This is a genomic window from Ferrovibrio sp. (assembly GCF_002796975.1).
Taxonomy (GTDB): Bacteria; Pseudomonadota; Alphaproteobacteria; order Ferrovibrionales; family Ferrovibrionaceae; genus Ferrovibrio.
The window spans coordinates 56,210-111,147 of sequence record NZ_PEKV01000002.1 but is presented as its reverse complement, the minus strand read 5'-3'; the positions used below and the strand labels follow the sequence as shown (position 1 = coordinate 111,147).

The window sequence follows — 54,938 nt, the reverse complement described above, 5'->3', positions numbered from 1 at the left end:
GCGAACGCATCGAATGCACAACGATGTTGTAGCTTTCGCGATTACGCTCAAAAGTCTTCGGATTAACGAACTGAATCACCGAAGCGAGGCGCCCACCGAAAATCTTGCCGCGCGCAAGGCGGTCAAAGTCGGTGAACATCTTCTCGTCATCGGACGATTGGTTCTGTACAGCCTCACTCATAGAAAAGGTCGCTTTCTCCGGTAACGGTCGTGGAGAGGGCGACAAACAGCCAATCTAGCCTGTCCCCTGCGGCACTATGGCAAATTCCTCTCGCGGGAAAAAGCCGGATGACATAGTTAATGCCTTGGCTGTGGATAATATTCACTTAATGCCAAGGACTTGCGGTTAAGACTTGGTAACCCCTCGGGCAGCCAGTGCGGCTGGGGTATCGTAGTCATGCAGGATGCCCGGATCATTCACCGGCACCTCGCAAATCCATTCCGCATGCGACCCAAACAGGCTACGTGCTCCGCTGTCGCCTTCCAGACGTATCAGGTCAGGCAGGAATTGCAGGCCCCAGAGCGTCGGATTGCCGCGTTTGCCGCCAATCACCGGCAGGCAGATCGCCCGGCCTTCTACCGGGTTGAAAGCAGCGATGAGTGCCTCAAAAGTTGCAGTTGAAACGTCCGGCATATCACCCAGACAGACGATCACGCCATCCAGTCCCTGCGGCAGCGCGCTTAAGCCTGCGCGCAGCGAACTGGCCAGACCTTCGGCGTAGGACGGATTGTGCACCACCGTCACGTCAGCTCCGGCAGCAGCGCGGACTTCATCGGCGCGATGTCCCGTCACCAGCAGGATCGGGCTGGCCGACGACGCCTGCGCATGCTCCACGACGTGGCGCAGCACCGGCTTGCCATCGAGACCGGCGAGCAGCTTGTGTCCGTCGCCGAACCGGCTGGAGAGGCCGGCAGCGAGGATCAACGCGGCAACTTTCGGCCGTCGCGGGGCAGGTGTAGCCGTGCTGTCGCTGCCGGTGCGTGGCCCCTGATCGCGGAGCATGGGCCGGCTCGGGATTTCCTTCAGCAGACCGCCGCCGCCCATCCGCATGATGTCGCGCCGCGCGATCGGTACGCCGGCGCACAGCCGTTGCAGCACCCAGTCGAAGCCGTTCAGTTTAGGTGAACGCGCGCAGCCGGGCACGCCAATCACCGAGACGTCATCGTGGCGGCCGAGCATCAGCAGGTTACCCGGATCGACCGGCATGCCGAAATGCAGCACCTCACCGCCAGCCCGCGTCAGGCCTGCCGGCACCACGTCCTTACGATCTACCGTGGCGGAGGCACCGAAGACGAAGATCGGCGCACAGCCGCCGGCCTTCAACTCGGCGATGGCCTTGGCGACCTCGGCTTCTTCATGCTGAACGATGCGCTGCATTCTGATGCGGCTGCCGAACTGCGCCAGACGCTGAGCCACGGCCTGCTCGGTCTTTTCCAGCACGCTGTCTTTGGTATTGGCGACGCGGGTCAGAACCAGGCCGACCTCGCGCGGCGTGAACGGCATCACCTGCACCAGCGGGGCATGGCCGCGCAGCAGTTGCTCTCCGCGTTCGATCGCCTGGCGCGGCGCGGCGAAAGGGATCACCTTGACGGTGGCCAGCATCTGCCCGGCCTCGACCGGCTCATAATCGTCGAGCGTGGCAACGGTGACGGCTTCGTCAATCTCGTTGACCTCATCCAGTCGCGCGGTATCGATGCGCACGAGACCTGCGGTTTCGGCATAGAGATTGGCGCGACCGGTGAAGGCCGCAGCGGTGCGGGCGTGCGACCCGGTCAGGGCGACGGCAATGCGATGTGCGGCTTCATCCTCGGCGATGTCGCCGTCTTCCAGACGCGCGATATAAACTGTCGCGTGACCGGCTTTTTCCAGCGCTGCCGCATCGTCGGCGCTGAGCCGGCGGCCCTTGCGGAAGCGTTCGCTACCGGCCGACAGGCTGTGGCCAAGGATGCCGCCTGCAGCATCGCGCACCGGCACCGGACCGAAGAACATCAGGCTGCTGCCGAAGTCGCCGACGCCGCCGGCTGGCGTAACGCCGCCGTCATCTGCGCCAGGATGGAGATGGAAATCTCAGCCGGCGACTTGGCGCCGATACTCAGGCCCACCGGGCCATGGATGCGGGCGAAGTCATCCGCCCCGAAGCCGGCTGCGGTCAGCCGCTCGATCCGCGAGGCGTGCGTCTTTTTGCTGCCCAGCGCGCCGATGTAGAAGACGTCGGATCTCAGGCCCGAGATCAGCGCCGGATCGTCGATCTTGGGATCATGCGTCAGCGTCACCAGTGCCGTGCGCAGATCGGGCCGCAGCTTTTCCATCGCTTCGTCGGGCCAGTCGTTCGACAGCTGCACGCCGGGGAAGCGCTCGACCGAACCGAAGGCACTGCGCGGATCGATCACGATCACTTCGTAGCCGGCCAGCTGCGCCATCGGCACCAGCGCCTGGGCGATATGCACGGCGCCGACCAGGATCAGCCGCAGCGGCGGATTGAATACATTGAGGAAGAGGGGGCCCTGTTCGGTTTCCACCGTGCGCGGCTTGTCTTCGATCAGCGCGGCGCGTGCCGTTTCGCCGATCCGCGGATCGAGGTCTTTCAAGCCCTTCTTGCCGACCAGATAGAGCAGGCGTTGCTCACCGGTCCTGAGAAAGGTGGCCAGCACCACCGGACGCTTCTCGGCGCGGTCGGCCTGCAGCTGTTCGAGAATCTCACGCTTCATGAATCGAGCCGTTCGACATAAACCTGGATCTTGCCGCCGCAGGCCAGCCCGACTTCCCAGGCCTGCGCGTCAGAGACGCCGAAATCCAGCATCCGCGGCTTGCCGTCGGCAATCGCATCCAGCGCTTCGGTCACCACGGCGCCTTCGATGCAGCCGCCAGAGACCGAGCCGATGAACTTGCCTTCATCATCCACGGCGAGCTGGCTGCCGACCGGGCGCGGCGCCGAACCCCAGGTGGTGACGACAGTGGCCAGCGCCACGCCCTTGCCGGACAGTTTCCAGCCGAGGGCGGTGGCGAGAATATCGGCAGATACATCAGGCATGGGATCGGTGGTCATGCAGCCAGTCTCCCGAGATTGAGTTTCAGCCGGTTGCCTGTGTCGCTCTCGTGACTGAGCGCATGGGCGAGGTCGGCAATAGAGCTAAGATTGTGAACCGGACGGAAATCGTCAACATGGGGCAGTATGGCGCGGATACCAGCGGCTTTCGGCTCGAATCCGTCCCAGCGCAGCAGCGGATTGAGCCAGATCAGCCGATGACAGGATTTGTGCAGCCGCTCCATTTCGCGCGGCAGGCCTGCGCCGCCTTCGCGGTCCAGCCCGTCAGTCAGCAGCAGCACGACAGCGCCCTGGCCCAGTACGCGACGCGACCACAGACGATTGAACTCCGCCAGCGTGGCGCCGATGCGGGTGCCGCCCGACCAGTCGGGCACGCGCTCGCTGACAGCATTCAGGGCTTTGTCGACGTCGCGCTGGCGCAGCATGCGGCTGATATTGGTCAGACGCGTGCCGAACAGGAAACTGTGCACGCGGCTGCGGTCATTGCTCAGTGCGTGCATGAAATGCAGGAACATGCGGCTGTACTGGCTCATCGAGCCGGAGATGTCGCACAGCACCACCAGCGGCGGCGGGCGCTCGCCAGGGCTCTTGCGCTTCAGCGGAATGATGGTGCCACCGGTGCGTAGACTGGCCTGGATGCTGGCGCGCAGGTCGATGCGATGACCCCGCGCGTCAGGTTTCAGGCGGCGGGTACGGGCAGGGCGGAACGGCCAGTCGATCCGCGCCATCGCGGCTTTGGCCTGATCCATTTCTTCCGCCGTCATGTCAGCGAAGTCTTTTTTCTGCAGCAGTTCGTCGGCGGAGAAGGTCAGCGTCGCGTCGATCTCGACCTCTTTTTTCTCGTTGCCGGCCCGGCCTTCACTGCCACCGGGCAGCAGGGCCTGTTTCAGCCGTTGCGACATGCTGTTCTTGCGCGGCTCGGCGGTGCCTTCAGCCTGTGGCAGCAGCAGGCTCATCATGCGTTCGAGAATTTTCGGATCGCGCCAGAAGATATGAAATGCCTGGTCGAACAATTCGCGCTGATCGCGCCGGTTCACCAGCACCGAGAACAACGTCCAGTAAAGATCCTCGCGCCGCCGGATGCCGGCGACTTCCACGGCGCGGACGGCGTCCATTGCCTTGCCGGGGCCGAGCCGCAAACCGGAGGCGCGCAGTAGGCGCACGAAATGCACGATATTTGTCGCGAAGGCGCCGCCGTCGCTGCGTTCACCCGACGTGGGATCGGGCAGCAATACCATGTCAGATACCGAGCGAGGCCATGTCCTGCTGCACCTGGCGCAGGATATTCGCGGCTTCCGAGCCCTTCATCTTCGCAATATCGTCCTGATACTTCAGCAGGACGCCCAGCGTATTGTCGATCGTTTCGGGATCGAGGCTCACCTTGTCGAGGAAGGCGAGCGCGCGAGTCCAGTCGATGGTTTCGGCCACGCCGGGCAGCTTGAACAGCTCGGTCTCGCGCAGATGCTGCACGAAGGCGACGATTTCGCGGCTCAGCCGCTTCTGCACGCCCGGCACCTTGCGCTCCAGAATCGCCAGTTCGCGTTCGGCGTTGGGATAATCGACCCAGTAATACAGACAGCGGCGCTTCAGCGCGTCGTGGATTTCGCGCGTGCGGTTGGAGGTGATGATTACGATCGGCGGTTCGGCAGCTTTCACTGGGCCGATTTCGGGAATGGTGATCTGGAAGTCGGACAGCACTTCCAGCAGATAGGCTTCGAAGGGTTCATCTGTGCGGTCGAGCTCGTCGATCAGCAGCACCGGTGCCCCGGCCGGATCTGGTTTCAGCGCCTGCAGCAGCGGGCGTTCGACGAGGAATTCCGGGCTGAACAGATCGCGCGCCAGCTTATCCTTGTCGCCGCTGCCGGCAGCCTCGGCCAGCCGGATTTCCAGCATCTGGCGCGGATAATTCCACTCGTAGACCGCCGAGGAGAGATCGAGGCCTTCGTAGCATTGCAGGCGCACCAGCCGGCGGTTCAGCGTCGTGGCCAGCACCTTGGCAATTTCGGTCTTGCCGACACCGGCCTCGCCTTCGAGGAACAGCGGCCGGCCCATCTTCAGCGCCAGGAACAGCGTGGTGGCCAGCGAACGGTCGGCGACATAGTCGCCACGGTTCAGCAGGGCTTCGACGGCATCGATGGACTCTGGCAGCAGCGACATGAGCTTACAATCTAGGGCGGAAGACCCGGAAATCATGCCCGGTTCGGCCCGCTGTCACAAGGCGGCAAGGTGTCCGTCCGGGCCCGAAAACCCGGAAGAAACCATGGCAACCGCGTCGGACTGTTCGTGGAAGAGCGCTTCCACTACGATCTGGCTACGCTCGTGCGCCACTTGGCGGCAGAGAAGCAAAGCTGACGGAGAGCAGGGCATGCCGAAGCCGCGTGCGGTCTACTGGATCGATTACCAGCGCGGCCCGGCCTGGCCGACAGGTCAGCCGGCGCCGAAACAGGCGCTCCACGATCACCAGATTTATCTCGAACGCCTGATGCAGGGTGGGAAACTGCTGATGGCAGGCCTGTTCCGTGACGATGCAGGCGGCGGCATCGCGGTACTCGACAGCAGCGACGAGGCAACAGCCCGACGCATGATGGAGGACGATCCGGCGGTGCAGTCGGGCCTGCTCGCGGCCAACCTGCGCCCCTGGCAGATGGTGTTCAATCCGGCGAGTCATACCTCGCCATTCGCCGAAGACGCGGCCGACTGATTTATTTGGCCAGCAGCGTGTAACCGCGCTCGATCACGCGTTTTGTGGCCTCGAAGGCGTGCAGTAATTCATCATTCGCTTCGCGCGCGGCCTTCAGCCGGGCAATGTCTTCCGGCGAAGGATTGGCGTTGGCGGAAAGCTCCAGTGCGATCTTCAGGTAGCGGGCCCTGGCCTCGGCGACCCGGACGGCGAAAGCCATGAAGGACTCCCGGGTCAGTTCGGGCACGGCTTTCTTCAGCACCTCACGATTGGCGCTGAAGATGGCCATCTCGACCTCCTCCAGGAATTTCTGCAGTTTCCGGTGCGACTCCCGGTCCAGCATTTCCTTGGTGACCAGGTGATCGACCTTTTCGGTCTTGCCGTAGCCCAGAATCCTCATCGCCGCCTCCTGCCGCGATAACTGCCTGAAATTAAAAGATAGCCGGGCAGCTACGGGTATAGAAGGGGGTGTTACCGCTAATTAAGGTTCCCGGCGGCTGGAATGGCTGCCCTGGCGGGGAAATTCGATGCATTGGGGGGATTTTGGAGGTCCGGGCCGGAATTGAACCGGCGTACGCGGATTTGCAGTCCGCTGCGTCACCACTCCGCCACCGGACCTCGCGAGCGCGGCCCCTTACTAAGGGTTGCCGCCCGGTGGGGTCAAGGCTTTCCCGGGCGGCGTCACTGGTCGGTCGGAGCTGGCGGCAGGGAATGGCAGCAGTCCCCCTGCAGGCCAGCTAACCCCCAATACGACCGTTGTTTTCGCGGCATTGCAGCATTATAAACGGCGCCTGTCCCAACGCCTGTTCCAGCCCGGATTCCCAGCCCATGGCCACAGCAGAACGCCAATTCGCCGAAGCGCGCCGCCAGATGGTGCTGACGCAGCTCCGTCCCAACAAGGTGATCGACGAGCAGGTGATCGACGCCATGGCCGCCCTGCCGCGCGAGCAGTTCGTGCCCAAGGCCTATCGCGGCGTAGCCTATATGGACGAGGACGTGGCGATTGCGCCCGGCCGCTTCCTGATGGAACCGATGGTGCTGGCCCGCCTGCTTCAGGAAGCTGAAATCCAGCCATCCGAGGTTGCCTTGGTGATCGGTGCGTCTACCGGCTACGAAGTCGCCGTACTCGCCCGCCTGACCAGCACCGTGATCGGCCTTGAGGCCGATGCCGCGCTGAGCCAGCAGGCCGGCCAGACCCTGCAGAGCCTGGGCATCGACAATGTTGCGCTGGTCGATGGCGCGCTGAAAGACGGCCTGGCCAAGCAGGGCCCGTTCAATGTGATCCTGATCGCCGGCGCGGTGCCGGAATTTTCGCCCGCACTGCAGCAGCAGCTGGCCGATGGCGGCCGCCTGATCGGCGTGCTGCGTGCGCCCGGCGCCCCGATCGGCCAGACCGTGCTGGTCAAGCGGACTGGCGATCTGTTCCCGCAGCGTGTGCTGTTCGACGCTGGCACGCCGATGTTGCCCGGTTTCGAGCGGCCGGCCGGTTTCGTGTTCTGATCTGTATGACCGACGCACCCCTGGAAATCGGCGTCGCCGAACTCGACGCCTGGCGCAGGAGCGGCAAGGACGTTGCGGTTCTGGACGTGCGCGAGGACTGGGAAGTGAATACCGTATCGCTGCCGGGTACGGTAAATATCCCGATGCAGCAGGTACCGCAGCGGGTTACCGAATTGCCACGCGACAAGCCATTGGTGGTGATGTGCCATCATGGCGGTCGCAGTCGCCAGGTTACTGGCTGGCTGCGGCAGAACGGTTTTACGCAGGCGACCAATCTCGCCGGCGGAATTCATGCCTGGGCCGAACAGGTCGAACCGGGCATGACGACATACTGAGTGCATAATAAAAATATAAGAGTTCGGGGACTACGATTGGGACGCGCCACGGCGACAACGATGAAACGAAATGAAGGACGGATGCGCGTCATGAGCTTCACGAAAACCATCTTGGCCACGGCAGTTGCCGTGAGCTGCATCGTGGCGGTGCAGTCTGCCAGGGCCCAGTCGCTGACCGACGTGTTCAGCGCGGCCTACAACAACAATCCGACGCTGCTGGCGGCCCGCGCAGCGCTGCGCGCCACCGATGAAGGCGTGCCGCAGGCACTGTCGAACTGGCGGCCGACCGTAAGCGTCACTGGTGAGCGTGGTCGTCAGAGCATCGACTACTCGCCGGAAAGCGCGACGAGTCAGAGCGGCAACATGGATCCGGCCACGCTGCAGCTGACGGTTTCGCAGCCGCTGTATCGCGGCGGCCGCACCGAAGCCGCGACCGACTCCGCCGAAGCCCTGATCCTTGCCGGCCGGCAGGATCTCGCCAGCACCGAGCGTCGCGTGCTGCTCGATGCCGTCACGGCCTATATGGACGTGACGCAGAACCAGGCCGTGCTGGACCTGACCCGTAACAACGAGGAAGTGCTGCGTCGCCAGCTTGAGGCTGTGCGCGAGCGCTTCCGTGTCGGTGAAATTACCCGCACCGACGTGGCGCAGTCGGAATCGCGCCTGTCGCGCGCGACCGCCGAACGTATCTCGGCGGAAGGTGTGCTGGTGTCGTCGCGTGCCGTGCTGGCACGCGTGATCGGCGAAATGCCGCGCACACTGTCGCCACCGCCGCCGTTGCCGGAATTGCCGAAGAGTGAGGAAGAGGCGGTCGGAATTTCATATGATGAGAACCCTGATCTGCAGGGCGCGCGCTTTCGTGAAGTAGCCGCCAAGAACGACGTCCGCGCCGCTTCCGGTGCGCTGCTGCCGACCGTGTCGCTGAATGGCACACTGACCAAGGCGGACGAAACGACGCGTAACAACCTGCAGGTCGATACGCAGAAGCTGGCGCTGACTGTCACCGTGCCGCTGTATGAGGGCGGTGCAGTATACAGCCAGACGCGCCAGCGCAAGCAGACGCACAACCAGCGCCGCATTCAGGTGGAAGAGCAGCGCCGCAGCGTGCGCCAGTCGGTGGTGCAGGCCTGGGAGAACCTTGGCACGGCACGGTCCAACATCACCGCGCGCGTCAGCCAGGTCGAAGCTTCCCGCATCGCGCTGGAAGGCGTGCAGCAGGAAGCCGAAGTCGGTTCGCGCACCACGCTGGATGTGCTGGACCAGGAGCAGGAATACCTCGATGCCCGCGTGGCCGAGGTGCGTGCCCGCCGTGACGAATACGTTGCCGGCTTCACGCTGCTCTCGGCGGTCGGCCGGCTCAATGCCCGCTCGCTCAGCCTGCCGGTCGAATACTACGATCCGACCGACAATTATGAGCGCGTGCGCAACAAGTGGTTCGGCACTGACGGCGGCCTGAACGCCGAGTAATCCCGAATGTTTCAGCCCGGTTCGCGGTGGAAAGCGCCGCGAATCGGGCGAAAAACGCAACCGGACCGGCAATTAGGGGAAAATCCCCTTAACCCAGGTTAACAGTTCGGTTATCTTTCCCCCGCATACCATTGACCTGATTGATTCGGCCTAGTTTCTGTCTTGGCTGGATTGGCGATGGCCTGCATGCCATGCCGTCATCCAGACGGTTTTGCGTAACAGATGAGTGTATCGGGCGGATGAGCGACCCCAAGGCTGGCCAAAATGAACCGACAATGGAGGAAATTCTTGCCTCCATCCGCCGGATCATTTCCGAAGATGGCGCCGATCAGGGTGGCGCGGCTCCCGCTGCCGAATCTGCACCGCCGCCGCCAGCCCCAGAGCCGGCGCCGGAGCCTGAACCCGAGCCTATGATGGCGATGCCGGAACCCGAGCCGGAACCGGAACCAGAGCCCGAACCTTTCATGCCGGAACCCGAGCCCGAGCCGATGATGGCCGAGCCGGAATTGGATCCGGAACCCGAATACGAGCCCGCACCGCCACCACCTCCGTCGCCGCGCCCCCGTCGCGCAGCTGCCCCGCCACCGCCGCCGCGCCAGAGCGAGGACATCCTCGAACTGACCGATGTGGTGCGCGACGAGGTGGAAGGCTTGGTATCGCCGCCCACCGCGGCCCGTGCGGCCGCCCATCTGGGCCAGCTGTCCGGTGCCATTGCCGGCAGCCGCGCCATGGGGCTGGGCAACAGCCAGCGCACCCTCGAGGAGCTGGTGAAGGAACTGCTGCGCCCAATGCTGAAGGAATGGCTGGATGCCCATCTGGCCACCATCGTCCAGCGTATCGTCGAGCGCGAAGTCGCCCGCCTGACCATTCAGGCGGAAGAAGAGCAGGACCACCTCTAAAAACTGCGGTTTTGGCCGTGTCTCTGCGCTCCGACCGCCCGGCCGGGGGCTGGACTGCTGCTGCCGGATCGTCTTTTATTTCCGCCCTTTCCCGTAAGCCCTGAAGACTGAGTTGCCACCATGCTGGACAAGAGTTTTTCCCCCCAGGACGTCGAAGCCCGCCTGTACAAGGCCTGGGAAGAGAGCGGTGCGTTCAAGGTCGGCGTCAAGTCGGGCAAGCCCTACACCATCGCCCTGCCGCCGCCGAACGTGACCGGCAGCCTGCATATGGGCCATGCGCTGAACCACACGCTGCAGGACATCCTGATCCGCTATCACCGCATGCGCGGCTTCGACGCGCTGTGGCAGGCGGGCACCGATCATGCCGGTATCGCCACCCAGATGGTGGTGGAGCGCCAGCTGGCCGAGAAGCAGATGAACCGCCACCAGATGGGCCGCGACAAGTTCGTTGAGCGCATCTGGGACTGGAAGGCGGAATCCGGCGGCATGATCACCGGCCAGCAGCGCCGGCTGGGTGAGAGCATCGACTGGAGCCGCGAGCGCTTCACCATGGACGAGGGCCTGTCCGAGGCCGTGCTGAAGGTTTTCGTGGAACTCTATCGTCAGGGTCTGATCTACAAGGACCAGCGCCTGGTCAACTGGGACCCCAAGCTGCTGACTGCGATCTCGGACCTCGAGGTCGAGCAGCATGAAGTGAAATCTCACCTCTGGTACTTCCGCTATCCCGTTGAAAGCATGGCGGATACCTTTATCACGGTGGCGACAACACGGCCCGAGACGATGCTGGGCGATACCGGTATTGCCGTGCATCCCGAGGATGAGCGTTACAAGCATCTGATCGGCAAGCACGCGGTCCTGCCGCTCGTCGGCCGCCGCATTCCCATCGTCGCCGACGAGTATTCCGATCCCGAGAAGGGTTCGGGCGCGGTGAAGATGACGCCGGCGCATGACTTCAACGACTTCGAAGTCGGCAAGCGCCACAAGCTCGAGATGATCAACATCTTCGACAAGCATGCGAAGCTGAACGAGAACGTGCCCGAGAAGTATCGCGGCATGGAGCGTTTCGCCGCCCGCAAGCAGATCGTGGCTGACCTGGAAGAGCAGGGTCTGGTCGAGAAGATCGAGCCCAACACCCATATGGTGCCGCATGGTGACCGCTCGCAGGTGGTGATCGAGCCCTGGCTGACCGAGCAGTGGTATGTGAATGCCGAGGTGCTGGCCAAGCCCGCCATCGAGGCGGTCGAGAAGGGCGATATCCAGTTCGTGCCGAAGAACTGGGAAAAGACCTATTTTGAATGGATGCGCAATATCCAGCCCTGGTGCATCTCGCGCCAGCTCTGGTGGGGCCACCAGATCCCGGCCTGGTACGGGCCGGACGGCAAGGTCTTCGTGGCCTACAACGAAGCCGAGGCACAGGCCGAAGCGACCAAGCATTACGGCAAGCCGGCCGAGCTGAAGCGCGACGAAGACGTGCTGGATACCTGGTTCTCTTCGGCGCTGTGGCCGTTCTCGACGCTTGGCTGGCCGGAACAGACCGACGTGTTGAAGTCGCATTATCCGACCGACGTGCTGGTCACCGGCTTCGACATCATCTTCTTCTGGGTCGCCCGCATGATCATGATGGGGCTGCACTTCACCAAGAAGGCGCCGTTCCACACGGTCTACATCCATGCCCTGGTCCGCGACGAGAAGGGCCAGAAGATGTCCAAGACCAAGGGCAATGTGATGGACCCCCTGGACGTGATCGGCAAATACGGCGCCGATGCGTTGCGGTTTGCGCTGACCATCTTTGCGGCGCAGGGCCGCGACGTGAAGATGTCGGAGCAGCGCGTGGAAGGGTATCGCAACTTCGCCACCAAGCTGTGGAATGCCGCGCGTTTTGCCGAGATGAACGGTTGCGTACTGCCGGCCGACTTCAAGCCGGAAGCCGCACAGAACACCGTCAACAAATGGGCGATCGGGGAAGTGGGCAAGGCGGCCCGTGAAGTTGAAGCGGCTCTGGCAGCCTACAAGTTCAATGAGGCAGCCGGCGCGCTCTACCACTTCACCTGGGGCACCTTCTGCGACTGGTACCTGGAGCTGATCAAGCCGGCGCTGATGGGCGAGGATGCCGCGCTCAAGAGCGAGACGCAGGCGACCTGCGCCTATGTGCTGCGCCAGCTGATTCACCTGCTGCATCCCTTCATGCCGTATGTGACGGAAGAGCTGTGGGACAAGCTGTATGGCGCGCCTGACGGTTTCCTCATGCTGCGCGACTGGCCCAAGGACGGCGAGCGCGCCGAGGACAAGGCGGCGAGTGCCGACATCGACTGGCTGATCCGCCTGATTGATGGCGTGCGTGCCGCGCGTGCAGCGCTGAATGTGCCGGCCGGTGCCAAGATCGCGATGATCGCCAATGGCGGCAATGCCGAAACCGCGGCGCGTCTGGCCCGCCATGCCGATCCGATCAAGCGTCTGGCCCGCATCGAGACGCTGACCGAGAACCAGCCGGCGCCGCAGGGCTCGGCGCGCATCGTGGTGGATGAAGCCACCTTCGTGCTGCCGCTGGCCGATGTGATCGACATCGCCAAGGAAAAGCAGCGTCTGGGCAAGGAACGCGAGAAGGCATTGGCCGAGATTTCTAAAATCGATGCCAAGCTGGGCGACCAGACCTTCATGTCGCGTGCGCCGCAGGCCGTGGTGGACGAGCAGCATGAGCGCCGCGCGACGCAGACCTCGCTGGCCGAGAAATTGGCCGACGCGCTGCAGCAGCTGGGCTGAGCATGACATTGCCCGCGGCCGATCAGGAACTCCTGGATGCCGCCACGGCGCTGATCCGGCAGCGCTACCTTGTCGGACGCCATCACATCGCGGCGGCGCTTCGCACCAGATCAGGCCAGATTGTCACTGGACTGCATCTCGATACTTATGTGGGGCGCGCGTCTGTTTGTGCTGAAGCGGTCGCGGTCGGTCAGGCGATGGCGCAGATCGGGCCGAATGATCCGATCACCGATATTGTCTCGGTACGTCATCCGCGTCCGACCGAGCAGAACCAGAATATTCAGGTGGTGGCGCCCTGCGGCATCTGCCGCGAGATGCTGCGCGACTTCGCGCCCGATGCGCGTGTACTGCTGACCGATGAAACCGGCGGCAGCCTGCGCGCCTACAATCCCTCTGACCTGCTGCCGCTGAAATACCATCGCAAGCCCTGATCGTCGGGGGACATTTCTCCGATTGACCGGCTGCCGCCCGGCTGCTCTGCTGCCGTCAAAAGGAGCCGGCCATGAACGACCTGCAGATGAACGACATTCTCGCCACCGTGAAGACCTATCTCGATGGCCTGTTCGAGGGCGACACCACTAAGATCCGCGAGTCCTTCCATTCGGCATCCAGCCTGTTTGCCGTAGCTGCCGACGGCAAGCTGGTGAACATGCCGCGCGAGGAATGGTGCAGGATGATCGAAGGCAGGGCCTCGCCCAAGGCCAGCGGTATGACCCGCGAGCATGAGCGGATTCTCTCGGTGGACATCACAGGGCCGAATACGGCGCTGGTGAAACTGAACTGCGCCATCGCACCGCGTTTCTTCACGGACTATCTGAGCCTGATCAGGCTGGATGGCCGCTGGGTGGTGATCAACAAGACTTTCGTGGCGGAAACTCTGCCGGCCTGACGTCCGGTCCATACCGCCCGAATTCCGCCGCAATCCTGCGGCCAGCTTCCGATCAAGAAAAGCGGGGGCGGGCAATGATCAGTATCCGGCTTTGGGCATTCGGTTTCGCGCTGCTGATTGCAACCGCAACTGGCCTGGTCTTCGTTGCCGACTGCCTGGCAGCCGACAGCGTCCGCGGCGACAGTCCCTATCAGCGCCCGATCCTGCGCAAGCAGTATCCAGCCATGGCCCGCGAGGCCGAACGCATCCAGTTCGAACCCGGCGAAAGTCTGCTGACGCTAGCCGCAACCCGCATTCTGGATCGGCAGGTTGCCGGTATCCGCGCGCAACCGAAGGCACCTGTGACGATCTACGGCTTCGCCGATGTCGAGGAAGGGGAAGGGCAGGTTGCCGAACGGCTGGCCCGCCGCCGGGCGGAAACCGTGCGCGATTACCTCTTGGCAAAAGGCCTGAATCTCTACCGGCTGAAGCTGGAGATCATCTTGCCGCCGGCCAGCTACAATCCGCCACTGGCCAGCGGCTGGTCACGGCCGACGCGTTACACGATCACGCGGCTGTCATCCTGGGACGAGTGAGCCTGGAACGACTGATTATTCTGCAGCGACGGCAGCAGCTTTTGTCGAACTTTGCCGGATCGCCACGGCGGTGAGCGTCGTCAGCGCCAGCATGAGCGCGACAAACCACAGTACGTAATTGGCGCGGCCGTGATCGAGCAGCAGGCCGATCACCAGCGGCGCCATCGCCGAGCCGGCATCGAGGCCGGAATAGACGAAACCGAACACACGGCCCGAGGCGCCCTTGGGTGCTGCGCCACGCACGATCAGATCGCGCGAGGGCGTGGTGAAGCCCTGCAGGAAACCGGCGCCGGCGATGGCAGCCACAAGCGCTGCGGCGGGCAGGTCGAGATTGGCCACCACCAGCATCAGAGCTGCCGCGCCCAGCAGGCCGGTGATCACGATGGCTTCCAGCTTCACGCCCTTGTCGGCGATCCAGCCGCCCACCATGACACCGCCGGACGCGCCGAGCAGGAAGCCGGTCAGTGTCGTGGTGGCCAGCGTGAGCGGTGTGCGGTAGAGCGCCTCAAGGGTGGCGGGCAGGAAATTCTGCACGCCGATCAGAGCGAAGGACAGCAGCAGGAAATAGCCGAAACACATCACCACCGGCAGGCTGAGCAGCGGGCCAAGCGCCTCCGCCTTCTCACCGGCCTTGGCGGCGGCGCGGCGGGCAGCGCCGGCATCTTCCTTCAGCAGGTCGCGGTTCAGCAGCAGGGCAGCGAGGATCGCATAGCCGACAAGGGCTGCGATAATCGGCGCAGCGCGCCAGCCGAACAGCGCGGCGCCGCCGGCCATCAGCACCGGCGCCAGGCCCCAGCCGAGATTGCCGCCCAGCGTATGCGTGCCATAGGCACGGCCGAGCCGCTTCTGGTCGACCGATGCATTCAGGATCGAGAAATCGGCCGGATGGAACACGCTGTTGCCGATGCCGGCAAGTATGGCGACCGGCACCAGCATCCAGTAGCTCGGCACCAGACCGTAAAGCAGAATCGCGGTGCAGAAGACGGCGAGGCCGCCAATCAGCACGTTACGTGCACCGATACGGTCGACCAGGAAACCGGCCGGGGTCTGCAGCACGCCGGAGGTGACGTAGAACAGCGTCATCACCAGACCGAGTTCGGTATAGCTGACGGCGAAGTCGTCCTTCAGGAAGGGAAACAGCGGCGGCAGCACAAGCTGGAAGAAATGGCTGCAACCATGGGCGACGCTGATCAGCGCCATCACCTTCAGATCGCGATTGGGGATGCTGGACGGCGTGCCGGCGGGAAGGACGAGATCGGTCATAATGGCCTGCGAGACGAACGAGAAGCTTGTCCGGCTGTATCGCCGGTTGGGCCAAGCCTAGCAGAGAATGCAGGCCGGGCCAGTGAAAACTCCTGCTACGGAGTAAACCGGACATAAAAAAAGCGCGGGGTTTGGGGCCCCGCGCTCAAGTACGGCTCCAAGCGGAGCCGCGCCTCATTTCTTCATCTTCACAGTCTTGTCGAGGAAGTCGTTGCTGTAGACCTTGGCAATGTCGAAATCCTTCTCCATGCCGAAATAGGTCTTCACCATGTCGTAGTCGCTCTGCAGACGCTTGGCGTCGAAGGCGCCGAGCGCGACGCCGGTGGTGGTCGGGTCGGTCATCAGTTCCTTGATGCGGTTCCACTGGTCGCGCTGGTTGGCTTCATCGAGACCGCTGACGCCGGTCATCAATGCCTTCAGGCAGGGACTGACATCGGCGACGCAGGCGGCGAAGGCCTTCTGCGAGACGGACACGAACTTGGCCACCTTGTCCTTGTTCTTGCCGAGATACGCACCATTCACGATGATCGAGTTGCCGTAGAGGTTCAGGCCGATATCGCGCCAGGCCAGGAAGCCCAGATCGGCACCGAACTCACGCACCTTCAGATCATGCTCGTTGTAGAAATCGCTGGTGATGTCGATCGCCTTGCTCTTCAGCGACGCCACCTTGGCCTGCGGCGTGATGTTGACGAAGGTCACGCTGTCGGTGGCGATGCCGACCTGCTTCGCAAAGGCCGGCCACATCACGCGCGAGGCGTCGCCCGGCGGATTGCCCAGCTTCTTGCCGGGGAAGTCCTTCGCCCCGGTGATCCCTGAACTCTTGAGCCAGTAGAAGCCCTGCGGCGAATTGGCATAGACGGTCATCACCGCCACCAGATCGGCGCCCTTGCTTTTGGCGACCAGCGCGGTGGCCATGTCGGCAATCGCAAATTCGGTATTGGCCGCGCCGACGCGCTGGGCTGAGACGCCCGAACCCTTGCCGGCTTCGATGCTGACATCCAGGCCAGCCTTCTCGTACCAGCCCTGGGCCTTGGCGTAATAGTAGGGGGAGTGGTCGGCGGTCGGCACCCAGTTCAGCAGCAGGTTGACCTTGTCCTTGGCCTGGGCAAGCGCGCCGCCGGCCGGCAGCAAAGCCGCCGCTACCGCGATGGCAAGAAGTCGGCGTGATGTCATGATGGTCCCCTTTGGTGCGTGATTCGCGCCCGGCCCCCGCCGGGTGATCAAAGAAACTCTAGCCATCCGGCCCTAAGCCGGTCAATAATTAATCAACCAGTTGGATGATAAGAGATGAGTATGGCAGGCCCTGCTGCAGATCGAGTACCCGCCCGGGAAGGGGGCGCCCGCGAGGAGGGCGACGGACGCCGCCGTGATCCGGTGGCGACCAAGGCCGCATTGTTGCGCGCGGCAGTCGCAGAATTCGCCGGCAAGGGCCTTGCCGGTGCCCGCATCGACGAGATCTCCCAGCGCGCCGGCGTCAATAAGCAGCTCGTCTACCACTATTTCGGCAGCAAGGATGAGATCTACGCCGCTGCGCTGGAGACGGTGTATGCCGAGATTCGCGAACGCGAACGCGCGCTGCATCTGGGCGATCTGCCGCCAGAAGCCGCAATGGAGCGCCTGATCGGCTTTTCCTTCGACTATCTGGCCGAGCATCCGGAATTCCTGGCGCTGCTGAATGACGAGAACCGCCAGGATGCCCGCCATGTACGCGGTTCGCAGCGGCTGGAGCAGATGCATTCGCCGCTGGTCAGCCTGATGCAGGAGACGATTGAGCGCGGTGCGAAAGAGGGCGTGTTCCGCGCCGATCTCGATCCGGTGCAGCTCTATATCTCGATTGCCGGCCTGTCGTATTTCTTCTTCTCGAACAACCGCACGCTTTCCGCGATCTTCGGCCGCGCGCTGGACAAGCCCAAGGCCGTGGCCGAGCGCCGCCGGCATATCATCGCTTTTGCGATGGGGGCCCTGCGCCCGTAAGGCGCGAGATGAAGTTTGGGCCCTAAACTGGCCGTCAAGCTTCCAATCAACTGGTTGGTTGATTAAGGCGTGGCGGCCTGCTAGGCTGCCCGCAGCAGAGGGGAATGCATATGGCTGCAGCCGAACCGGACACGCCACAGGAGAAGCCGAAAGGCCCTTACCTGCGCTGGCTGACCATCCTGGCGATCCATGTCGCTGCCATCATCCTGTGGGAATTCGCCGTTCGTGCCACCAAGCTGCCGGTCTTCATCCTGCCGGCGCCGAGCGCGATCTTCGTCACTTTGTCCAAGACCAACTATGCCTGGCTCAGCAACACCTGGGTAACGGCGCAGGAGATTTACGGCGGCTATCTGCTGTCGGTCGTCACCGGCGTCGCGCTGGCGCTGATGTTCACCTGGTCGCGGCTGCTGACCCTGCTGGTTTTCCCGCTGTTCATCACGCTCAACATGATCCCGAAAGTGGCGCTCGGCCCGCTGATCATCGTCTGGTTCTCCTACGGTATCGGCACCAACATCCTGATCACCCTGTCGCTCTGCTTCTTCCCGATCCTGCTCACCACGGTGCGCGGCCTGAAGGAAGTGGAGCCCGACCTGCTTGATCTGGTGAAGTCGCTGAAGGGCTCGCAGTGGCAGACCTTTCTCTACATCCAGCTGCCAGGTTCGCTGCCCTATATCTTTGCCGGCATGAAGGTGGCAGCCATCCTCGCCGTCGCCGGCGCCGTGGTCGGCGAGTTCATCTCGTCCGACAAGGGGCTCGGCTACCTGATGATCCAGGTGCAGGCCGCGCTCGACACCCCGGCCATGTTCATGGCCGTCATTCTCATTACCCTGCTCGGCATTGCGCTGTATCTGATGGTGTTGCTGCTCGAGCATCTGTTGGTTCGCAAGGATGCGAGGATTGCGTCATGACCAAGCTCGACGTCAAAAAAGAACTCTGGCTCGACGATAGTGCGCTGCCGGCAGGTTTTGCCGATGAGGCCGCGCTGGAAGAATTCATGACCCGGCCGAGCCGTGCGCTCGCCGCCGATCTCGAGGCCCTGGACGGCGACATCATGATTCTCGGCGTCGGCGGCAAGATGGGCCCGACCATGGCGCGGCTCGCCAAGCGTGCCGCGCCGGGCAAGCGTGTGATCGGCGTGGCGCGGTTCAGCGAGAAGGGCCTGAAGGAGGGTCTGGAAAGCCATGGTGTCGAGACCATCGCCGCCGACCTGATGGATCGTGCCGCGGTCGAGAAACTGCCGCGGGCAAAGAACGTGATCTTCATGGCCGGCCGCAAGTTCGGCGCCAGCGGCAACCAGGCGCTGACCTGGGCGATGAATGCCCATGTGCCGGCGCTGGTGGCCGAAAGCTTTGCGGCTTCGCGCATCGTCGCTTTCTCGACCGGTTGCGTTTATCCCTTCGTGCCGGTCGCCAGTCAGGGCTCGACCGAGGAGATGGCGCCCAATCCGCCGGGCGAATATGCCATGTCCTGCATCGGCCGCGAACGGATGTTCGAGCATTTCTCGCAGGTGCATCACACACCGGGCCGCCTGTTCCGCCTGAACTACGCCATCGATCTGCGCTATGGCGTGCTGCATGACGTGGCGGCTTCAGTCATGCGCGGCGAACCGGTCGACGTGACGATGGGCCATGTCAATGTGATCTGGCAGGGCGATGCCAATGCGCAGGCGCTGCGCTGCCTGAAGGCCGCCACGGTGCCGACCTCGCCGTTGAACGTGACGGGGCCTGAGACGATTGCCGTGCGCTGGCTGGCCGAAAGCTTCGCCAGGCGTTTCGGCAAAAAGGCGCAGATCACCGGCGAGGAGGCGCCGAGCGCCTGGCTCAACAATGCCGCCGAAGCCGCGCGTCTGTTCGGCTATCCGCGCATTTCGCTTGCCAGCATGATGGACTGGGTGGCCGACTGGGTGTCGCGCAGCGGTCGCAGCCTCGGCAAGCCGACCCATTTCGAGGTTCGCGATGGCACCTATTGAGGCGTTCGATATCGATCGCCTTGACCCTGCCAGTCTTCCGGGAGCGCTGGCGCTGTCGGCCGAGGCCGGCTGGAACCAGAGCGCGGATGACTGGCGCGTTTTTCTCGAACAGGGCCAGGTCTTTGTCATTCGCGATGAAGGCCGCATCGTCGCCACCGCCGCGATCCTGCCATATGGCGATTTCGCCTGGATCAGCATGGTGCTGGTCACCGCCAGCCATCGCCAGCGCGGGCTCGGCACCCTGCTGCTGCGGCACTGTATCGCCGAATTACGACGCATGGGCTGCACGCCCTATCTCGATGCCACGCCGGCCGGCGAGCAGATTTATCTGCCGCTCGGTTTCCAGCCGGTGATGAGCATCACCCGCTGGCAGGGCCGTGGTGCGGGCTTGGCAACTCCGGCGTCGCTCGCTGAACTCGATGCCTGTCTGGTGCGCGACACGATTGCCTTCGGAGCCCGCCGAGAGCCGCTGCTGCGCGCTTTCCTGAGCGGCGTGCCGGAACTGGCGATCCGCAGCAACCACGGCTTCGTCGCTGCCCGCAGCGGCCGGCTGGCGATCCAGATCGGCCCGCTCGGCGCCGACAGCGAAGCCGATGCCCTGGCGTTGCTGCGTACGGCGCTCGATCGTGCCACCGGTCCGGTGTTTCTCGATGTGCCGGATCGCTGGACGATGCTGAGCGACGAACTGCAATCCCGTGGCTTCACGGTGCAGCGCGGTTTTCGCCGCATGGCCCTGAACACATCGCAATGCAATGGCAATCCCGACCAGAGTTTCGTGCTGGCCGGGCCTGAATTCGGTTAGAGAGAGCAGGGAACAGGATCATGGGTTTGCATCATTCCGAACTGCCGGCTGATGTTCTGGCCAATCTGCGCAAGGGCGTGGCGATCCCCGCGCACCCGCTGGCGCTGGATGCCAACCGCAAGTTCGACCGCAGGCGCCAGCGCGCGCTCAGCCGCTATTATGTCGATGCCGGTTCGGGTGGTCTGGCGGTCGGTGTTCATACCACACAGTTCGCCATTCGCGAGGTCGGCTTGTACGAACCCGTGCTCACTGCCGCGATGGAAGACGCGAAAGCCTGGACCGATCGCCCGCTCGTCATGGTCGGCGGACTGGCAGGCAAGACCGCGCAGGCGGTGAAGGAAGCGCAGACCGCGGTGAAGCTGGGCTATCATGCCGGGTTGCTCAGCCTCGCCGCCATGAAAGATGCCGGCGTCGATGCCATCATCGCGCATTGCGAAGCAGTGGCGGCCGAGATCCCGCTGGTGGGTTTCTACCTGCAGCCGGCCGTGGGCGGCGTGGTGCTGGATGCCGAATTCTGGCGCCGCTTTGCCAGCATCGACAATGTCATCGCCATCAAGGTGGCGCCATTCCATCGTTACCGCACGCTGGATGTGATGCGCGGCGTGGCCGCCGCGCGGGCCGAGAAGCGCATTTCGCTCTATACCGGCAATGACGATCATATCGTGCTCGACCTCACCATTCCCTTTACGGTGAAGCGCGACGACGAGACGGTGAACCTGCGTTTCGTCGGCGGTCTGCTCGGCCACTGGTCGGTCTGGACCCAGCAGGCGGTCAAGCTGCTCGACAAGGCGCATGCGGCGGTCGCTGCAGGCAGCGTGTCGCCGGAACTGCTCGGGCTGGATGCGCGCGTCACCGACTGCAACGCCGCCTTCTTCGATGTCGCCAACGATTTCCACGGCTGCATCGCCGGCTGCCACGAGATCCTGCGCCGCCAGGGCCTGCTGGAGGGTATCTGGTGTCTCGATCCGCATGAGGGGCTGAGCCCCGGCCAGGCCGAGCTGCTGGATCGCGTCAGCCGCGAACATGCCGACCTGTCGGATGATGCCTTCGTGAAGGCCAATCTCGAACGGTGGCTGTCGTGACGCCGTTCATCCACCTCGAAAACGTTCGCAAGACCTATCGCGGTCGCGGCAAGGATTTCGTCGCTGTCTCCAACGTCACCTTCGACGTCAATGAGGGCGATCTGGTCTCGCTGGTCGGGCCTTCCGGTTGCGGCAAGACCACCGTGCTGAAAATTCTTGCCGATCTTCACGAAGCCGATACCGGCTGCACCGTCGAGATCGGCGGCGGCACGCCGTTCACGCCGGGCCGCGATGTCGGCATGGTATTCCAGCAGGCCCTGCTGCTGAAATGGCGTACCATCCTCGACAATGTGCTGCTGCCGGCCGATATCCTCGGTCTGCCGCGCAAGGCCGCGAAAGACCGCGCGCGCGACCTGCTGGCCATGGTCGGTCTCGCCGGTTTCGAGAGCAAATATCCCTACGAACTTTCCGGTGGCATGCAGCAGCGTGCCGCGATTGCCCGTGCGCTCGTACACGATCCGAAGCTGATCCTGATGGATGAGCCCTTCGGCGCACTGGATGCACTGACGCGCGAGAAGATGAATCTGGAGATGCTGCGCATCTGGCAGGAAAGCCGCAAGACCATCCTGTTCGTCACGCACAGCATCCAGGAAGCGGTCTTCCTCGGCTCGCGCTGCGCGGTGCTGACGGCCGGCCCGGCGCGCATGGCCGATTTCTTCGAGATCGAACTGCCGTTTCCGCGCACGCTGGATGTGAAGACCACCGAACGCTTTGGCGACTATACCAAGCGTATCTACCGTCAGCTCGGAATGGACTGAGCATCTCGGCTACCCAATGGTCGACGGCTCGCGGCTTCGCCTCTTGCCGTCGATTAAGGTTTATGCTATTATTCCTATAAAATAGAACATTTGTTCCAACACCTGAGGTGGTTCGCCGGGGCGTTTTCAGGATCAGACCATCGCCGCTGTTGGACATCGTAGATCGGAATCAATGACTTTGCACAGAATGCCAATGGCTTAGGCGGGAGTTAACAGGACGAAACAGGACTCAACAGGATGAAACAGGCTCTAACGGGACGGAACGGGATGTAACGGGCCTCCAATGGGACGTAACAGGCCCGCGAACAGGCCGAAACGGGCCGCCGCTAGACCGGCTGGCGGTCGATCCAGTCGAGATAGGCCTGCAGGATGTAGCTGGCGGCCAGCTTGTCGACCAGCTCGGCGCGCCGCGCCCGGCTCAGGTCGGCCTCGTCCACCATCATCCGCTGCACGGCCATGGTGCTCATCCGCTCATCCCATAGCGCAATCGGCAGCGGCAGCAGCTGGGCGAAATTGCGCGCGAAGGCTCGCGTCGCCTGGCAGCGCGGCCCCTCAGTGCCGTCCATGTTGACTGGCAGGCCCAGCACCAGCGCCGACACCCCTTCGCGGGCGATGATCTTCTGCAGTTCGGCGGCATCCTGGCCGAATTTCTTGCGCGCCAGCGTCTGGTAGGGGGAGGCGATGCGATGCCCGGCATCGGAGAGCGCCAGCCCGATCGTCTTGGTGCCCAGATCGAGTCCCAGATAGCGCTGACCGGTCTGTAGCCGGACCGGGCCTTCTGCGGGCTTGAACAAGGACTTAGCAGGGGGGGAGGCGGGGTTGCCGGGGCCGGTCACGAGTGTTATTTTCCGCCGCTATTTCAATGGATTCTCCCCAGTTTACCACCAGAGAGCGGACAACGCATGTCACTGGATAAAGCGGCCGTGGCGAAAATCGCCAAGCTGGCCCGGCTGAAGATGGAGCCGGACCGGCAGGAAGCCATGGCTTCCGAGCTGAACAGGATTCTTTCCTTCGTCGAGGAATTGCAGGCGGTGAATACCGACAACGTGCAGCCGATGACCTCGGTGGCCCCGATGAAGCTGCGCCAGCGCGAAGATGCCGTCACCGATGGCGGCAAGCCGGAAGCCGTGCTGAAGAACGCACCGCAGCGCCAGGGCGATTTCTACACTGTGCCGAAGGTGATCGAGTAATGGCCGCCATCGATCCCGGTTCGCTCACCATTGCCAGTGCGCTTGAAGGTCTGGCCAAGAAAGACTTCACCTCGGTCGAACTGACCCAGGCCTGCATCGCCAGCATGGAAGCGGCGCGACCGCTGAATGCCATGATTACCGAGACGCCTGAAAAGGCGCTGGAGATGGCCAAGGCTGCCGATGAACGTCGCAGCAAGGGCGGCGAAGTGGGCCTGCTGGATGGCGTGCCGCTGGCGATCAAGGATCTGTTCGCCACCCAGGGCGTGCTGACCACGGCGGCCAGCCATATCCTCGACGGCTTCAAACCTGAGTATGAATCAACCGCCACCGCCAACCTGTGGAAGCAGGGCGCGGTGATGCTGGGCAAGCTCAACCTCGACGAATTCGCCATGGGTTCGTCGAACGAGACCAGCTATTACGGTCCGGTGGTGAATCCCTGGCGCGCCAAGGATGGCACCAAACTGGTGCCCGGCGGCTCGTCGGGCGGCTCGGCAGCGGCGGTTGCCGCCGGCTTCGCGCTCGGCGCCACCGGCACCGACACCGGCGGCTCGATCCGTCAGCCCGCCTCGCTTTGCGGCATCACCGGCATCAAGCCGACCTATGGCCGCGTGTCGCGCTGGGGCATTGTTGCTTTCGCGTCTTCGCTGGACCAGGCAGGTCCGATGACCCGCACGGTGCGTGACAGCGCGCTGATGCTGCGGGCCATGGCCGGCTTCGATCCGAAGGACAGCACCTCGGTGGATCGCCCGGTGCCAGATTACGTCGCCAACCTGGATGGTGGCGTGAAGGGTATGCGCATCGGCATTCCACGCGAATATCGCATGGACGGCATGGATGCCGAGATCGTTGCGCTGTGGGAACAGGGCAAGCAGTGGCTCAGGGATGCCGGCGCCGAGATCGTCGATATCAGCCTGCCGCATACTCACTACGCGCTGGCGACCTATTACATCGTCGCCCCGGCCGAAGCCTCGTCGAACCTCGCGCGCTATGACGGTGTGCGCTACGGCCTGCGCGTGCCCGGCAAGGATCTGAACGAGATGTATGAGAATACCCGCGGTGCAGGGTTTGGCCGCGAGGTGCAGCGTCGCATCATGATCGGGACTTACGTTCTCTCGGCCGGCTACTACGACGCTTACTATACCAAGGCGCAGAAGGTGCGGACGCTGATCAAGAAGGATTTCGAGCAGGCCTTCCAGCGTGTCGACGCCATCCTGACGCCGACCGCGCCGAATGCCGCTTTCCCGATCGGCATGAAGAACGACGATCCGGTGATGATGTACCTGAACGACGTCTTCACCGTGCCGACCAGCCTGGCCGGTTTGCCCGGCATGTCGGTGCCGGCTGGCCTGAACAGTGCCGGCCTGCCGCTTGGCCTGCAGCTGATCGGCAAGCCTTTCGAGGAAGCGCAATTGCTGCGCGTCGGTCAGACGCTGGAGAAAGCCGCAAACTTCACCGCCAAACCCACCGCCTGGTGGAGGTCGTAACATGGCTGAGAAAGATTATATCCAGGGCGCCACCGGTGCGTGGGAGATCGTGATCGGCATGGAAGTTCATGCCCAGGTCGCATCGAAGTCCAAGCTGTTCTCCGGCGCCGATACCACCTTCGGTGCCGAGCCGAACCACCAGGTCAGCCTGGTGGATGCGGCGATGCCCGGCATGCTGCCAGTGATCAATGGTTTCTGCGTCGAGCAGGCGGTGCGTACCGGCCTGGGTCTGAAGGCGCAGATCAACCTGCATTCGGTGTTCGACCGCAAGAACTACTTCTACGCCGACCTGCCGCAGGGCTATCAGATCAGCCAGTATCTGCAGCCGGTGGTGGGCAAAGGCGAACTGCTGCTCGACATGCCCGATGGCAGCATCCGCACCATCGGCATCACGCGCCTGCATCTGGAACAGGATGCCGGCAAGAGCCTGCATGACCAGAGCCCGCGTGAGAGCTTCATCGACCTGAACCGCTCTGGCGTCGCGCTGATGGAAATCGTCTCCGAACCCGACATGCGCAACTCGGAAGAGGCGGGGCTTTACCTGAAGAAGCTGCGCACCATCGTGCGCTATCTCGGTACCTGCGACGGCAACATGGACGAAGGCTCGATGCGCGCCGACGTCAACGTGTCGGTGCGCAAGCCGGGCGGCCCGCTCGGCACGCGCTGCGAGATCAAGAACGTCAATTCCGTGCGTTTCGTGCAGCAGGCCATCGAATACGAAGCCCGCCGCCAGATCGAGATTCTGGAAGACGGCGGCAAGATCGATCAGGAAACCCGCCTGTTCGATACCGGCAAGGGCGTGACGCGCAGCATGCGCTCGAAGGAAGAAGCGCATGATTATCGCTACTTCCCGGATCCGGATCTGCTGCCGCTCGAATTCGAGCAGGGCTGGGTCGACCAGATCAAGGCGACGCTGCCGGAGCTGCCCGACGAGAAGAAGGCACGCTTCATCGAGAAGCTGGGCCTGAGCCCCTACGACGCCTCCGTGCTGGTGGCCGAGAAGGAGTCGGCCGACTTCTATGAGAAGGTGGCCAGGGGCCGCGACGGCAAGCTGGCCGCCAACTGGGTGATCACCGAGTATTTCGGCGTGCTCAACAAGTCAGGCCAGTCGATGGAGGAGTTCACCATCACCGCCGAGAAGCTTGGTGGCCTGATCGATCTGATCGCCGACAACACGATCTCGAACCGCCTGGCCAAGGATGTCTTCGCTCTCATGGTGGAAACCGGCAAGGACGCCGCCACCATCGTGGAAGAGAAGGGCATGAAGCAGGTCACCGACACCGGTGCGATCGAGAAGGTGATCGACGAAGTGATGGCGGCCAACCAGGACAAGGTGGCCGAGTATCGCTCGGGCAAGGACAAGCTGTTCGGCTTCTTCGTCGGCCAGACGATGAAGGCTTCGGGCGGCAAGGCCAACCCGGCCGCCGTCAACGAACTGCTGAAGAAGAAGCTGGCGGGCTGATCGCCGCGGGTCGCGCGTGACCAAGCTGTGAACTCAAAGCTGTGCCGGGCCGGGGTCGATTGACCCCGGTCTTTCTTTTTTGCAGTTTCGCGGGATTATTTCCGGTCTGCGCCGTTATCCATCCGCCCCGGACGAGGAACCGCGAATGATCCGCTCAGCACTTCTCTGTGCCACGCTGCTGCTTGTGCTTGCCGGCTGTACCTCCCGGCGTGAAACCGATCCCGGGCGGTCGGCCTCCGAAATGCTGCTCTTCTCCGAGGCCGCAGACCGCGCCGCCGACAAACTGACGTTCAATCTGCAGCCCGGCACCAAAGTTTTCGTGGATGCCACCTACACCGAAGGCACCGACAGCAAATATGCCGTCAGCGCGATCCGCGACCGGGTGGCGCGCAAGGGCGGCGACCTGGTGGACGACAAAGGCAAGGCCGACCTGATCATCGAGCCGCGCATCGGCGCGCTGTCGATAGATCGCGACCGCACCCTGTTCGGTACGCCCGCCATGCCGGTGCCGCTGGTGGGCCTCGAGATCCCCGAGATCGCCATCTTCAAGCGCAGTTACCAGCAGGGCGTGGTGAAACTGGCGGCCACGACCTACGACCCGAAAACCGGTCTGCTGGTGCAATCGCATGAGCCGGTTTATGCCTTCTCCAACCGCAAGGACTGGACTCTGTTCTTCCTGTTCTCATGGACCACCACCGACCTGATGCCCGAGGAAGAGAAGAAGGAGTGGATTGGCGATTGAAGGCCGGGAATCACGGCAGGCTAGTTTTTTCGGGTATTCAAAGCAGGTATGGGTAGCATTTCACCCTCCAGCCGCGTGGACGGTTGCGAAGCTGAACGGTGCGGGTTAAGCCAGCAACAGCTTTTCCCCAAAAACCGCCAGTTCGATGTTCTGCGAAACCGATGCCGAAGCCTTTGCCGATCCGGCCCGTGAGCTGATTTTTCAGGTCGCGCGCGGCTATCTGGAACGCCAGGGCATCACCAGCACAGATCTGGTATTCGATCCGGCGCAGCATCAGGCCATGCTGAACGACGGCGCGCGCTTCCAGGAAATCCTGCAGCGCGTCGCCCTGCTGCAGGGCCAGCATACGCGGCGGCCGGTTGCCGAGCGGATGAAGGAACTGACGGCCATTGCCGAAGCCGGCATACAGCGTGTCGCAGCTGCCTCTGTTGCCCTGCCAAAGTTTGGCTCCTTTGCCGAGGCGCAGCAGCAAGGCCTGTTCAGCGGTAGCAATCTCGATGAATGGATCCGTAGCGGTGTCGCGCTGGCTCGCCTCCTGGCAATGGCCAATGACTGGGAGAAGCGCGCTGCGCTCTGCCTCGATGTACTGGACGCAGCAGCAGAGGGCAGCGAAAGTCATGGCATGGCCGACCAGACGCTGGCCGAAATCCTGCGGCTGTCACCGGCCGCACCGGTCCTGTTCGGCGAGAAGGCCAATCGCCGCCGCATGATCGCGCTTTGTCTGGGCATTGGCGGCGCCGAGTTGCCGGCGGATGCCCATGCCGTCCTGCAGCGGTTGCGGAATCTTGTGGCGAAGCAGGCCTTACCCCGTACAGGCGACGCCCTGCGGGCGCGCCTCGTCGAGATGATGCACGGTACCGCGCCGGTCTTTTCGCCTGAACCGCATGACGAGTGGCAGGCCATGCAAGGCCTGAAGCGCAAGATTGGCGAGCTGAAGATTTTCTCAGTTGATCCGGAAATCGCGGCCAGCATGATGCGGCGTTTCACGCGCTTCGCCAGTCCGGAATTGCTCAATCCGATCCTGGGGCGGGAGACCGAGATCGCGCGGAAGCTGCTTTTCCTCCTGCAACTCTATGCCGAGATCGACGATAGCAACGCCCGGTTCGAACTGCAGGGCATCCTGACCCATTATATGGATCACCGCGATTTCAAGACGCAGTTCATCGGCCCCCAGACCAGTCGCGAAGAGTTTGGCAGCCTGGCGGCGGCGATCTCGGGCGCGCTTGCCACGACCGATATCCCCGAACCACGCAAGAGCCGCCTGCTTGAACAATTCCGCACCCAGCTCGCGGCCGTGGTGAAACCCTCCGGCGCCCGCAGCAACCAGCGCGGCATCGGCGGTTCCAAGGATGCCGTCATCGTGCGCGGTCTGCGCTTCCCGCTGAAGAACTGGAGTCCGATAGGCCTGCTGTTTGGCCCGTGCTCGCCGGCGGTCACCAGCAAGCTGGAGGTCGGCAGCAAGCTGTCTGTCGCGGTCGAAGTCCGCAACAGCCTTGTCAGCCTGGATTTCACGGCAGAGGCCGAAGTGCTGCGCATCAGCGATGGCTTGATTGCCGCGCGTTACCTGTGCGGTGACGTCGCCATCCAGCAGCGCATCAAAACTTATTTCGCCTGATTACAGATTGTCCGGTCGATCCGGCCTGCACTGATCGCCCAACTATTGCGAGATCTCAGAGCAGGACCAGGTTTCAGCGTATGCCGGCCAGGCTCTGGCTATGCATTCCACCGGATTCTGAAACTTTCTTCAGGGCTTCGCTCGCATGGCGCGGCTGTGTCTCGGTCGCCACATCACCCAGCGACACGATGCCAACCAGACGTTTCTGGCGATTCAGCACCGGCAGGCGTCGGACCTGGACGCTGCCCATATTCCTGGCGACATGCGCGATGTCCTCATCCTCGAAGCAGTATTTCACGTCGGGCGTCATCACCTCGCGCACCTTGGTGTCCGGTTCGCAATTCTTGGCCACGCCGCGAATGGCGATATCGCGGTCGGTGATCATCCCAACCAGCCGATCTTCTTCGCCGACCGGAAGGCTGCCGGCATCGATTTCCGCCATGATCTGGGCTGCTTCAGCAATGCTTTGATCCGGCGACGCGATCCGCACTTCACGGCTCATGGCTTCACTGACACGCATAATCCAGTCCTCCTTTTCAATGCGTACAAAGGCTTGAAAGAGGTAAGACCAGTCTGTCTGATCGCAACCTGAGCCGCGGCAGATCGGCCATGGGTCACAGGTGGGCCACAGTCGCGTAGCGCGAAATGGCTGCGCTCTGTCTAGCTATGCTAGAGTAAATGCGAATCATCCAGGCGCCCCAGAAGCGTGTCCGGGCGCATTTTGGGGGAAGCGCGTATGAACCTGATGGAAGCCACCATCTTCGCCGTCCTGATCAGTACGCCGCCCACGGAAGGGCCGGCCTTTGGCTGTCGGTCGACAGCCGACAAGGAAGCGCTCTGCACCAATGATCTGGTGATCAAGGAATTCCAGGACGGCACGCTGGAATTCGGCTCGAAGGTGACGGTGAAGAAGAACCGCCGTCGCGACCTGATCTTCTCCAACGGCATCTCGGCCTATTTCGACAGTTTCGGCTGGCTGCAGTTTTCCAACGGCTACGCCGTGCGCCGCATAGAGGGTGACATCTTCAAGATCACACAGCAGGGCGCGCGCGATCTCACCTGCCGTTATGCCATACAGGGCAAGCAGACGCGCTGCAGGGTGGATTAGGGGCGCGAGCCTGGGTCAGCGCTTCATGTCGACGGCGCGCGACAGCATGGCATCTGCCGCGCTGATCACCTGGCCATTCATCGAATAGGCCTGCTGCGCCACCATCAGCCTGGTCATCTGCTCGGCGATATCTACGGTAGATCCTTCCAGAGCGCCTGTTACCAGGCTGCCGACGCCGGTATCGCTGTCTGGATCGCGAGGGAAGCCGTAGACGACAGTGCCCGAAACCCTGTTGGCGACAAAGGTCGTGCCGTCGAGGCGGTCCAGCCGGTCAGGCTCGGGGAAGTTGCCCAGCGTGACCTGGCCGCCGAGGCGGCTGCGCCCGTTGGTATAGTTGTAGATGATCTGGCCATCTTCCTGGAAGGAGACATACTGGAATTCGCCGCCGCGCAGGCCATTCTGGGTGAGCGAAATATTCGAGGCTTCCCGAGTTTCGCCCGCATATTGGGTTGTTCCATGCTGGGCAGAGACATCGAAAGTGGCACCGAAAGTGCCGATGGCGAGCTGGATAGTCTGAGCACCGGATCCGTAATCAACACTCATGTCCATGGTCGCTTCCCCAGCTGCGGATGTCGTTACAGCGGGGTCGGCGGATGTCAGTGTGGCCAGCGTGCCGTTTGTGAAGGTCGCCGTCATCGGGCCGAAGGAATTCGGCGTCGCCTGGGTGGTATTGATGGTGATATCCCAGGTATCCGCAGCAGTCTTTCTCCAGATGACCTGGAAATTCTGCTCATTGCTCTCGGCGTCGATCACGCCGATACCGGTGACAATCTCTTTGCCAACCAGAGCGGTGGCCGGCAGATTGATGGTTGAAGTGACGCGCGAGGTCGTCACCGGGTCGATATCCGAGGTGTCGACCACGAAATCTTCTGGGTCCGAGCCGGCTGCGGCCGCTTCTTCGCCTTCTTCGACCGGGATAGCCTGCAGATACATGCCGGCGGAATTCACCAGGCGATTGGAGTTCTCGAGGCGGAAATCGCCGAGACGCGTGTAGTAGACGGTGTCGTCGAAGCCGGACGGTTGGCCGGTCGCGGCGTTGATGCCGGTCGCCCGGGCGACCGGGAAGAAACCGTTGCCGCTGATGGCAATTGACGTCGTGCTGGCGTCCCGCGAGATGGTGCCCTGACGCCGGTTGCCGAAATCGGCGTTGGCCGTCACGCCCATATGCTTGTTGGAATCGATGATCTTGCTGTCACCGATAACCTTGTTGTTCACGAGGTCGCCGAACAGCGTATTGACCTGCTTGTAGCCAAAGGTCGTCGCATTGGCGACGTTGTCGGAGATATGTCCGATGGCTGTCGCCTGGGCCGTGATGCCCTGTACGGCAGTACCGAGGGCGCCGAAGAATGTCATGTCTGGACTCCTGGGTCCGCAGAATCGTCTCGGCCCAACCGCAGCAAACCCCGTGCCAACTCACGTCTGACACTATGTTTCTGAAATACATGCGAAAACCTGTGTCCGGCCGGGCTTTCCGCTAGGCAAAATTTGCCTCTGTCTTTCCCCGGACAGGGCCGAGGGTCATAATGTGCCGGGGATCCCATGCTGCAACCGCCGTCATCATCTCTGCTGCAAGCCGCCGACGACGCCCGCCTGTTCCTGTGGACCGGCGAGTTTCGCGACCGGCGGGTCGAACAGATGTATCGCCAGCAGCGGCTCGAGCCGGTCCGCACCCTGCTGCTGGCCTGTGGCGTGGCGGCGACAACGGTATTCTTCCTGCTGATCATCCGGCAGTACATGCTGTTCGGTGCCAGCCTGACCTTCTGGCTCGATGCCGCAGTGCGCGGTATCGGTCTGGCGATCGGCATTGTTTACCATGTGCTGGTGCGTCGGGCCTCCGCCATCGCGATGCTGGATATCGTCGGCGGTGTCGGCATGGCCACGTTGACCACGCTCACCTTCATGACCTGGCTGATTGGTACCCCGCCGGCGCTGAATGCCGGCACGCTGAGTTTCGGCTATCTGCTGGTTTTCTTCCTGATGGTGCCCTGTCCGGCCCAGGTTGTGCTGGCCAATGCGGTGTATCTCAGCATCGGCACGCTTGTCCTGACAGTGTTGTGGCTGCCGCTGCAAACCGCTGGAGTCATCACCGTCGTCATGTTCCTCGCGATCGGCAATGGCCTCGGCGCGGTGGCGATGCGGCAGTTCAAACTGGAACGGCGCCGCAATTTCCTGGCCCGCGAGGAAGCCCGCCGCGTGACCGAGGCGCTCACGCTGGCGCGGCAGGAGGGCCGGCGGCGCAACGAATATCAGGCCTGGGCGCTGGATGCCTTGCAGGTCGGTGTCATCCTGTTTCATCCGGGCGGCGAGGTGCACAGCCTGAACCGCCGCGCCACCGAGTTGCTGGCGCTGCCGGCCGGTGCGCTGCAGCCCGGCGATACGCATGAAACGCTGATGCGCTTCCTGTTGCAGCGGCGCGATTTCGGCGACCTGGAACTGAGCGATATCCGCTACCATGTCGATCGCCTGCTGCGCGGCGTCGGCACCATGGCCGCTATCCGTCATGCCAGCACCGGCAAAATCCTGGAATTCACGCTCAACCGGTTACCGGACCAGTCGGTGGCCGTCACGATCTTCGATGCGACCGAACGCTATGCGCTGAACCGCCGGCTGCGTCATGCCGTGGAAGTGGCCGGCGACGGTTTCGCCATTTACGACGCGCAGGACCGCATCGCCATCTGTTCCAGCCGCTTTGCNNTTCAGCCGCAACGAACGCGAGTCCGGCAGCACCGCCGGCAGCACCACGACGTCGCGCCGGCATATCCCGGAACGCATGATCGAAATCCGCACCACGGCCGGAGAGTGGTTCCTGGTGCATGAGCGCGTCACGCCGTCGGGCGATCTCGTCGTGGTGCGCACCAACATCACAGCGCGACGGCGCATGGAAGACGAACTGCGCCGTGCCAAGGAGGAGGCGGAGCGGGCGCTGGCCGATCTGCGCGGCGCCCAGGCCAACCTGATCCTGGCCGAGAAGATGGCCTCGCTCGGCTCTCTGGTCGCCGGCATGAGCCATGAAATCTCCACGCCGCTCGGCATCGGTGTCTCGGCTGCCTCGCATCTGTCGGAAGAAGTCGAGCAACTGACCAACAATTTCCGCGATGGCCAGCTTAAGCGCAGCGACCTCGAGGATTTCCTCGAAACCGCCACCGAGGCGACGCGTATCATGCAGGGCAACCTGACCCGCGCGGCGCGGCTGATCCAGGCCTTCAAGCAGGTCTCGGTCGACCAGACCACCGACGAAGTGCGCAATTTTGGCCTTGGCGAATATCTGCAGGAGATCATGCTGAGCCTGGCACCGGCGATGCGCCGTACCGCGCACCGTGTGGAGATCGACTGCCCGTCGCATCTGGTCATCCGCAACCGTCCGGGTGCGCTCGGCCAGATCGTCACCAACCTGCTGATGAACACCCTGCAGCATGCCTATGACGGCCGTGCCGAGCCCGGCATCATCCATATCGCGGTGACGGTGCCGCGCGAGGGCCGCGTCGTCCTGGAATTCCGCGACGATGGCAAAGGCATTGCTGCCGACGACCTGCCGCGCGTCTTCGATCCGTTCTTCACCACCAAGCGCGGCACTGGCGGCACCGGGCTCGGCCTGCATATCGTCTACAACCTGGTCAGCCAGGTGCTGGGCGGCACGATTGCGGTATCGAGCCGGCCGGGCGAGGGCACGCGCTTCACGATAAGTTTCCCGCAGACTGCGGTATCCTGAGCTATATCGGCTGCCATGAACGTTGCCGCACGCACATCCATCCCGGCCTGGAAACGCGGCTGGCCCTGGCAGGAAGGGGCGGCCGGGCGCTTCTCGCCATTCAAGGCTGTGATTTTCGCCGCTCTGCTGCTGCCCGCGTTATGGCTGCTCTGGCGCACGGCCCAGCATGACCTGGGGCCGCGTCCGCTCACCGAGCTGATCCTGCAGACCGGCACCTGGGGCGTACGGATACTGCTGGTGTCGCTGTTCGTCACGCCGCTGCGCCAGATTCTGCGCTATGGCCGGCTGGCACTGATCCGCCGTATGACCGGTGTCGCTGCAGCACTTTATCTGGCGTCGCATTTCAGCCTCTACATGGCGAACCACGCCTTCGTGCCGGAGAAGATCATTACCGAGATCGCCAAGTCGAACTACCTGATCATTGGGTTGATTGCGCTGATCTGTCTGCTGCTGCTGCTCGCCACCTCGACCGACGCCATGCTCCGTCGGCTCGGTGGCCGCCGCTGGCAGATGCTGCACCGCCTGGTATTTCCCGCCGCCATGCTGGGGGCCTGGCACTATTTCCTGCAGGTCAAGGCCGACATCTTCCAGCCGCTGCTGATCATCGGCTTTCTGGCCTGGCTGCTGGGTTACCGGCTGTGGCGCAGGTGGCGGCCGCAGGGCATGGCGCTGCCGCTCTGGGCTGTGATCGTGCTTGGTGTTTTTGCTGCGCTGCTGACCATGGCCATCGAAGCGGCCTATTTCAGCTGGAAGATTGGTGCGGCGGTGGTTCCGCGCGTGCTGGAAGCCAACCTCAGTATCGACATGGGGCTGCGCCCGGGAATATGGGTGCTGCTGGCGGCAACAGGGGTGACACTAGTCGCCGGACTCGCCACAATACGGGCTCGTCGTTCCTAACAGCGAGTGTCTGCCGTGCGTGCCGTTTTCGTCGATGCCAACCCCACGCTTGGCGATCTTGCCGAGCGCCTGCACAAATCCGCTTCCGACCCTGCCGTCACCGTCAATCGTCAACCCGACGTGAAACCGGCTGACCTGCCGGCTGTGCTGGGCAATGCGGAAATCGCCTGGGTCGACCATACCTACCTGCCGACCGATGTGGCCAGGCAATGCAAAGGGCTGAAGCACGTCGTCTTCCTCGGCACAGGCGCGCGCAGCTACATGAATGTCGAGGAACTCGCCGGCCTTGGCATCGAAGTGCATCTGATCAAGGGCTATGGCGATACGGCTGTAGCGGAATGCGCTTTCGCCCTGATGTGGGCGGCCAGCAAAGGCTTTGCCACGATGGATCGCGGCATGCGGGGCGGCAACTGGTTGCGCATGGATGGCGTACAGCTGACCGGCAAGACGGTCGGCCTGATCGGCTATGGCGGCATCGCCGCCGAGATGGCGCGGCTCTGCCTTGGTGCCGGCATGAAGGTGCTGGCCTGGAACCGCTCGAAGAAGGACGCGCCCGATGGCGTCACCTTCGTCGAACTCGACCAGCTGCTGAATCTCAGTCATGTCATCTCCATGCATCTGCTGCTGAATGACGAGACACGCGGTTTCCTCTCGGCGGAGCGGATCGCAAAAATGCGCCCCGGCGCCATCCTGGTGAACACTGCGCGCGGCGCTGTGGTGGACGAGGCGGCGATGATCGCCGCGCTGCAGTCGAAGCAGATCGGCGCCGCCGGCCTCGACGTCTTTGATGTCGAGCCGCTGCCCGGGGACCATCCGCTGACCAGGCTGGAGAATGTCACTCTGTCGGCCCATTCGGCCTTCCGCACGCCGGAAGCGAGCGAGAACCTGATCGAGGCAGCCCTCAACCATACTAGGAGGATCGCGAAATGACCCGGCGCTACGATCTCGCCATCCGCAATGCCCGTATCTTCGACGGCAGCGGCGCGGCAGCCGTGACCGGCGATGTGGGCGTCAGCGGCGACCGTATCGTGGCCGTCGGCGATCTCGGCGCGCAGGCGGCGGATCGCGAGATCGACGCGAAAGGCCTGGCGCTGGCGCCGGGTTTCATCGACGCCCATACCCATGACGACAATGCCGTGCTGCACGGTCCGGATTGCATGCATTGCAAGCTCAGCCAGGGTGTCACCAGCGTGGTGATCGGCAATTGCGGGATCAGCCTGGCGCCCGCCACGATGAAGCAGCGCCCGCCGCCGCCGCTCGATCTGGTCGGGCTTGAAAGCGCTTGGTCGTTTCCGACCTTCGCCGATTATGCTGCGCAGCTACGCAAGACGCCGCCGGCCACCAATACCTATGCGCTGGTCGGGCATATGTCGCTGCGCGTGGTCGCCATGGACCATGACGTGCAGCGCGCCGCCACCGACAGGGAAGCCGCGCAGATGAAGCAGCGGCTGGAAGAGTCACTGGATGCTGGCGCCTCTGGGCTGTCGTCGGGCCTGTGGTATCCGCCCAGCCGGTCGGCCCCGACCGACGAGGTGATTGCGGTGGCCGAGGGCCTGCGCTCGCGTGGCGGCTTGTATGTGACGCATATGCGCGACGAGGCCGATGGCGTAGTCGACAGCATCCACGAAACCCTGAAGATCGGCCGCGACAGCGGTTCGGCCGTGGTAATCAGCCATCACAAGTGCACCAATCCGGAAAATCACGGTCGCTCGACCGAGACGCTGGCGCTGATCGACAAGGCGGCCAGGGAACAGAGCGTCGATTTCGACGTCTATCCCTATGCGGCCAGTTCCACCGCGCTGCTGCCGGACCGGTTGCGCGAAGATATGGCGGTGCAGATTGCGTCTTCGGGGCCATATCCCGAAATGCGCGGCCGCATGCTGGCCGATATTGCCACGGAATGGGGCACCGATATCGTGACTGCGGCCAAGCGTCTGCTGCCGGCCGCCGCGATCTATTTCATGATGCACGAAGAGGATGTGCAGCGGATCATCGCGCATCCGCGCAGCATGATCGGCTCTGACGGCCTCCCGTCCAACGATATGCCGCATCCGCGCCTGTGGGGCACGTTCCCGCGCGTGCTGGGCCATTACAGCCGCGACCTGAAGCTGCTCAGCCTGGAGCAGGCGGTGCACAAGATGACCGGGCTGACGGCAAAAGTTTTCGGCATGGTGGATCGCGGTGCGATCCGCACCGGTGCTTTTGCCGATCTGGTGTTGTTCGATCCTGAAACAGTGATCGATACCGCCACCTTCAGCAATCCAATCCAGCCTGCCGCCGGTATCCGCGAGGTCTGGGTGAATGGCGTATCCAGCTATATTGGCGGTAAGGGCGTCACCGGTGCGGCCAACGGCCGGCTGATCACCCGTAACAAGGCCTGATGCGCCGGCTCGCACTGCTGCTGACGTTGCTGGCCGGCAGTGTTTCTGCGGCCGAACTGCCACGCGAGCAGATCGTGCTGCGCTCGGCGATCAGTGTCGATCCTGACGCCAAGACGGTAACCCTGCCGCTGTTTCGCGGCACGGCGGCAGGCCGGACCGTTTGGTATATCGTGACGGACTCATCCGATGCCGCCGATGCAGCGGCTCGTGGCGTGGTGCATGCCCCGCTGCTGGCCCATGCCGGCCATGTGCAGGCAGTTGGGTATCAGGGCGGCATCCTGCAGTTTGCCGCTGCGCCGGATTTTGCGCCGGCCCGCAAACTGGCATCAGGCCCGCACGGATTTCCGCCGGCTGAAGCCGTGCCGGGTGCCGTCGCACCGGCAGCCTATTCCCCATTCATCCGCCTCTCGGCCGATGCGCCGGTGCTGAATGCACCCATTGTTGCAACCGGTGAGGGAACGTTCGATCTTGCCGGTCATGGCAATGTCATGGACCGGGTGCTGGCCATCGACACGGCGAAGGGCACGGTGACCCTTCTGCTCAGTCATGGCTTCGCGGAAGGTCGTCGCGTTGTCTATATCAGCACCGAGGCCTCTGATCCTGTCGCTGCAGCGCTGGAGCGCGCCACCTATGTACCGCAGCTGGGCGACGGCGATGCGGATATCGCACTGCTAGTTTTCACAACTGCACCGGAACAGGGCATGGCGCAGGCGCTTCTGCGCGGCGGGCTCGCCCGTCATGCGACGCTTGGGAATGCGGGCGAACTCGGCGCGCCGCTGAACATCCTGTCGGCTTTTCCGACCGGCAAAACAGCGCGCGGCTACTCCCCGTCCTGGCGTGTCACATTGCTGCAATGGGTCGACGGTGCGATGCCGCGCCGCCTTGAGGCCCAGGCAGATGTCTGGCGCCTGATCACCGCAAGGCAGATCTCCGGTCCTGCGGGCGCGCCGCCGGCACCGAGCGACATGGTGGTGAATTGCCCGGTCATCGCCTGGCTGGATGGGCCTGTTCCATAGGCATTCGGACCATAGGCAAACCAATCCTCTTATCCGTTCTGCCGATTGCCTTTTCGCGAGCGATCCCGTCTACTGATTTGCATACGGATTCGCCTTTCTGAGCCATAAATGACACTTCCAGACACCACCGCGCAGGGAAATTCCCGCTATTTCCCGAAAACGACAGATATGGTCGTACGACGCTGGTGTACCGCGCGTGGCGTCAGCCTGGACGATCTGGCGACCCAGGTCGGTGTCCCGCGGGTGACCCTCGGGCTGATCCTGAAGGGTGTCGATCCGGTGACACAGGCTCTCGAACGCAAGCTGCGTTCGGTGATCGACGGCAACTGAGCGGCATTCAGCCCAGCAGTGCCTTCATGAAGTCAGGCACGCGCCGGTTCTCTCCCAGCAGATAGCGCGCCATTGCGCCGGCTACCTGGCGCACGCTGGTGCGTTGCCCCATACGACTGCGCCAGGCGAGCAGATATCTGTGCGATGCAGGGATCGGCGCGCCCATGCGGTCACCGAAAATCTGTGCCATGTAGAAGGCGATATCCGCATAGCTGAAGGCTGTGCCCGTCAACCAGTCGCGGCCATCGCCAAGCAGGATTTCCAGCTCTTCATAGAAGGCAGCAGCGCCGGCCCGCGCTGTTATCGCGGCAGGATCGTCGGGTGTCTGCTGCAGGCCCATCAGTTTGATGATATGCGGGAAATAGACCTCGTCCGATTTCAGTTCCAACAGGCGCGCACGGGCGCGTTCCACCGGGTTTGCGGGCCAGAGCGGCGGCTGGGGCATCAGGTCTTCGAGATATTCGAAGATCTGCGTCGAATCGAAGATTTCCAGATCGCCCCAGGGACCGCTGTGTATCAGCACCGGCACCTGTCGCTTCGGATTGATGCGCAGCACATCCGGATGTTTCGGCTCATACAGCGCCTTCATCTCAAATGGCACCATGATCACTGCGACATCGATCCGCTTCTCCAGTGCGGCGATCTGTGCTTTCGCGCCGAACATACTGAGCGGACCGGAATAAAGCTTAATGTCTGACATGAGTCCTCCCTGGGCAGGGCAAGCCTAGAGAGGCGGCGGCGCAGGAACAATCGGCGTGGCAAACACTGCTGACAGCAGTTGTCACATCAGGCCCGATTGAGGGGGTCCGGCTTAGCCGGCCTGGCCCCGGTACAGCTGCAGCAGAGTGGCCTGCCGATTGGAGGCAAGGCTGAGTGAGACGACGCTGAGCTGCTTCTGCACGGCAAGCGAGGCGAGCAGGGCATCGTTTGCCGAGATGTCGCTGTCCACCAGCGCACCGACACCAAGCTTCATGGCATCGACGAGGGAATCGACGAATTGCACCTGCAGTGACATCTGGCGCCGCACCACCGCAAAATCTGCAATCGCCGCAGTGGCAGCAGTGGTGAGCGGATCAATCAGGTTATAGGCGTCGGTTGCCGTGATGGCATCAGTGATGCTGTCGATCGCGCCGCTCAACGCGTCATGTTCGGCTGTCATATCGAAGGCCGGCACCGTAATCATGCTGCCGGAGAAATCGGCCACGAACGCGGCCGGCGCCGAACTTGCCAGCAGCTGGTTGCGGCCATGGAAGCTCGCCTGGCTGACCATGCTGGTCATCTGTTCGGCGAGCAACTGGGAATCGCTGCGGTAGATGCCGCGCTGGGTGTCCGACGCCGAACCGTCAGAAGCCTTGATCAGGCTCGAACGCAGGTTGTCGGCAAGTTGCAGCACGCCATTGATCGCGGCAACAGTAACATCGACCAGGCCGATACCCTGCTGCAGCGAGGACTGAACGGCGGCATTGGCGCGGAAATTGGTGCGAATGCCCTGGGCCACGGCAAAGACGGATGCGTCGTCAAATGAATCGGCGACGCGAAAGCCGGTCTCGAGCTGTTTCGACGTAGCAGCGATCTGCGCGTCGGTGACGCGCAGTGCGGCGATGGCGGACATCGCGTTGTAATGCGTGTTAATCGAATTCATTCAGCAGTCCACAGGGCTTAACGCGCCTTGTGGTCCCCCCGATTGCCGTCAGTTCCGTCATTTTTTGCATGTGGTTAATTAAGAGTAAATACGGAATCTGCAACTGGATGGCGATTCGAGTGGCCGGTTGCGAAATTAGTCCGAGGGCTGATTAACGTTAACGGCATGTTCGACGCGGCTTGAAAAGAACATTAAGAGAACATATATGACTGTGGGCCGGCAATACGGCCCGACCGGCGGCGCGAATTCAAACGAACGCCAACGAAGCGAAACGAACACTTACGAACACGGGCGAAGCGTTACGAAGCGGTCTGAACGTCGGACGGCTGGGCGCAACCGCTGGCCGGCCAAGACAGCTTCCTGTGGGTAACTAGTTGTTCGGGCTGACTTTCGCGTTAACTGACCGGAGTCGGCGGCTTGTCGTGCCGGCGATCCTGTCCCATCCTGCCTTGACTGGCGTTTTCTGCCGCGGAGCCCTCTGATGATCGACCTGTATTACTGGCCCACCCCGAACGGCCACAAGATCACCCTGTTTCTGGAAGAGGCAGGTATTCCCTACACGATCAAACCGGTGGCGATCGGCAAGGGTGAGCAGTTCAAGCCGGAATTCCTGGCGATCAGTCCGAACAACCGCATGCCGGCCATCGTCGACAGCGAACCGGCGGATGGCGGCAAGGCGATCAGCGTGTTCGAGAGCGGCGCGATCCTGCTGTATCTCGCCGACAAGTACAAAAAGTTCATCCCGCAGGATCTGCGCGGCCGCGTCGCCTGCACCGAGTGGGTGATGTGGCAGATGGGCGGGCTGGGGCCGATGTGCGGCCAGAACCATCACTTCACCCAGTATGCGCCCGAGAAGATCGACTATGCGATCAATCGTTACGTGAACGAGACCAACCGTCTCTACGGTGTGCTGAACAAGCGGCTGGAAGGCCGCAGCTTCATCTGCGGCGACGACTACACCATCGCCGACATGATGAGCTATCCCTGGATCGTACCCCATGAGCGCCAGGGCCAGAAACTGGAAGACTTCCCGAACCTGAAACGCTGGTTCGACAGCATCTGGGCCCGGCCTGCCACCAAGGTGGCCTATGAGAAGGGCAAGGCCATCAACCAGGGCATTCCCGTGATGACGGACGAGGCCAAGAAAGTGCTGTTCGGCCAGACCGCCGGTGTGGTGAAGGGGTAATGATCACCCTATGTGTCATGCCCGGGCTTGACCCGGGCATCCACGAATTTCTTTGCTGCATCTATTAAGACGTGGATGGCCGGAACAAGTCCGACCATGACACATAAAAAAGGCCCAGATGACGATCAACATCCACATCGCGGAAACTGACGACCAGATCGCCGCCTGTTTCCCGGTCATGCAAGATCTGCGGCCGCATCTGAAGGATGTCGCCGAGCTGGTGTCGCGCGTGCGTCTGCAGCAGAAGGAAGGCTATGTCCTGGCCTATTCCGTCGGCGCCGATGGCAAGCCGGCCGGTTGCATGGGATTTCGCCGGCAGAACCGGCTGGTGCATGGCCCGGTGATTTATGTCGACGATCTGGTCACGCTCGGCAACCAGCGCTCCGGCGGTCATGGCGCGGCATTGCTCGACTGGCTGGAAGCGCTTGCGAAGCGCGAAGGGTTCAGGGCGGTCGATCTCGACAGCGGCACGCAGCGCACCGACGCCCATCGTTTCTACCTGCGCCAACGCTTTGCCATCACAGCTTTCCATTTTCTGAAAAGGATCTGACCCGTGATCGATCTCTATACCTGGGGCACGCCGAATGGTCGCAAGGCTTCCATCATGCTGGAGGAAACCGGCCTGAAGTATCAGGCTTTCCCGATCAACATCTCGAAGGATGAGCAGTTCGCGCCGGACTTCCTGAAGGTGAATCCGAACAACAAGATTCCGGCCATCGTCGACCAGGAGCCGCCAGCTGCTTATGGCAAGGAGCCGGTCAGCGTCTTTGAATCCGGCGCGATCCTGATCTATCTCGCGGAGAAGAGTGGCAAGCTGTTGCCGACAGATGCGAAGGCGCGCATGCAGGCGCTGCAATGGCTGATGTGGCAGATGGGCGGCTTCGGCCCGATGCCCGGCCAGCTGCATCACTTCGGCCGTTTTGCCAAGGAGAAAATCCCTTACGCCATCGAGCGCTTCACCACAGAGACGGCGCGCCTCTACAAGGTCCTGGATGGCCAGCTGGCGAAGAACGAGTTCGTCTCCGGCAAGGATTATACCATTGCCGATATCGCGATCCTGCCCTGGGCCGCACGCTGGGAGTGGCATAGCATCGACTGGGCGACCTATCCGAATGTGAAGCGCTGGTTCGATGCCGTGATGGCCCGGCCGGGCGTGCAGCGCGGCTTCGAGGTGCCGTAAAGGAAGTAAAGATGGGGCGGCGACTCGCAATCTGGTTTGATTACGCCAGTCCTTATTCCTACCTGGCAGTTTCGCGTATTGCCGCCCTACGCGATGTGATATTGCCCGAGGCTACAATTGAATGGCAGCCCTTCCTTCTGGGGCCCATTTTTATGAAGCGTGCGAGTGGCGCCGGCGCATTCCAGGATGTGTCGCCGGCCGAGCGGCAGTATCGGTGGCGCGATCTGGAGCGCCTTTGCGCGCTGTACAGCCTGCCGTGGCAAAAGCCGCGGCGCTATCCGCCGCGTGGCCTATTGGCCGCCAGAGTGACGCTCGTCGCGCTGCGACAAGGATGGGGTGAGGCCTGCATCAGGGCAATCTATCGCGCGGGCTTCGCCGATGACCGTGACATTGCCGACCCCACCGTCCTCGGGGCCGTGATTGCGGATCTGGGGCAAAAGCCGGACGAGATTCTTTCCGCGGCACAGAACGAATCTGTAAAGGCGCAATTGCGGACCCAGGTTGACGCAGCTATGGCATCGGGCATTTTTGGCGCACCGAGCCTTGTCGTGGATGGCGAGATATTTTGGGGAAATGATCGCTTGGAGCAGGGGCTCGCATGGGCTCGCCAGGTATGGATGTGAGTGGCATGACATGACGAAGGCTGATGTTCTTTCCAATGCATCCGTGCAACGCGTGCGTGAGGCTCTGCGTCTGCGCGGTGTCGAAGGCGAGCGTGTGATCGCGCTGGACGGCGCCGCGCGCACGGCGGCCGAGGCTGCCGCTGCGCTCGGCTGCGAGGTGGGCGCCATCGTCAAGTCGCTGGTGTTTTCCTATCCGGGCCAGAGCGGCGAAAAGCAGGCCGTGATGGCGCTGGTGGCCGGCGACCGGCAGTGCAATGTCGAGATGCTGGGACGGGCGCTCGGTCTGGGCGTAACGCCAGGGCGGGCAGATGCCGATCTGGTACGGCGGGCAACCGGTTTTGCCATCGGCGGCGTCGCTCCGCTTGGGCATCCGGAGCAGTTGCCCATTGCCATCGACGGCAGCCTGGCACGCTTCCCGCTGCTGCATGCCGCAGCCGGGCATCCGCACAGCGTATTTCCGTTGACTTACGATGAGTTACTGGAGTGGACGGGCGGCCTGGCAGCCCCCGATTTGACAAAGGGGTAGGCGTTGACAGCCCTTGCCTCGGGCCTTAGAAGGGGCGCCGCATACACTGTGTAAATACCCACTCGATTGCGGAGGGGTGGCCGAGTGGCTGAAGGCAGTGGTTTGCTAAATCACCGTACGATGTCAAGTCGTACCGCGGGTTCGAATCCCGCCCCCTCCGCCACTTACTTCTTCTTTTTCCCCGAGCCAGCGTCCGGCGCGGCGACGATGCTGAGCTGCTGCAGGATCGGAATCGTGCGCTGGCGGAAGGCCTCATGGCGCTCCCGCAGATGCGCCAGGTTTTCTTCCGGCGAGGTCAGCGGCTGGCCATTGCGCAGCAGCACTTCATTGCGCGCGGCCAGGCATTCGGCGACGAAGGCGGCGGGATCCAGCTTGCGCTGCCCGGCCAGCAGGAACAGCTGCTCGAACCGGCCGATCTGGTAACCGCCGCCGGTCAGCGGCGAGGCGAGGAACTGCAGGTCGCTGCTGTGGACCGCACGTTCCAGGATTGCTGTGTTGAAAGTTGTTGTCGATTTCGCGCGTTCGGCATCGCCGGCAGCCGGCAGGCAAGGCTGGATGTGGTTCTGGCCGATCAGCACGGTGATCGCTTCCATTGCGGCATTGAAGTTCAGGGCACGCAACGCCTCGTCTTCCACAAGCTGGGCCAGCGTGCGCGGGCCGCGGGCCAGCACTGCAATCAGCGGATCGAAGACCTCAGTGCTGAGGGCCAGCTTGCCAAGCGGCGTCAGCACATTACGCTGGATGGCATCGTCGGGGGTAGTCAGGATGAACCGTGTCGCCAGCAGTCTGGCCGTCCGCTCGCCAGCGTCGAGCGACAGGCGGCCCTTGATATAGAGGTCGCGGCGGAACTGCCGGTTGGTGATGAAATCGCGCATCACTTCGCGATGGTCCGGATTGCCGGTCTCGCGCAGCACGGCCTGTTGCTCGACACTGAAGTTGAAATTCTCGAGATGCTCGAAGACTTCAACGGTCGTTGCGTGCTCCAGCTTGGCGCCGCGCAATTCGCGCGCCACGTCGGTGTGATAGAAAATCGTCCAGTCGCGATTGAAATATTCATGCGCGATATAGGGGCGGGACTGCTTGCGGACACCCTCGAAGCGTTCCTTCAGCATCGGGTTGACGCGCGAATACATGCTGTTGGTGTCGAACAGCGTCTGAATTCTGGTCAGCGCCTGGTCGATGCGCGGCAACAGCGGATCGCTCGGATTGCCCGAAAGCATCGTCATGAGCTGGCGCAGCGGCGCCATGGTGGCCCAGCCGGGATAGCAGTTGTAGCTGATGTAGACGACGCCGCCGATCTTCAGGCGTCTGGCGATGAAGTCGACGATATGGCGACGGTTTTCCTCATTCACCCAGGTGTAGACGCCATGCAGGGTGATGACGTCGAACTGCGGCAGGTCGCGATCGGCGAATTCCTCGAAGGAGTCGTCGTAGAAGCTGACATTCTTCGTGCCTGCCTCGGCGGCCAGCTTGCGGGCATAGCTGATATGGTCCGGGAGGAAGTCGTTGGCGTGGAAATCGGCCTGGGGATGCGCCGCCGCCAGCAGTGCGGTGCTGAAACCATGGCCGCAGCCGAGTTCGCAATAGCTGATCCGGTCAAGGTCGATATTGCCCGGATCGACGCCACGGGAAAGCAGGGCAAAACGGTGTAGGGCCGGGGTTAACTCACGGTAGAAGTCATGCGTATAGCCGACATCGACATAACCTTCCGTCCAATCCGCACCCACACCCGCCTCCTTCTGGCAGGCCGGCATGGTGCTTGCGGGTATGACGCAAGACAAGCCTCGGCCCTGCGCCAACGCGCCACGCCGGGCGCGGTTGACCCCGTCGGGGTGAGGGTAAAATATGGGCTATGAGGAAGTTTATGCTGACACGCCGCGAGGTTCTCGCTGGGGGGGCGGCGGCCATGCTGGTCGTGCCGCATGCCGTAAAAGCCGCGCCGGAAGCGGTGATTCTGACAGCCGGCGTCATTCCCCATACATTGCCAGGCAACGTCGGTCCCTCTGATCTTTGGCTTTACAACCAAACTGTCGCACTGGTGCTCCGCATCCGGCGTCACGAAAAGTTTACCGCCGTCTTCCGCAATCAGCTCACCGAACACAGTGCGATCCACTGGCATGGCGTACGCGTGCCCCATGCCATGGACGGTGTGCCCTATATCACCCAGCCGCCGGTGCAGCCGGGTGACAGCTTTACCTATGAATTCACCCCACCCGATCCGGGTACCTTCTTTTTTCATCCCCATTGCAACACCGTGGAGGCGCTCGGCCGCGGCCTGGCAGGGGTGCTGATCGTGGAAGACCCGCGTGAGCAGGGCCTGTTCGACATTGAGCATGTGCTGGTGCTGAAGGACTGGCGCAGCCGGCATGACGGCAGCTTCGAGGATTTCCTCACCGATGCTGGCGCGGCGCGCTCTGGCACCTTCGGCAACCTGCGGACCGTGAATGGTCAGGCCCTGCCGGTGCTGCAGGTGCCGCCCGGTGCCCGCGTGCGCCTGCGGATCGTCAATATCGATCCAACCCGCATTCCGATGCTGAGCCTGCGTGGCGCCGAGCGTCCGCTGGTGATCGCCACAGACGGCAATGCCTGCGAACCCTTCGCGCTGAATGGCTGGCGGCTGGGTCCGGCGATGCGTGCCGATGTAGCCTTCATTGCACCGGAAAAGGCGGGCGCAGAGATCGTCCTGGAAGATGTGTTCAGCACGCGGCCGCGGTCGCTGGTCAAACTGGTGACGGCGGGGCAGGGAATGCGGTCGACCAAGGCGGTGCTGCGCCTGCCTGCCGCCGAACTGCCGCTGCCCGATCTGAAGGCGGCGACCAAGCTGGATGTGCAGTTGCTGGCCGGCAGCGCTGATCCCAAGCTGGAATCCTGGGCGAAGGAGATGGGTGTCAGCCTGGACGAAATCTGCCTGACGCAGAAGGTCTTCTGGTCGATCAACCGGCAGGTCTGGCCCGGCATGGCGCATGACAAACTGCCGCCACCGCTGTTCGAGCTGAAGAGCGGTCGCAGCTATGTGGCCGAATTGTTCAACGGCACGCCGCACCAGCATCCGATGCACATGCACGGCCATACCTTCCGGGTGCTGTCCTCCTCGGAACGCGACCTTCCGCCGCACTGGGCCGATACCGTGCTGGTGCGGCCCAAGGAGCGTATCCGTATCGCCTTTGTGGCCGGCGAGCCGGGCGACTGGATGTTCCACTGCCACATCATCGAACACCAGGAAACCGGAATGATGGGTTATCTCCGGGTGGCGTAAATACACGTATATGTAGTCAATATTATAAAAAATTCGTCTTTTTGGATTGGACTATATAAGGAACATACAGTATATAAAGAATGTCCATTGCAGGAGGCATTCTATGGCGGCGCGCGGCGGATATTTCGCGATCACTGCAGATCAAAAAGCCAGGCTGATGGCTCTGACCACCGGCGCAGATCGCGCTGAGTATCTGAATGAGATTTTTGACGAAGTGCCATATCAGGATCTCGACAAGGCCTGGTACACGATCCATCGCGCACTGGCGAATTATCCGTCTGACCCTTATGGCCTGAGCGATGAGATGGATGCTCAGTATGCCAGTTATCCGCTAAAGCTCGCGATCTATGGCGGGCAGGACATCAACGTTGACGGTGATGATGGATGGATTCTTCGCCTGATCGAGCCGCATCAGATCGCTGACCTGGTCCAGGCAATGGAAGGGTTGGATGAGGAGAGTCTCAAGCAGAAATACTGGGCTTCTAATAGCCTGGAGAGTCACTGCGAATACGGCGAGGACGATCTGGAATACACGCTCGGCTATTTTGAAGAAGCCCGGGATTTTCTCAAGCAGATGGCCGGCACAGGACGAACGGTGATTTTTCTCGCCGATCAGTAACTTCAAACATTAAGCGGAATTAATCCGGCGTTCAGGTGCGCTGAAGCGGCGGCTTCCTATGTTGCAGGGGTGAGTTTCCCCTGCCCAAGGAGCAATCCGATGAAAACCACTTCCCGTCTGAAACGTGCTGTCATTGCCGTGCTGCTGGCCAGCACCGTGCTGTCCGGTGGCGGCGGCTATCTCGCCGCCCGCGCTTATGCAGCGAGCGATGCGCCAATCACCATCACGCCGGCCGAACAACCGATGACGGCGGCAAGGCAGTCCTTTGCCGANNCAGCGCCAGCAGCAGATGCAGCCCGACTCACTGGAGGACTTCTTCCGCCAGTTCATGGAGCAGGGGCAACGCAAGCGCGGTCCGCAGCATGCGCTGGGCTCGGGTTTCATCATCGATGCCTCGGGCTATATCGTCACCAACAATCATGTGGTGGAAGATGCGGCCAAGATCGTGGTGACGCTGGAGGACGGCAGTGAACATCCTGCCGTGGTGAAGGGCCGCGATCCGAAGACCGATGTGGCGCTGCTGAAAATCGAGAGCAAGACGCCGCTGCCCTATGTGGCCTTCGGTGACTCCGACAAAGCGCGGATCGGCGACTGGGTGATCGCAGTCGGCAATCCCTTCGGCCTCGGCGGCAGCGTTTCGGCCGGTATCCTGTCGGCACGCGGTCGCAATCTGAACAGCGGCCCTTACGACAACTTCCTGCAGATCGACGCGCCGATCAATCCGGGCAATTCCGGTGGGCCTATCTTCGATGCGACCGGCCGGGTGATCGGTATTTCGACGGCGATCTATTCGCCGAGCGGGGGCAGCGTCGGTATCGGCTTCGGCGTGCCATCCAATCTTGCGGAGAGGATCGCCGCTCAGCTCCGGGATGCCGGCAAAGTCGAGCGCGGGTGGCTCGGCGTGAGCATGCAGCCGATGACCGACAGTCTTGCCAAGGCGGTCGGCCGCAAGTCTGCGGACGGCGTGCTGGTGAACGAAGTGATGGCCGACGGTCCGGCAGCCAAGGCCGGCCTGAAGCAGGGCGACGTCGTGGTGGCGATAAACGGCCAGGCAATCCACGATCCACGCGATCTCGCCACCCAGGTGGCTGGGCTGAAGTCTGGCGACAGCGCCAAGTTCGGCATCTGGCGCGATGGGCACGAGCGCAATCTGACGGTGACCATCGGCAGCCAGCCGACCGACCAGACCGCGGCGCTGAATGATGCCGCGGGCGAGGAAGGCAAGGTGGGGCTCAGCCTGGCGCCGCTGACGCCCGAACTACGCAATCGCTTCGGCCTGGAGGCCGGTGCGAAAGGCGCCGTGGTGGCCGAGGTGGCATCCGACAGTAAAGCCGAGGAAAGTGGCGTGCAGCCCGGCGACGTGATCGTTGGCGTGGCTGGCAAATCGGTCGCCAATCCGGGGCAGGCGGTCGATGCCATCAAGTCGGCGCAGCATGCGAAAAAGGAAGCCATTACGCTGCTGGTCATGCGCAATGGCACGACCTATTATCTCGCTCTGCACCTCGTCTGATCCAACATTGGCCAGGGCGGTACCACCGCTCTGGCTGATCTTCCAGCGATCCATGAAGATCCTCCTCGTCGAAGACAACCAGCAGGTCGCGCAGTTCGTCCGCAAGGGGCTCGCCGAAGCGGGCCATACTGTCGACCATGCCGATAACGGACGCGATGGCCTGTTCATGGCCAGCAGCGAAAGCTACGACGCGCTGATCCTGGATCGCATGCTGCCGGGCGGCGTGGACGGGCTCGGCATCATCGAGGCGCTGCGCCGTACCGGCAATACCACGCCGATCATGATCCTCAGCGCGCTCGGCGATGTCGATGAACGCATTCGTGGGCTCAAGGCCGGCGGCGACGATTATCTGACCAAACCTTTCGCTTTCGGTGAATTGGAAGCTCGGCTGACCGCCCTGACCAGACGCGGCCAGTCTGCCAGCCAGGACACGACGTTGAAGGTTGGCGATCTGACGCTCGATATCCTCAGCCGTAAAGCCATGCGCGACGGCAAGGCCATTACGCTCAAGCCGCGTGAATACAAGCTGCTTGAGTATCTGATGCGGCATGGCGGTCAGGTGGTGACGCGCACCATGCTGCTGGAGAATGTCTGGGATTATCATTTCGATCCGCAGACCAATGTGATCGATGTGCATATCAGCAATCTGCGCCAGAAGATCGATGCCGGTTTCGACCGGCCGCTGCTGCATACCGTACGTGGCGCCGGCTACCGGCTTGGCGATGCCTAGATTTCTCCGCTCCACGGCCTCGCGGCTGGCGCTGGTGTTTGCCGGCCTGTTCATGGTGGCCGCGATACTGCTGGCTGCGCTGCTCTGGTGGAATACCACTGGCTATCTGGATCGCGAGACTGATGCGGTGATCGCGGCTGATACGCGCGCGATTGGTGATCGCCTGGGTGATTTCGGCCTGGCAGGCGCCGTGCAGACGATGAACGAGCGTATCGCCGCGGATGCCGATAACCGCGCCATTTATCTATTGACAGATCCTCGCCTGCGACCGCTCGGCGGCAATGTCGATGCCTGGCCGTTGAAGGTCGGGCCGCAACCCGGCTGGTACGAGGTTGAACTGGTGCATCGCGACCGGCTGCATGTCGTCCGGCTGCTGCACGTGGCGCTGCCGGGTAATTTCCAGTTGCTGGTCGGCCGCGACGTGCAGGACCGCGTGGAGATGCGCAATCTGTTCCTGCGCGGCCTGGCCTGGGCCGGGCTGGCGGCGCTGGCCATCGCCTTCTTCGGCGCCTGGCTGATCCGCCGCGCAGTGCAGCATCGCATCGAGGGGATCAATCGCACGGCGCTGGCCATCGTGCAGGGCGATCTGGCCCGCCGCGTGCCCTTGCGCGGAACCGATGATGAATTCGACCAGCTGGTCGCCACGATCAACCGGATGCTGGACCAAATCCAGCAATTGATCGAGGGCGTGCGCAACGTCTCGAATGCCATTGCGCATGATCTGCGCACGCCACTGGCCGAAACGCGGGCGCGATTGGAAGGCCTGCTGCGTCAGCCCGCGGGAACCGGAACTTCACTCGACGGCATCGCGGCCGCCATCGCCGATATCGACCGGCTGATCGGTGTGTTCAATGCGTTGCTGCGGCTGGCCGAACTGGATACCGGCCTGCGTCGGGCCGGTTTCGCGCAGGTCGACGTCCCGGCGCTGGTGGAAGACGCAGCCGAGCTATACGGACCGTCGGCGGAGGCCAAGGGCCTCAGCCTGGTATGCCATGCCGATGCCGGTCTCAGCATAAATGGCGACCGGCAACTGCTGGCGCAGGCGATCGGCAACCTGCTCGACAATGCGGTGAAATACACGCCGTCCGGCGGCAGCATCCAATTGCGGGGTGAGGCCGGCGGCGATGGCTGGATCCTGCTCAGTGTGGCCGATACCGGCCCGGGCATCCCCGAGGGTGAGCGGGCCAGAGTCGTCCAGCGCTTCTACCGCGGCGATGCCAGCCGCCACGCTGAGGGCGTCGGGCTGGGGCTCAGCCTGGTCGAGGCCGTGGCCCGGCTGCATGGCGGCGGCCTGCAATTGGATGCCAACAATCCCGGCTTACGTGCGGTCTTGGCACTGCCGGCCAAGGCTTGATAGGATCGGGTCATGGCACAGGATCACGACCATCATCACCACGATCATGCTCACGGGCATCACCACGATCATGCTCACGGCACCGTCCTGAGCGATGTCGAGCTGCGTGTCCGCGCACTGGAAAGTGTGCTGGTCGAGAAGGGCTATGTCGATCCGGCCGCGCTCGACCTGCTGATCGAAACCTACGAAACCAAGGTGGGGCCGCATAATGGCGCTCATGTCGTCGCCAAGGCCTGGAGCGATCCGGCCTATCGCGACTGGTTGCTGAAAGATGCCTCGACTGCGATCCAGTCGCTCGGCTATGTCGGCCGGCAGGGCGAGCATATGGTGGCAGTCGAGAACACGCCGGCGACCCATAACATGGTCGTCTGCACGCTGTGCTCCTGCTATCCGTGGCCGGTGCTGGGCCTGCCGCCGGTCTGGTACAAGTCGGCGCCGTATCGCTCGCGCGTGGTGATGGATCCGCGCGGCGTGCTGCAGGATTTCGGTGTCACGCTGCCTGAAGGCAAGCAGATCAAGGTCTGGGACTCGACCGCCGAGGTGCGCTACCTCGTGCTGCCGGAACGGCCGAAGGGGACTGAGGGCTGGAGCGAGGAAAAGCTGGCGACCCTGGTGACGCGCGACAGCATGATTGGCACCGGGCTGGCGAAGGTGCCGTCGTGAACGGCGGCGCCGATATGGGCGGCATGATGGGCTTCGGCCCGGTGCGCCATGAAGGCGAGCATGAGCCGAAATTCCATGCCGAATGGGAAAAGCGCGTGCTGGCAATGACGCTCGCGGTGGGTGCGACCGGGCAGTGGAATATCGATATGTCGCGTTCGGCACGTGAAAGCCTGCCGCCGCCGCAATACTACGCCAAGACCTATTACCAGATCTGGCTCGCCGGCATCGAGAAGCTGATGATCGACCGCGGCATGATCTCCGCCGAAGAGATCGAAGCCGGCCGCGTGCTGGCGCCGCCAAAGCCGTTGCCGCGCATCCTGAAGGTCGAGAATGTGCCGACCGTGCTGGCCAAGGGCGGACCGACCGAACGCGAGAGCGATCAGCCAGCGCGTTTCAAGGCCGGTGACCGGGTGCGGGCGAAGAACATCCATCCGACCGGTCATACCCGCCTGCCGCGCTATGTGCGCGGCCATGTCGGTACTGTCGAACTGCTGCATGGCGTGCATGTCTTCCCTGACAGCAATGCCAAGGGGCAAGGCGAGCAGCCGCAATGGCTCTATACCGTGCGCTTCGAGGGGCGCGAACTCTGGGGGCCTGAGGCCGATCCGACGCTGTCGGTGTCGGTCGACGCCTGGGACAGCTATCTGGATCCCGCGTGAGCAGCCTGAAGGATATCCTGCCTGAGTTGCCCTGCGACGATACCGCTGCACCGGTATTTCGCGCGCCCTGGGAAGCGCAGGCCTTCGCCATGGCGGTGAGCCTGCATCAGAAGGGCCTGTTCACCTGGACCGAATGGGCAGCGGCACTGACCGCTGAGATCAGGGCCGCGCAGGCGGCCGGCGATCCCGATACCGGTGCAACCTATTATCACCACTGGCTGCGCGCGCTGGAGCGTCTGGCAGTGGAGAAGGGGGCCGCGACGTCGGCGGCCTTGCAGGACAAGGCCGCGGCCTGGGATCGCGCCGCACGTGCCACGCCGCACGGCCAGCCGATCACACTTCCATAAACCTACAGGGCTTCGGGCGCTGCCACGCCGAGCTGGTCGGCCCAAGGGCGCAGGCTCGGCATGATCTCTGGATGCAGCGCCAGGCCTTCGGCCTGCTGCTGAGCGCGTAACTTGAGCCCACGCTCGCCCGGCATGCGCACCGGCGGATTGCCGGGTTTGACCGGCGCCGTGCGGCAGGCGTCCGCGAGCCACTCGGTCTCTTTGGTGAATGCCTCGGCACCGCCAAAGGCCGCTGGATCGATCACCTGCACGAAGACGCGCGCGCCCCATTGCTTGGAGCCGTCGGCGCGGCCCGACCCGGCCAGGCCGGAGGTCAGCATCTCGACCAGCAGGCCGAGCGCGAAACCCTTGTGGCCGAGATCCATGCCGCCGAGTGGCAGCACTGCGCCGGGCGGCGTCGTCGTGAAACTGGCGGGATCGTCGGTGGCATTGCCCTTGTTGTCGACCAGCCAGGGTCCACCGAGCTTGCCACCGGTACGATTGAGGCGTGCCACCATACCGTTGGTGGTGGTCGAGGCGCTGATGTCGAAGATCACCGGTGTAGTTTTGGTCGGCCAGCCGCCGGCGATGGGGTTGGGCGTGTAGCGGCCGACGATGGCGCCGAACGGTGCTACCGAGCCGCTATGCGGATCGGAGCTGGCGATCAGCAGCGCCATGCCGCGCTCAATCACGCGCAGCGGATAGGCTGCGAGGCAGGCGATATGGTGCGAATGGTTGATCACCACCGTGCCGGTGCCATAGGTCTTGGCGCGTGTGATCGCGTTTTCGATGGCTTTCAGCACCAGCCAGGGGCCGGGCAGGTAATGGCCGTTCCAGGTCAGCACGGCGGGCCGCTCGGCGATGATCGTCGGCTCGCCATCCTTGCCCATACGCCCGGCTTCCAGTTCGGCGAGATATGGTCCGAGCAGCTGCAGGCCATGCGTGCTGTGGCCCATCAGGTCGCCTTCGACCAGGATCGCGGCAGTGGCGCGCGCCTTTTCGACATCCAGCCCGCCCTTCCGCAGCAGGTCGATGGCGAAGGTGACAAGATCGGTGGCGGCAAAGCGTTCGGTCATGACCTGTCCAGACAGTACGAATCAAAAACGGCGCGCCATTGTACTCAGGCGCGCCGTCGATGGGAAAGCTATGATCTCAGCCGAGCGCGTTCTGCACCGCGCGCTTGGCGACGACGCCAACCAGATGCGCGCGGTATTCGCCGCTGCCATGGATGTCGTTGTTCATCCTGGCCGGATCGGTCCTGATGCCCTTCAGCGCATCGGGGCTGAAGGATTTCGACAGCGCCGCTTCCATTTCCTTGTGGCGGAACACGCAGGGGCCGGCGCCGGTGACGGCGACGCGCACGCCATCGGCGGTCTCAGCCACAAAGACACCGACCATGGCATAGCGCGAAGCGGGGTTGCGGAACTTCTCATAGCCGGCGCGCTTTGGCACCGGGAACTCGATCCTGGTGATGATCTCGCTCTCTTCCAGCGCGGTCTCGAACAGGCCGGTGAAGAAGCTGTCGGCGGCGATCTTGCGCTTGGTGGTATGCATCGTGGCATTCAGTCCGAGCACGGCGGAAGGATAGTCTGCCGCCGGGTCGTTGTTGGCGACCGAGCCGCCCATCGTGCCCATGTTGCGCACGGCGGGATCGCCGATCAGGCCGGCGAGATTGGCCAGCGCCGGTATGGCTTTCCTGATGTCGGCCGAGGTGGCGACGGCGCCATGCTTGGTGATCGCTCCGATGCTGACGATGCCGCCCGAAACGCTGATGCCGCTCAGTTCAGCAATGCCGGTGAGATCCACGAGGTCGGAGGGTGAAGCAAGGCGGTTCTTCAGGGTCGGCAGCAGGGTCTGGCCGCCGGCGATGAACTTGCCGTCGCTGGCATCGCCGAGCAGCTTGGCGGCATCGGCCAGCGATTTCGGACGGTGATAGTTGAACGCATACATGGTGGCTTCTCCTGATCTCTTATTCGGCGGCCGCGGCGAGATTCTGGCTCTGGATCACGTTCCAGACATTCTGCGGCGTCGCCGGCATGTTGATCTTCTCGGTGCCGAGCGCATCGGTGATGGCATTCATCAGCGCGGCCGGGGCGGCAATCGCGCCGGCTTCACCGCAACCCTTTACGCCCAGCGGATTGTGCGGGCAGGGCGTCTCGATCATGCCGACCTTGTAGGACGGCAGATCGTCGGCGCGCGGCATGCAGTAGTCATTGAACGACGCCGTGAGCAGCTGGCCGCTCTTGGGGTCGTAGACCACGCCTTCCAGCAGCGCCTGGCCGATACCCTGGGCGATACCGCCGTGCACCTGACCTTCGACAATCATCGGGTTGATCACTTTGCCGAAATCGTCCACCGCCACCCAGTTTGCGACGCGGGTGACGCCTGTGGCGCTGTCGATCTCCACTTCGGCCACATGCACGCCGGCCGGGAAGGTGAAGTTGGCCGGATCGTAGAAGGCGCTCGCCTCCAGGCCCGGTTCGAGATCGGCCGGGTAGTTGTGCGGCACATAGGCCGTGAAGGCGATCTGCGCCATCGGCACCTGCTTGTCGGTGCCTTTCACCGAGAAGACACCCTTGTCATAGGCAACATCGTCGACCGACGCTTCCATCAGATGCGCGGCGATCTTCTTGCCCTTGTCGATGATCTTATCGGCTGCGCGCATGATGGCGGAACCGCCGACGGCCAACGAGCGCGAGCCATAGGTGCCCATACCCATCGGCACCAAGG

General features: G+C 63.0%; 59 protein-coding genes and 2 tRNA genes (2 of these 61 running past the window's edge). 42 read left to right on the top strand and 19 right to left on the bottom strand.

Translation table 11 applies throughout. The features are described 5' to 3' along the window. The 6 genes from CTR53_RS01230 to CTR53_RS01205 all read right to left on the bottom strand — a co-directional run. Positions 1-181, bottom strand: the 5' end (the start) of a protein-coding gene (locus CTR53_RS01230) for a hypothetical protein (RefSeq protein ID WP_290808635.1). It extends 1,064 nt beyond the left edge of the window; 181 of the gene's 1,245 nt are visible here — the first part of the coding sequence; it begins with the start codon at positions 179-181; its stop codon lies beyond the left edge, outside the window. Positions 182-346: 165 nt separating this feature from the next. After that, complete coding sequence (locus tag CTR53_RS01225; protein WP_290808632.1) at positions 347-1,990, bottom strand: molybdopterin-binding/glycosyltransferase family 2 protein; 1,644 nt, start codon at positions 1,988-1,990, stop codon at positions 347-349. Next, a complete protein-coding gene (locus CTR53_RS01220) occupies positions 1,990-2,709 on the bottom strand; it encodes an XdhC family protein (protein WP_290808629.1) in 720 nt (239 codons plus the stop codon). Before CTR53_RS01220 ends, CTR53_RS01225 begins: the two co-directional genes overlap by 1 nt. Further along, positions 2,706-3,047 (bottom strand): XdhC family protein, encoded by a 342-nt coding sequence (locus tag CTR53_RS01215; protein ID WP_290808626.1) that lies wholly within the window; start codon positions 3,045-3,047, stop codon positions 2,706-2,708. The genes CTR53_RS01220 and CTR53_RS01215 overlap by 4 nt, the downstream gene beginning before the upstream one ends. Continuing rightward, positions 3,044-4,285 carry a VWA domain-containing protein gene (locus tag CTR53_RS01210; protein WP_290808623.1) on the bottom strand — a complete coding sequence of 414 codons (1,242 nt, stop codon included), beginning with the start codon at positions 4,283-4,285 and terminating at the stop codon, positions 3,044-3,046. The genes CTR53_RS01215 and CTR53_RS01210 overlap by 4 nt, the downstream gene beginning before the upstream one ends. A gap of 1 nt (position 4,286) precedes the next feature. After that, positions 4,287-5,204: a MoxR family ATPase gene (locus tag CTR53_RS01205; RefSeq protein ID WP_290808620.1), complete on the bottom strand. Its 918-nt coding sequence runs from the start codon at positions 5,202-5,204 to the stop codon at positions 4,287-4,289. Positions 5,205-5,412: 208 nt separating this feature from the next. Between CTR53_RS01205 and CTR53_RS01200 the strand changes: the two genes are divergently transcribed. Continuing rightward, positions 5,413-5,748, top strand: coding sequence for a YciI family protein (locus tag CTR53_RS01200; RefSeq protein ID WP_290808617.1), 336 nt, complete (start codon positions 5,413-5,415; stop codon positions 5,746-5,748). A gap of 1 nt (position 5,749) precedes the next feature. Here the strand turns inward: CTR53_RS01200 and CTR53_RS01195 are convergent, their stop codons facing one another. Together CTR53_RS01195 and CTR53_RS01190 are read right to left on the bottom strand one after the other, a co-directional pair. Beyond that, the gene (locus CTR53_RS01195) at positions 5,750-6,127 is read right to left on the bottom strand and encodes a hypothetical protein (protein ID WP_290808614.1); all 378 of its coding nucleotides are present in this window, start codon (positions 6,125-6,127) and stop codon (positions 5,750-5,752) included. A gap of 144 nt (positions 6,128-6,271) precedes the next feature. Next, a tRNA-Cys gene (locus CTR53_RS01190) sits at positions 6,272-6,345 on the bottom strand. Positions 6,346-6,555: 210 nt separating this feature from the next. Between CTR53_RS01190 and CTR53_RS01185 the strand changes: the two genes are divergently transcribed. The 8 genes from CTR53_RS01185 (at position 6,556) to CTR53_RS01150 (ending at position 14,152) form a co-directional block, all read left to right on the top strand. Beyond that, positions 6,556-7,227 (top strand): protein-L-isoaspartate O-methyltransferase, encoded by a 672-nt coding sequence (locus CTR53_RS01185; RefSeq protein WP_290808611.1) that lies wholly within the window; start codon positions 6,556-6,558, stop codon positions 7,225-7,227. A 5-nt stretch (positions 7,228-7,232) separates the two neighbouring features. Next, positions 7,233-7,562 (top strand): rhodanese-like domain-containing protein, encoded by a 330-nt coding sequence (locus CTR53_RS01180; RefSeq protein ID WP_290808608.1) that lies wholly within the window; start codon positions 7,233-7,235, stop codon positions 7,560-7,562. Positions 7,563-7,652: 90 nt separating this feature from the next. Beyond that, the gene (locus CTR53_RS01175) at positions 7,653-9,029 is read left to right on the top strand and encodes a TolC family outer membrane protein (RefSeq protein ID WP_290808605.1); all 1,377 of its coding nucleotides are present in this window, start codon (positions 7,653-7,655) and stop codon (positions 9,027-9,029) included. Positions 9,030-9,304: 275 nt separating this feature from the next. Next, positions 9,305-9,928 carry a DUF2497 domain-containing protein gene (locus CTR53_RS01170; protein ID WP_290808603.1) on the top strand — a complete coding sequence of 208 codons (624 nt, stop codon included), beginning with the start codon at positions 9,305-9,307 and terminating at the stop codon, positions 9,926-9,928. Positions 9,929-10,048: 120 nt separating this feature from the next. Next, positions 10,049-12,688 (top strand): valine--tRNA ligase, encoded by a 2,640-nt coding sequence (locus CTR53_RS01165; protein ID WP_290808600.1) that lies wholly within the window; start codon positions 10,049-10,051, stop codon positions 12,686-12,688. Between the two features lie 2 nt (positions 12,689-12,690). Beyond that, on the top strand, positions 12,691-13,119 hold the full coding sequence (locus CTR53_RS01160; RefSeq protein WP_290808597.1) for a cytidine deaminase: 429 nt from the start codon (positions 12,691-12,693) through the stop codon (positions 13,117-13,119). A 71-nt stretch (positions 13,120-13,190) separates the two neighbouring features. After that, positions 13,191-13,577, top strand: a complete 387-nt coding sequence (locus tag CTR53_RS01155) for a nuclear transport factor 2 family protein (RefSeq protein ID WP_290808594.1) — start codon at positions 13,191-13,193, stop codon at positions 13,575-13,577. Positions 13,578-13,651: 74 nt separating this feature from the next. Next, on the top strand, positions 13,652-14,152 hold the full coding sequence (locus CTR53_RS01150; RefSeq protein WP_290808590.1) for an OmpA family protein: 501 nt from the start codon (positions 13,652-13,654) through the stop codon (positions 14,150-14,152). A gap of 15 nt (positions 14,153-14,167) precedes the next feature. Here CTR53_RS01150 and CTR53_RS01145 read toward each other — a convergent pair whose 3' ends face one another. Both CTR53_RS01145 and CTR53_RS01140 read right to left on the bottom strand, forming a co-directional pair. Further along, positions 14,168-15,415 (bottom strand): MFS transporter, encoded by a 1,248-nt coding sequence (locus CTR53_RS01145; RefSeq protein WP_290808587.1) that lies wholly within the window; start codon positions 15,413-15,415, stop codon positions 14,168-14,170. Positions 15,416-15,589: 174 nt separating this feature from the next. Continuing rightward, positions 15,590-16,588 (bottom strand): ABC transporter substrate-binding protein, encoded by a 999-nt coding sequence (locus CTR53_RS01140; RefSeq protein ID WP_290808584.1) that lies wholly within the window; start codon positions 16,586-16,588, stop codon positions 15,590-15,592. Positions 16,589-16,708: 120 nt separating this feature from the next. Here CTR53_RS01140 and CTR53_RS01135 point away from each other — a divergent pair, with 120 nt between their 5' ends. The 6 genes from CTR53_RS01135 (at position 16,709) to CTR53_RS01110 (ending at position 22,000) form a co-directional block, all read left to right on the top strand. Beyond that, positions 16,709-17,389 (top strand): TetR/AcrR family transcriptional regulator, encoded by a 681-nt coding sequence (locus CTR53_RS01135; RefSeq protein ID WP_290808581.1) that lies wholly within the window; start codon positions 16,709-16,711, stop codon positions 17,387-17,389. Positions 17,390-17,499: 110 nt separating this feature from the next. After that, complete coding sequence (locus tag CTR53_RS01130; protein WP_290808578.1) at positions 17,500-18,297, top strand: ABC transporter permease; 798 nt, start codon at positions 17,500-17,502, stop codon at positions 18,295-18,297. Next, positions 18,294-19,358 (top strand): NAD(P)-dependent oxidoreductase, encoded by a 1,065-nt coding sequence (locus CTR53_RS01125; protein WP_290808575.1) that lies wholly within the window; start codon positions 18,294-18,296, stop codon positions 19,356-19,358. Before CTR53_RS01130 ends, CTR53_RS01125 begins: the two co-directional genes overlap by 4 nt. Next, entirely contained in the window at positions 19,345-20,160 is an 816-nt protein-coding gene (locus tag CTR53_RS01120; RefSeq protein WP_290808572.1) for a GNAT family N-acetyltransferase, read from the top strand. The genes CTR53_RS01125 and CTR53_RS01120 overlap by 14 nt, the downstream gene beginning before the upstream one ends. 20 nt (positions 20,161-20,180) lie before the next feature. Continuing rightward, a complete protein-coding gene (locus CTR53_RS01115) occupies positions 20,181-21,242 on the top strand; it encodes a dihydrodipicolinate synthase family protein (protein WP_290808569.1) in 1,062 nt (353 codons plus the stop codon). Then, positions 21,239-22,000, top strand: a complete 762-nt coding sequence (locus tag CTR53_RS01110) for an ABC transporter ATP-binding protein (protein ID WP_290808566.1) — start codon at positions 21,239-21,241, stop codon at positions 21,998-22,000. The genes CTR53_RS01115 and CTR53_RS01110 overlap by 4 nt, the downstream gene beginning before the upstream one ends. Positions 22,001-22,326: 326 nt before the next feature. Here the strand turns inward: CTR53_RS01110 and ruvX are convergent, their stop codons facing one another. Then, positions 22,327-22,794, bottom strand: coding sequence for a Holliday junction resolvase RuvX (ruvX, locus tag CTR53_RS01105; RefSeq protein ID WP_290808563.1), 468 nt, complete (start codon positions 22,792-22,794; stop codon positions 22,327-22,329). Between the two features lie 108 nt (positions 22,795-22,902). Between ruvX and gatC the strand changes: the two genes are divergently transcribed. From gatC to CTR53_RS01080, 5 genes are all read left to right on the top strand, one after another. Further along, a complete protein-coding gene (gene gatC / locus CTR53_RS01100) occupies positions 22,903-23,190 on the top strand; it encodes an Asp-tRNA(Asn)/Glu-tRNA(Gln) amidotransferase subunit GatC (RefSeq protein ID WP_290808560.1) in 288 nt (95 codons plus the stop codon). Beyond that, positions 23,190-24,674, top strand: coding sequence for an Asp-tRNA(Asn)/Glu-tRNA(Gln) amidotransferase subunit GatA (gene gatA, locus CTR53_RS01095; protein ID WP_290808557.1), 1,485 nt, complete (start codon positions 23,190-23,192; stop codon positions 24,672-24,674). Before gatC ends, gatA begins: the two co-directional genes overlap by 1 nt. Before the next feature lies 1 nt (position 24,675). After that, positions 24,676-26,136, top strand: a complete 1,461-nt coding sequence (gene gatB, locus CTR53_RS01090; protein ID WP_290808554.1) for an Asp-tRNA(Asn)/Glu-tRNA(Gln) amidotransferase subunit GatB — start codon at positions 24,676-24,678, stop codon at positions 26,134-26,136. A 145-nt stretch (positions 26,137-26,281) separates the two neighbouring features. Continuing rightward, positions 26,282-26,878 carry a DUF6655 family protein gene (locus CTR53_RS01085; protein ID WP_290808551.1) on the top strand — a complete coding sequence of 199 codons (597 nt, stop codon included), beginning with the start codon at positions 26,282-26,284 and terminating at the stop codon, positions 26,876-26,878. A gap of 145 nt (positions 26,879-27,023) precedes the next feature. After that, positions 27,024-28,493, top strand: a complete 1,470-nt coding sequence (locus CTR53_RS01080; RefSeq protein WP_290808548.1) for a hypothetical protein — start codon at positions 27,024-27,026, stop codon at positions 28,491-28,493. 73 nt (positions 28,494-28,566) lie between these two features. On the opposite strand, the gene CTR53_RS01075 is transcribed toward CTR53_RS01080, so the two are convergent. Then, a complete protein-coding gene (locus tag CTR53_RS01075) occupies positions 28,567-29,013 on the bottom strand; it encodes a CBS domain-containing protein (RefSeq protein WP_290808545.1) in 447 nt (148 codons plus the stop codon). A 216-nt stretch (positions 29,014-29,229) separates the two neighbouring features. Between CTR53_RS01075 and CTR53_RS01070 the strand changes: the two genes are divergently transcribed. Continuing rightward, positions 29,230-29,601: a hypothetical protein gene (locus CTR53_RS01070; protein WP_290808542.1), complete on the top strand. Its 372-nt coding sequence runs from the start codon at positions 29,230-29,232 to the stop codon at positions 29,599-29,601. Positions 29,602-29,616: 15 nt separating this feature from the next. Here the strand turns inward: CTR53_RS01070 and CTR53_RS01065 are convergent, their stop codons facing one another. Next, a complete protein-coding gene (locus tag CTR53_RS01065) occupies positions 29,617-30,954 on the bottom strand; it encodes a flagellar hook protein FlgE (RefSeq protein WP_290808540.1) in 1,338 nt (445 codons plus the stop codon). Between the two features lie 186 nt (positions 30,955-31,140). On the opposite strand from CTR53_RS01065, the gene CTR53_RS01060 reads away from it, so the two are divergent. From CTR53_RS01060 to CTR53_RS01030, 7 genes are all read left to right on the top strand, one after another. After that, entirely contained in the window at positions 31,141-32,418 is a 1,278-nt protein-coding gene (locus CTR53_RS01060; protein ID WP_290808538.1) for a PAS-domain containing protein, read from the top strand. Further along, a complete protein-coding gene (locus CTR53_RS01055; protein ID WP_290808535.1) occupies positions 32,372-33,310 on the top strand; it encodes a HAMP domain-containing sensor histidine kinase in 939 nt (312 codons plus the stop codon). Before CTR53_RS01060 ends, CTR53_RS01055 begins: the two co-directional genes overlap by 47 nt. Positions 33,311-33,325: 15 nt before the next feature. Continuing rightward, a complete protein-coding gene (locus CTR53_RS01050; RefSeq protein ID WP_290808532.1) occupies positions 33,326-34,207 on the top strand; it encodes a ferric reductase-like transmembrane domain-containing protein in 882 nt (293 codons plus the stop codon). Between the two features lie 15 nt (positions 34,208-34,222). After that, on the top strand, positions 34,223-35,137 hold the full coding sequence (locus CTR53_RS01045) for an NAD(P)-dependent oxidoreductase (protein WP_290808529.1): 915 nt from the start codon (positions 34,223-34,225) through the stop codon (positions 35,135-35,137). After that, a complete protein-coding gene (locus CTR53_RS01040; RefSeq protein ID WP_290808526.1) occupies positions 35,134-36,588 on the top strand; it encodes an amidohydrolase family protein in 1,455 nt (484 codons plus the stop codon). The genes CTR53_RS01045 and CTR53_RS01040 overlap by 4 nt, the downstream gene beginning before the upstream one ends. Then, positions 36,588-37,604: a hypothetical protein gene (locus CTR53_RS01035; RefSeq protein ID WP_290808523.1), complete on the top strand. Its 1,017-nt coding sequence runs from the start codon at positions 36,588-36,590 to the stop codon at positions 37,602-37,604. The genes CTR53_RS01040 and CTR53_RS01035 overlap by 1 nt, the downstream gene beginning before the upstream one ends. Before the next feature lie 108 nt (positions 37,605-37,712). Beyond that, positions 37,713-37,934 carry a hypothetical protein gene (locus CTR53_RS01030; protein ID WP_290808520.1) on the top strand — a complete coding sequence of 74 codons (222 nt, stop codon included), beginning with the start codon at positions 37,713-37,715 and terminating at the stop codon, positions 37,932-37,934. A 7-nt stretch (positions 37,935-37,941) separates the two neighbouring features. Here CTR53_RS01030 and CTR53_RS01025 read toward each other — a convergent pair whose 3' ends face one another. Beyond that, on the bottom strand, positions 37,942-38,634 hold the full coding sequence (locus CTR53_RS01025) for a glutathione S-transferase family protein (protein WP_290808517.1): 693 nt from the start codon (positions 38,632-38,634) through the stop codon (positions 37,942-37,944). Positions 38,635-38,745: 111 nt separating this feature from the next. After that, the gene (locus CTR53_RS01020; RefSeq protein ID WP_290808514.1) at positions 38,746-39,576 is read right to left on the bottom strand and encodes a hypothetical protein; all 831 of its coding nucleotides are present in this window, start codon (positions 39,574-39,576) and stop codon (positions 38,746-38,748) included. Between the two features lie 481 nt (positions 39,577-40,057). Here CTR53_RS01020 and CTR53_RS01015 point away from each other — a divergent pair, with 481 nt between their 5' ends. The 6 genes from CTR53_RS01015 (at position 40,058) to CTR53_RS00990 (ending at position 43,254) form a co-directional block, all read left to right on the top strand. After that, positions 40,058-40,762 carry a glutathione binding-like protein gene (locus tag CTR53_RS01015; RefSeq protein WP_290808511.1) on the top strand — a complete coding sequence of 235 codons (705 nt, stop codon included), beginning with the start codon at positions 40,058-40,060 and terminating at the stop codon, positions 40,760-40,762. A gap of 118 nt (positions 40,763-40,880) precedes the next feature. Then, positions 40,881-41,312, top strand: coding sequence for a GNAT family N-acetyltransferase (locus CTR53_RS01010; protein ID WP_290808508.1), 432 nt, complete (start codon positions 40,881-40,883; stop codon positions 41,310-41,312). Positions 41,313-41,315: 3 nt separating this feature from the next. After that, positions 41,316-41,942 carry a glutathione binding-like protein gene (locus tag CTR53_RS01005; RefSeq protein ID WP_290808505.1) on the top strand — a complete coding sequence of 209 codons (627 nt, stop codon included), beginning with the start codon at positions 41,316-41,318 and terminating at the stop codon, positions 41,940-41,942. 11 nt (positions 41,943-41,953) lie between these two features. Then, positions 41,954-42,565, top strand: a complete 612-nt coding sequence (locus CTR53_RS01000) for a 2-hydroxychromene-2-carboxylate isomerase (RefSeq protein WP_290808503.1) — start codon at positions 41,954-41,956, stop codon at positions 42,563-42,565. A gap of 10 nt (positions 42,566-42,575) precedes the next feature. Next, positions 42,576-43,091 carry a YbaK/EbsC family protein gene (locus tag CTR53_RS00995; RefSeq protein ID WP_290808499.1) on the top strand — a complete coding sequence of 172 codons (516 nt, stop codon included), beginning with the start codon at positions 42,576-42,578 and terminating at the stop codon, positions 43,089-43,091. A 70-nt stretch (positions 43,092-43,161) separates the two neighbouring features. Further along, positions 43,162-43,254 (top strand) — tRNA-Ser (locus tag CTR53_RS00990). A 1-nt stretch (position 43,255) separates the two neighbouring features. On the opposite strand, the gene CTR53_RS00985 is transcribed toward CTR53_RS00990, so the two are convergent. Then, positions 43,256-44,818, bottom strand: coding sequence for a class I SAM-dependent methyltransferase (locus CTR53_RS00985; protein ID WP_290808496.1), 1,563 nt, complete (start codon positions 44,816-44,818; stop codon positions 43,256-43,258). A gap of 137 nt (positions 44,819-44,955) precedes the next feature. Here CTR53_RS00985 and CTR53_RS00980 point away from each other — a divergent pair, with 137 nt between their 5' ends. From CTR53_RS00980 to CTR53_RS00945, 8 genes are all read left to right on the top strand, one after another. Beyond that, a complete protein-coding gene (locus CTR53_RS00980; protein WP_290808494.1) occupies positions 44,956-46,347 on the top strand; it encodes a multicopper oxidase family protein in 1,392 nt (463 codons plus the stop codon). Positions 46,348-46,450: 103 nt separating this feature from the next. Continuing rightward, on the top strand, positions 46,451-46,966 hold the full coding sequence (locus tag CTR53_RS00975; RefSeq protein ID WP_290808492.1) for a DUF1877 family protein: 516 nt from the start codon (positions 46,451-46,453) through the stop codon (positions 46,964-46,966). A gap of 265 nt (positions 46,967-47,231) precedes the next feature. After that, positions 47,232-48,476: a Do family serine endopeptidase gene (locus tag CTR53_RS00970; protein WP_290808489.1), complete on the top strand. Its 1,245-nt coding sequence runs from the start codon at positions 47,232-47,234 to the stop codon at positions 48,474-48,476. Between the two features lie 52 nt (positions 48,477-48,528). After that, a complete protein-coding gene (locus CTR53_RS00965) occupies positions 48,529-49,206 on the top strand; it encodes a response regulator transcription factor (RefSeq protein ID WP_290808486.1) in 678 nt (225 codons plus the stop codon). Then, complete coding sequence (locus tag CTR53_RS00960) at positions 49,199-50,560, top strand: HAMP domain-containing sensor histidine kinase (protein WP_290808483.1); 1,362 nt, start codon at positions 49,199-49,201, stop codon at positions 50,558-50,560. The genes CTR53_RS00965 and CTR53_RS00960 overlap by 8 nt, the downstream gene beginning before the upstream one ends. Before the next feature lie 12 nt (positions 50,561-50,572). Further along, positions 50,573-51,223, top strand: coding sequence for a nitrile hydratase subunit alpha (nthA, locus tag CTR53_RS00955; protein WP_290808480.1), 651 nt, complete (start codon positions 50,573-50,575; stop codon positions 51,221-51,223). After that, positions 51,220-51,882: a nitrile hydratase subunit beta gene (gene nthB, locus CTR53_RS00950; RefSeq protein WP_290808477.1), complete on the top strand. Its 663-nt coding sequence runs from the start codon at positions 51,220-51,222 to the stop codon at positions 51,880-51,882. Before nthA ends, nthB begins: the two co-directional genes overlap by 4 nt. Continuing rightward, positions 51,879-52,229 carry a nitrile hydratase accessory protein gene (locus CTR53_RS00945; RefSeq protein WP_290808474.1) on the top strand — a complete coding sequence of 117 codons (351 nt, stop codon included), beginning with the start codon at positions 51,879-51,881 and terminating at the stop codon, positions 52,227-52,229. The genes nthB and CTR53_RS00945 overlap by 4 nt, the downstream gene beginning before the upstream one ends. Positions 52,230-52,231: 2 nt before the next feature. Here CTR53_RS00945 and CTR53_RS00940 read toward each other — a convergent pair whose 3' ends face one another. The 3 genes from CTR53_RS00940 to CTR53_RS00930 form a co-directional block, all read right to left on the bottom strand. Beyond that, positions 52,232-53,284, bottom strand: coding sequence for an Ldh family oxidoreductase (locus CTR53_RS00940; RefSeq protein WP_290808471.1), 1,053 nt, complete (start codon positions 53,282-53,284; stop codon positions 52,232-52,234). A 76-nt stretch (positions 53,285-53,360) separates the two neighbouring features. Continuing rightward, positions 53,361-54,158, bottom strand: coding sequence for a xanthine dehydrogenase family protein subunit M (locus CTR53_RS00935; RefSeq protein WP_290808468.1), 798 nt, complete (start codon positions 54,156-54,158; stop codon positions 53,361-53,363). Between the two features lie 19 nt (positions 54,159-54,177). Continuing rightward, positions 54,178-54,938 carry the 3' end of a xanthine dehydrogenase family protein molybdopterin-binding subunit gene (locus tag CTR53_RS00930; protein WP_290808465.1) on the bottom strand. Its footprint extends 1,612 nt past the window's final position, so the window shows 761 of its 2,373 coding nt (coding positions 1,613-2,373); its start codon lies off the right edge, out of view; its stop codon occupies positions 54,178-54,180.

Excerpts from the sequence above, each read along its gene's own strand:
- CTR53_RS01225 (WP_290808632.1), bottom strand. The coding sequence starts at position 1,990 with ATGTTCTTCGGTCCGGTGCCGGTGCGCGATGCTGCAGGCGGCATCCTT.
- CTR53_RS01220 (WP_290808629.1), bottom strand. The coding sequence starts at position 2,709 with ATGAAGCGTGAGATTCTCGAACAGCTGCAGGCCGACCGCGCCGAGAAG.
- CTR53_RS01215 (WP_290808626.1), bottom strand. The coding sequence starts at position 3,047 with ATGACCACCGATCCCATGCCTGATGTATCTGCCGATATTCTCGCCACC.
- CTR53_RS01210 (WP_290808623.1), bottom strand. The coding sequence starts at position 4,285 with ATGGTATTGCTGCCCGATCCCACGTCGGGTGAACGCAGCGACGGCGGC.
- CTR53_RS01205 (WP_290808620.1), bottom strand. The coding sequence starts at position 5,204 with ATGTCGCTGCTGCCAGAGTCCATCGATGCCGTCGAAGCCCTGCTGAAC.
- CTR53_RS01200 (WP_290808617.1), top strand. The coding sequence starts at position 5,413 with ATGCCGAAGCCGCGTGCGGTCTACTGGATCGATTACCAGCGCGGCCCG.
- CTR53_RS01195 (WP_290808614.1), bottom strand. The coding sequence starts at position 6,127 with ATGAGGATTCTGGGCTACGGCAAGACCGAAAAGGTCGATCACCTGGTC.
- CTR53_RS01185 (WP_290808611.1), top strand. The coding sequence starts at position 6,556 with ATGGCCACAGCAGAACGCCAATTCGCCGAAGCGCGCCGCCAGATGGTG.
- CTR53_RS01180 (WP_290808608.1), top strand. The coding sequence starts at position 7,233 with ATGACCGACGCACCCCTGGAAATCGGCGTCGCCGAACTCGACGCCTGG.
- CTR53_RS01175 (WP_290808605.1), top strand. The coding sequence starts at position 7,653 with ATGAGCTTCACGAAAACCATCTTGGCCACGGCAGTTGCCGTGAGCTGC.
- CTR53_RS01170 (WP_290808603.1), top strand. The coding sequence starts at position 9,305 with ATGGAGGAAATTCTTGCCTCCATCCGCCGGATCATTTCCGAAGATGGC.
- CTR53_RS01165 (WP_290808600.1), top strand. The coding sequence starts at position 10,049 with ATGCTGGACAAGAGTTTTTCCCCCCAGGACGTCGAAGCCCGCCTGTAC.
- CTR53_RS01160 (WP_290808597.1), top strand. The coding sequence starts at position 12,691 with ATGACATTGCCCGCGGCCGATCAGGAACTCCTGGATGCCGCCACGGCG.
- CTR53_RS01155 (WP_290808594.1), top strand. The coding sequence starts at position 13,191 with ATGAACGACCTGCAGATGAACGACATTCTCGCCACCGTGAAGACCTAT.
- CTR53_RS01150 (WP_290808590.1), top strand. The coding sequence starts at position 13,652 with ATGATCAGTATCCGGCTTTGGGCATTCGGTTTCGCGCTGCTGATTGCA.
- CTR53_RS01145 (WP_290808587.1), bottom strand. The coding sequence starts at position 15,415 with ATGACCGATCTCGTCCTTCCCGCCGGCACGCCGTCCAGCATCCCCAAT.
- CTR53_RS01140 (WP_290808584.1), bottom strand. The coding sequence starts at position 16,588 with ATGACATCACGCCGACTTCTTGCCATCGCGGTAGCGGCGGCTTTGCTG.
- CTR53_RS01135 (WP_290808581.1), top strand. The coding sequence starts at position 16,709 with ATGGCAGGCCCTGCTGCAGATCGAGTACCCGCCCGGGAAGGGGGCGCC.
- CTR53_RS01130 (WP_290808578.1), top strand. The coding sequence starts at position 17,500 with ATGGCTGCAGCCGAACCGGACACGCCACAGGAGAAGCCGAAAGGCCCT.
- CTR53_RS01125 (WP_290808575.1), top strand. The coding sequence starts at position 18,294 with ATGACCAAGCTCGACGTCAAAAAAGAACTCTGGCTCGACGATAGTGCG.
- CTR53_RS01120 (WP_290808572.1), top strand. The coding sequence starts at position 19,345 with ATGGCACCTATTGAGGCGTTCGATATCGATCGCCTTGACCCTGCCAGT.
- CTR53_RS01115 (WP_290808569.1), top strand. The coding sequence starts at position 20,181 with ATGGGTTTGCATCATTCCGAACTGCCGGCTGATGTTCTGGCCAATCTG.
- gatC (WP_290808560.1), top strand. The coding sequence starts at position 22,903 with ATGTCACTGGATAAAGCGGCCGTGGCGAAAATCGCCAAGCTGGCCCGG.
- gatA (WP_290808557.1), top strand. The coding sequence starts at position 23,190 with ATGGCCGCCATCGATCCCGGTTCGCTCACCATTGCCAGTGCGCTTGAA.
- gatB (WP_290808554.1), top strand. The coding sequence starts at position 24,676 with ATGGCTGAGAAAGATTATATCCAGGGCGCCACCGGTGCGTGGGAGATC.
- CTR53_RS01085 (WP_290808551.1), top strand. The coding sequence starts at position 26,282 with ATGATCCGCTCAGCACTTCTCTGTGCCACGCTGCTGCTTGTGCTTGCC.
- CTR53_RS01080 (WP_290808548.1), top strand. The coding sequence starts at position 27,024 with ATGTTCTGCGAAACCGATGCCGAAGCCTTTGCCGATCCGGCCCGTGAG.
- CTR53_RS01075 (WP_290808545.1), bottom strand. The coding sequence starts at position 29,013 with ATGCGTGTCAGTGAAGCCATGAGCCGTGAAGTGCGGATCGCGTCGCCG.
- CTR53_RS01070 (WP_290808542.1), top strand. The coding sequence starts at position 29,230 with ATGAACCTGATGGAAGCCACCATCTTCGCCGTCCTGATCAGTACGCCG.
- CTR53_RS01065 (WP_290808540.1), bottom strand. The coding sequence starts at position 30,954 with ATGACATTCTTCGGCGCCCTCGGTACTGCCGTACAGGGCATCACGGCC.
- CTR53_RS01055 (WP_290808535.1), top strand. The coding sequence starts at position 32,372 with ATGATCGAAATCCGCACCACGGCCGGAGAGTGGTTCCTGGTGCATGAG.
- CTR53_RS01050 (WP_290808532.1), top strand. The coding sequence starts at position 33,326 with ATGAACGTTGCCGCACGCACATCCATCCCGGCCTGGAAACGCGGCTGG.
- CTR53_RS01040 (WP_290808526.1), top strand. The coding sequence starts at position 35,134 with ATGACCCGGCGCTACGATCTCGCCATCCGCAATGCCCGTATCTTCGAC.
- CTR53_RS01035 (WP_290808523.1), top strand. The coding sequence starts at position 36,588 with ATGCGCCGGCTCGCACTGCTGCTGACGTTGCTGGCCGGCAGTGTTTCT.
- CTR53_RS01030 (WP_290808520.1), top strand. The coding sequence starts at position 37,713 with ATGACACTTCCAGACACCACCGCGCAGGGAAATTCCCGCTATTTCCCG.
- CTR53_RS01025 (WP_290808517.1), bottom strand. The coding sequence starts at position 38,634 with ATGTCAGACATTAAGCTTTATTCCGGTCCGCTCAGTATGTTCGGCGCG.
- CTR53_RS01020 (WP_290808514.1), bottom strand. The coding sequence starts at position 39,576 with ATGAATTCGATTAACACGCATTACAACGCGATGTCCGCCATCGCCGCA.
- CTR53_RS01015 (WP_290808511.1), top strand. The coding sequence starts at position 40,058 with ATGATCGACCTGTATTACTGGCCCACCCCGAACGGCCACAAGATCACC.
- CTR53_RS01010 (WP_290808508.1), top strand. The coding sequence starts at position 40,881 with ATGACGATCAACATCCACATCGCGGAAACTGACGACCAGATCGCCGCC.
- CTR53_RS01000 (WP_290808503.1), top strand. The coding sequence starts at position 41,954 with ATGGGGCGGCGACTCGCAATCTGGTTTGATTACGCCAGTCCTTATTCC.
- CTR53_RS00995 (WP_290808499.1), top strand. The coding sequence starts at position 42,576 with ATGACGAAGGCTGATGTTCTTTCCAATGCATCCGTGCAACGCGTGCGT.
- CTR53_RS00980 (WP_290808494.1), top strand. The coding sequence starts at position 44,956 with ATGCTGACACGCCGCGAGGTTCTCGCTGGGGGGGCGGCGGCCATGCTG.
- CTR53_RS00975 (WP_290808492.1), top strand. The coding sequence starts at position 46,451 with ATGGCGGCGCGCGGCGGATATTTCGCGATCACTGCAGATCAAAAAGCC.
- CTR53_RS00965 (WP_290808486.1), top strand. The coding sequence starts at position 48,529 with ATGAAGATCCTCCTCGTCGAAGACAACCAGCAGGTCGCGCAGTTCGTC.
- CTR53_RS00960 (WP_290808483.1), top strand. The coding sequence starts at position 49,199 with ATGCCTAGATTTCTCCGCTCCACGGCCTCGCGGCTGGCGCTGGTGTTT.
- nthA (WP_290808480.1), top strand. The coding sequence starts at position 50,573 with ATGGCACAGGATCACGACCATCATCACCACGATCATGCTCACGGGCAT.
- CTR53_RS00940 (WP_290808471.1), bottom strand. The coding sequence starts at position 53,284 with ATGACCGAACGCTTTGCCGCCACCGATCTTGTCACCTTCGCCATCGAC.
- CTR53_RS00935 (WP_290808468.1), bottom strand. The coding sequence starts at position 54,158 with ATGTATGCGTTCAACTATCACCGTCCGAAATCGCTGGCCGATGCCGCC.